The sequence below is a fragment of the Methanosarcina sp. MTP4 genome, from assembly GCF_000970045.1.
Taxonomy (GTDB): domain Archaea; phylum Halobacteriota; class Methanosarcinia; order Methanosarcinales; family Methanosarcinaceae; genus MTP4.
In genome coordinates this window covers 3,747,482-3,805,152 of record NZ_CP009505.1, presented here as the reverse complement: position 1 = coordinate 3,805,152, position 57,671 = coordinate 3,747,482, and the positions used below count along the sequence as shown (strand labels likewise).

Below are 57,671 nucleotides of genomic sequence, written 5' to 3'. Positions count from 1 at the left end.
CACTTCTTCCCTGGGCATCCTGGTGCGGGCTATCCATTCTTCCGGGATGTCAAAATTGTTAACGGGATCTATCATGGATGATATTCAGGGGTTTTTTGTATAAATATATTGATGTGGAAATTTGGAAATATCCTTGATTTCTCCTGCCTTATTTGAAAATATCCTTGATTTCTCCTGCCTGAACCTATTAGGAAATTATCCTGACTGAAAACATCCTGAACAAAAAAAGACATCCGAAAACAGTTTTAAGAAAAGGTGTGAAGAAAAGGTGTGGCACCATTCCAGGGTGTTGGGGGTATTTCATTCGTTTTTTCTGGAAATGGGGGGTATCCAGGTTTTGGGAATGGGGGGGTTTCCATTCTCTTATGGGGGGGTTGGTGTGTGAAAAATAGCCCGGAATGGTGCCTATTCAGATGTCAGTTCTATGCCTGACACCCGCCCCCAACTCATCAGTTATATTATATATACTTTTAGCAAATACTTCTTGTTTTTTCAAGAATGACAATTGTTGACATGGGTAGTAATTGTTAATCTATATACCTAATCTATGTCCTCATGGTAGTGTTTTTCAATTCTGCTAAAATAAGCTTTTGCCTGAAGAGTTTAATTATTTGTTTTATGTTGGGGGGTGAACCCTGAGGATTCACTGGATTCTGGCAAACATCCGGTCAAGTTCCCCTCTCGTGAAGGTGAGGACTGTGGGCCTGCCGTGGGGACAGGAGTAGGGATTTTCCGCCTGTTTCAGCTGCTCCACCAGTTCTTCCATCTGCCGCAAACTACAGGCTGCCCCCCCTTTGATTGCCGCCCTGCAGGCCATGGTCTTGCAGACCTGTTCGGAAACTCCCGTGTCCTTTTTGATCTTTCCGCCCGCAAGAAGCTCCGAGATGAGGTCGTGGATAATCCCCGGGTCTTCCAGGCGCCCGAATACGTCCGGCACGAAAGTCACCACATAGGTGTTGTCCCCGAATTCCGAGATTCCAAAGCCGTGTTCTTCAAGGTAGGGGATGTATTCTTCCATGAGCACCTTTTCTTTCGGGGTCAGGTCTATCGTAATCGGGGTGATCAGTTCCTGGACCCTGTTCTTCTTCATCTTCAGGATCTGCTCGTAGAGGACACGCTCGTGGGCGGCGTGCTGGTCGATGATCACAAGGTCCTCCCCTTTTTCGGCAAGGATATAGATCTTTGAGACCTGACCAATGATCCGGAGGTCTTCAAGGGGGTCAGTGTTGGCTTTTTTATTTGGCTTTTGCTCCGGATATGCCCTTTCTACCCTTTTTTCAGTCCCTTTTCCATTCCCTTCCCCAGTCCCTTTTTCTATCCCCTTTTGTGTCCCTTTTTCTTTCCTTTCTTCTTCTGTCTTCTCTTCTGTCCCTTTTTCTTTCCTTTCTTCTCTTGTCGCTTTTTCCTCTTCCTTTTCTTTTCCGGCTTCTTTCATCTCATTCTCGCTGGTAATACCCAGAAGCCGCTCCGACCTTTTCAGCCTTCTTTCGGTATCCTTTACCGGATAACTGTAGGTTTCGGGTTTTTCCCTGAAGAGTTTGCTTCCGCCTGCCGGAACTTCCGCGGCTCTTCCGATGTCTTTTCCGGGACCATTCTCGGGCTTTTCCGAAACATCCGTTTTTTCATGGATCAGCACCCTGCTCTCCGGCTCCCGGACTTCCAGGGTTTTCTGGTGGGTTTTGCCTTCCTTTTCCCTTATCTCGGGAGCAAGCCCGTGTTCTGAAAGGGTCTTTTCCACGGCTGCAGTCACTGCATTGCTGATTTCCTTTTCCCGGCTGAAGCGGACCTCTGCTTTTCGCGGGTGCACGTTTACGTCCACCTCCTGCGGGTCGAGGGTGAGGGAGAGCACAGCTACAGGGTAGCGTCCTTTTGGAATTTTCGTATAGTAACCCTGGCGTATGGCTGCGTTTACGGCTTTTGAGCTCACGGGGCGGGTGTTTACAAAGAGGAATAGCTGGTCTCCTGTCCCCCGCGTAAGTTCGGGCTTTGAGACACAGCCCCGGATAACAACGTCCCCTGTCAGGGATTCCACGGGGAGCATGGACCTGGCAGTTTCGGGGCCTAGCAGGTTTACGACACTGTTCAAAAGCTCGCTTGAGGCGGGGTTTCTGAGGACGGGCTTTCCGTCGCTGAGGAGTGTGAATGAAATCTCAGGGTTTGCCAGGGCGAGTTTCATTACAACTTCCGTGATATGGGCAAGTTCGGTCTTGTCGCTTTTCAGGTACTTTTGCCTTGCCGGGGTGTTGTAAAAGAGGTCTTTTACGTGTACAGCTGTTCCCGGAGCCGTGCCGATATTCGAGCTTTCCTGCACCTGCCCTCCGTGGATAAGCACCTTCGTGCCTGCGAGTTCTTCGGGGGGCCGGGTCAGGATTTCCACTTTCGCGATAGCAGTAATAGAGGAGAGGGCTTCTCCCCGGAAACCCATGGTGGCTACGGTGTCCAAGTCTTCGATTTTCGTAAGCTTGCTTGTTGCGTGTTTTTCATATGCTAGCAGGGCATCTGCCCGGCTCATCCCGCAGCCGTTGTCCCTTACCAGAATCGATTTCTTGCCCCCTTTCTCGACCTCGATCCGGACCTCGGTGGCTCCGGCATCGATTGCGTTGTCTACAAGTTCCTTTATGGCGGATGCGGGACGTTCGATCACCTCCCCGGCTGCGATCTTATTTATTGTATCCTTATCAAGGATCCTGATTTTATTTCCCTGCCCTTCCATGCCTCGTTCTCCTTTTTTCATTTCGTGAGATGTAATTTGATGTAATTTGATGTAATTTGATGTAATTTGCTAGCTCTTTCAGTTCGTGATGCTTAACCTGGCAGCTTTTTCAATTATAGTCCCGAACATAAATATTTACACTTTCTTTATAACCACGGAAGACACCGAAAGCACGGAAGGATTGTGCCCCTATTTCTTTTATTCCGTGTTTTCCGTGCTTTCTGTGGTTAAACTTTCACTTGAGATTGGTGAAGGAATTTGGGTCATTGACTATAGTGAAACTTAACAAGGCAGCTTTTCCGTTAGTGAAACTTAACCCAGCAACTTTTTCAGTTCGTGAAGCTTGTTCATGGCTTCGAGGGGTGTCATATCGTCCACATTCAGCCTTTTCAGGGCGACTTCCACGGGGCTTTGCCTGTTTGCCTGCGCCTGGGTCCCGCCTCCGCTGCCGGGGTCGAAAAGCAGCATCTGGGTGTAGCGCGTGGCTGCCTTGCCTTTTTTCCTTTTCCCGTTTTCCCCTTCTTCAGCTTCTTCAAGCAGGTTTTCCCGTTCCAGTTCCTTCAGGATCTCGTTTGCCCTGTCTATCACCTTTTCCGGGACTCCTGCAAGCCTTGCAACCTGGATCCCGTAACTCCGGTCCGTTGCTCCTGGCACGATTTTTCTCAGGAAGACCAGTTCATGACCTTCTTCTTTTACTGCGATGTGGTAGTTTTTGACCCGCTTTAATTTTTCTTCAAGGGCTGTCAACTGGTGGTAGTGCGTGGCAAAAAGGGCTCTTACCCCGACCTTTCCCCGGTTGTGCAGGTACTCAACCACGGCTTTTGCGATGCTGTACCCGTCGTAGGTGCTTGTCCCTCTCCCTATCTCGTCCAGGAGGACCAGGCTTTTGGGGCTTGCGTTGTTCAGGATGTTCGCAAGCTCAACCATCTCTACCATGAAAGTACTCTGCCCGCTTGCCAGGTCGTCAAAGGCCCCTATTCTCGTAAAGACCTGGTCCACGGTCCCGATGGAAGCATGGGACGCCGGGACAAAGGAGCCTGCCTGGGCCATGATTGCGATCAGGGCGCTCTGGCGCATGTAGGTGGACTTTCCTGCCATGTTCGGGCCCGTTACAAGTAAAAACTGTTTTTCCTTGCAGTCCATTTCGGTATCATTAGGAACAAACCCCCCGGGGACGGTATTTTCCACAACAGGGTGTCTTCCGTCTCTGATCAGGATCTTGCAGTCCTCGGTCAGCTGGGGGCGGACGTAGTTGTTATTTTCGGAAGCCTCTGCAAGGTTTGCGAGCACGTCCAGGGTCCCGGTGCTTTCCGCTGTCTGCTGCAGTTCCCTTGAGTAGCCTGCAGCGGTTTTAGTGATTTTTGCGAAGATCTCGTATTCCAGGGCCACGGCTTTTTCGTTGGCAGAGAGGATCAGGCTTTCTTTTTCCTTCAGTTCCGGCGTGAAGAAGCGCTCGGCATTGGTCATGGTCTGCTTTCTGATGTAGTCTTCGGGCACCTGGGCGCGGTTAGCGTTGGTAACTTCGATGTAGTAGCCAAAGACCTTATTGTACCCGACTTTCAGGGACTTTATCCCGGATTTTTCCCTCTCCTTTTGCTGGAAAGCGGCAATCCATTGCTTGCTGTTGCTTGCAATGTCCCTCAGTTCGTCCAGCTCTTCATTGTAGCCCTTTTTGATCATCCCGCCTTCCCGGACCGTTAGAGGCGCTTCGTCCGCGATTCCCTTTTCAATCAGTTCTGCCAGGTTTTCGAGTTCTGAGAATGCTGCGAGTTCCTTTCCTATCTCTTCCAGGAGTTTCGAGTCGGTCTTTTCGAGGAGGCAGTCCCTTACGGGCACAACGGCTGTCAGGGACTTTTTCAGGGCTACAAGGTCCCTTGCGTTGGAGTTTCCGTACACGATGCGGCCAACCAGGCGCTCGATGTCCCGGACCTCGGAGAGCCAGTTCCGGATGTCATAGCGGAGCAGGGCGTCTCCTGCCAGTTCTTCCACGGCGTCCAGCCGCCGGTTAATAAGTTCAACGGAAAGGAGCGGTTTCAGGAGCCATTTTTTCAGGGTCCGGCTCCCCATGGGGGTCTTTGTGCTGTCCAGCACCTTGAAAAGCGAGTTTTCATTCCCGCCGTCCCGCACATTTTTCACGATTTCCAGGTTGCGCAGGGTTATTGCGTCGAGCACCATGAACTCGGAGTTCGAGTAGGTCCGCAGAGTGTTTATGTGGGCAAGGTCCCGCATCTGGGTGGTCTTTGCGTATTCAAGGGCTGCCCAGGCCGAATATACCGCAAACTCCAGGTTTTCACAGCCCATTCCTTCAAGGGTCGCAACCTCGAAGTGTTTTTTAAGCATCTCTCCCGCTTCCCCGGGCTCGGAAAGTTTGGGGGCGAATTCGTGGACAATGGTCTGGTCCCTTAGCCGGCCTGCAAGTTCGGGGTTTCCGTAAAGGGAAGGGGGCAGGATGCACTCTGCCGGGTGCATGCGGGCAAGTTCACTCATAAGTTTTTCAAAGTTTTCCGAGTCCCTGAACTGGGTGGTCAAAAACTCCCCTGTTGAGATGTCCAGGAAGGAGACTCCCAGTTCCATTTCCCCGGGGTTTTTGTCGCTTTTGCCGCTTTTGCCGCTTTTCCCTCTTTCCCGGCCTGCTACTGCCATCAGGTAGTTATTCGAGGCGTCGGAAAACATGGAGGAATCTATGGCTGTCCCCGGGGTCACTACCCGGACAACACCCCTTTTTACGACTCCCTTTGCCTGTTTCGGGTTTTCAAGCTGCTCGCAGATTGCCACGTTGTACCCTTTGTTGATTAGCCTCGGGAGATAGGTGTCAATGGCATGGTAAGGAATTCCTGCAAGCGGCATCCTTTCCCCGGATTTATCCTTTCCCCGGGCGGTAAGGGTAATTTCCAGTTCCCTTGCGATTGTCTTTGCGTCTTCCCCGAAAGACTCGTAGAAATCGCCCATCCGGAAGAAGATGAGGGCATCAGGATATTCTTGCTTTGCTTCATAGTACTGGCGCATTGCAGGGGTCATCTGGTTATTCATTTTTTATTCCACTGTAAGCTGTTAAGTCGATTTGGTATAAAATAGAAAGTCGAGCGCTGTTGGTAGGATCAAATCATCCCGGTCGAATTATCCCCGGTAAATTAGCCTAAATATGATGCCGCAGCTCAGCCGGCGCTCACTATTGCCGGATTGCTTCAGCTTTAATTTTATGCTTTTTGAATGCTATTCCTTTATGTGAATCCTGCTTCTTATATATAATTTAACAATTCGGCGTTGTAAGCCGATCAAAGGGGGGAACTTCTCTGAAAAAGGAAAAATTGATCGAGGTCTGCCCTGTCTGCGGAAACTCGGATCTCTACTACGAGGTCGGGGGGTATGCCGGCAAGGTCTACCACTGCAAGGAATGCGGGTATATGGGAGCCTTCGTTGTCGAAGGTAATGAGGAAATGGTTGAGAAAATCCGGGAAAAGTATACGCGTGAAAAGGAGAAGGGGAAGGAGTAATAGATTTACGTGAGTTTTCCAGGTCTTGCATGCTTTTAATTTCCGTTTGATGTCACGGGGCTTAACATTTACAAAAGCTGTTCCACTGGGTTTGATAGGTTTATTTCATGTAACTATTCAGCCTACCAAAATCAGGCTATTGACATTGATTTTGACGAATTAGATAAGTCTTATTACTTACTGAGATAAAATGAAAAAACACAATCAACCGCCAACAATTAAAGAAAAGGCATATGCTGAAATTTGCCCATTGAATCTTACTAAAGATGGCTATTGATGTTGTTTTGCTTAGGCTGAATAGTTACTATTTCATAATGATTAGAGGGGCACAATCGGAAAGAAGTAAGTTTATACATTTTTGACTTATATCCATATTTATGAACCTGTTTAAAAAAATTATCTCATTGCTTTTCAAAGAAAATGGGCATGAAAGTGCCCTCAATGAGCCTTTGAACAAAGAAAATGAACATGAAAGGGCACTCAATGAGCATTTGAAATCACTGGGAGTTAAACCCGGAACTTACGAGGCGTGGATCAATATAGGTCTTGTTCTTCTCTCACTTGAAAGATATGAAGAATCACTCAAAGCCTATGATCAGGCATTAAAATTGAATGAAAATTCTGGGGAAGCATGGATGAATAAGGGTTTCATCCTCTCTAAGCTTAAAAAATATGACGATTCCCTAAAGGCTTATGATAAAGCATTAGAAATAAATCCAAATCTTGCTGAAACTTGGTTTAATAAAGGTCGTGTACTTCAAAAACTGGGTCTGAATAATGATGCATTGGCTTGTTATGATAAAGCTCTGGAAATCACTCCTAAATACACAGAGGCTTGGTATCAAAGAGATAATCTTCTTGAATCATTCAAATAGCTGAGTTTTCCGTAGATATTTTTCAAAAATCTAATTTGAGGGACCCATTCAGAACTAATTTGCTTATAGAACAATTATTAACTGTTCCTGTCTTTTAGGACATCATGAGCACTATTAATAGTTCCAGCACTTTAGTTACAAGCTCCTCTACTCAAGTCATACCGGGGGAATTGTTTATTGCAATTTTTCTCATTTTGATATTCTGCATTTTCTACTTATTTTACAGGAAAAAGAGAAAGTGACATTTGCGAAACACATCTGTAATCTTTTTTGAATTCTTCTCCCAAAGCTACAAGGTTTTTGGATTTGCCTGTGGATAAACGGGGTTCTCACCGCCCGCCTCAGCGGGCGGCTTTTTCCGAGAAATTGCATGGAAAATGAAGAAATGCCATTCCTGAGCGTACACTGTACGAATATGAACTCCTGAAATATGGAACCATGAAAAACAAGTCTAGCAAACATGCTGGCAAGATACAATCTACCTTATTTGGAATGTCACAGCTCATGTATTTTTATCCATTTTTTCTTTTTTAACTTTTCTGGAAAGGCCGCCTGCTTCGAAGTCGGTGAGTGCCCCGGGATCTGAAATCGAATGTCAAAATCCTGGGAATGGCCTTTAAATATCAACTCAAAAAAGTGGGAGTTCACATGTTTAAGTAGCAGGTCTTATTTGGGATTTTTTATTTGCAGTCCCATCTTCTGATAATATTTTATCCCAATCTCTAAAAAATTTAATAGTGGTGTAATAAAAGCCAACTTTTTTAACTGAGGGCTCTCTTACTTGCAATTATTGGCAAGTTATTCCCCCCTCTGTACAGTAATTTCTGAAAAACCCCTTAAAATGTGATATATATGAAACTTCGTGTTGTAAGTTCAAAAGAAGAAATCGATACATTAAATGAAAGTGAAGAACTCATTCACTTTGCATTCAGGCCTTCCAACAAAGATATATTCAAACTTATTATAAGGTGTCCGAATGTAAAAGCGATCCATGTCCCTTCTTCATACAAGAAAACCATTTCCAGCTCTGCCCAGATGTACCTCTCAATGCAGGGCATTGCCTTACTTGAGGGTGATGTATGGGGCCACAGGAAAGACATCAATGAATATTCGGAAGTTCCCCCAAATGTTTTTGACCGCATAACGGAACTAAAGTCCGAAGGGCTTTCCGAGCAGGATATTGTTGAAAAGATTAAGGGAGAAACAAAACTCAGCCCTGACTTTATAACCTTTATTATGTCTATCTGATGTTTTTAAAAAACCGCATGTTGGCCGATGAAATCCTGGTCGGCTTTCATTTTCTTTTTTTGATAGTGCTGTTTCTGGCATTCCTGATAAATATTCAATAAAATCCTATTTTTAAAAATCGAAATCCTGTTTTAAAAACTGAAATCCTATTCTTAAAAACTGAAATCCTATTCTTTAAACGAAATACGAAAGCCAGAACTCTCTGTGAGAAAAACAATTAGAAAATAAGAGTTTGATGGGGCCGCTGAGATTTGAACTCAAGTCGCAAGACCCCCAGCCTTGCAGGATGGACCAGGCTACCCTACGGCCCCGCAGAGTAGAATTTGCTTCTTAGATGACAATTCTTGGTTTGCTTGCCATCGTAAACTATTGTAATCAAATATGTGGTATAAATGTATGTCGGTACGAATATGGAATTTGGGTTCTTTGTTAGTATTTTTGTTTGGTTGTCGTTGTGAGGAAAAGCTATCCTTTTTTTTCTATTTGCTCTTTCTTTCTCGCTCCGGATTCTCAAAAACCGGGGTCTGAAGGGCCATTCAGGAGAGTTTTTGCCCGGAGGACCCTCTGGATTATGGTTATGTGGGAAAACACGGCTATAAGCATAATTGCCCCGCTCAGCAGTCCTGTCAGGGCTCCGAAAGCGAGGATAAGCATCCTTTCCGTGCGTTCGGCTACCCCCACACTGAGCTTCCGGCAGCCTGCGGATTCTGCCCTGGCGCGGGTGTAGCTTACCAGGAAAGAGCCTATCAGGGCAAAGCCTGCCCAGAGCCAGCTATCAATCTCCAGAATGGGCGGAAGCGCGAGTTTTCCATTTACAGCCCCTGCTATGATCCCGAGGAACATCAACCCGTCGGAGTAGCGGTCGCAGACCGAATCAAGCACTCCCCCGAAAGGGGTAATAATGCCTTTAGCCCTTGCAACTCCCCCGTCCAGGGCATCGAAAACTCCACTGAAAAGAATCAAAAGCCCCCCTTCGAAGGGCTTTCCCAGGGCAAATACCGCACCTGCGGCCACGCTCACCACAAACCCCATCAGTGTTAGTGTGTTCGGGGAAAAGGGAATTAAACGGGCGAATGGTGTTATTTTTTCCCTTACGCTGTTTTTCAGATCGTTGAATATTTCAATCCCCTCCTTCCTGGCTGAAATGATTTTCTGCCATGGTACTCTGAATCCATGGTACTCTGAATCCATGGTATTCTGATTCGTCGAAATGATATGGTACCTTCTATTGAATATGGTAAGTCTTGCTATTGAATATGTCTTTTATTGAATATCCTGCTATTTGTCTTATCTTTTTTGGGAAGATGGAGGAAACAGCCGGTCTTTTAAATAGTGCCGGCGGGATTCCGATAAAGTTTTTATCTGGATGTTTAATTTTTCTTCTGAATACGCGGTGATATAAAAATGGATCTTGTAGACAATCACAGGGAAAAGTGCACACAGTGCGGGCAGTGCCTGGACGTATGCCCGATGTATGATGACATTGATTTGCTCGAGCGCCTTTACGGATACCTTGAAAGTAATTCTGAAATTGACCCTGATTCCTTTCTCAGTTGCCTGACCTGCGGGCTCTGCGGAGAGGCTTGCCCCGAGGGTCTGGGGATCAAAATGCTGATCTCCCCGGCCCGGCAGAAGTGGGTGGGCGAACATGGCCTCACGGACCGGCAGACCTTGATGGATCCTGATGCTGAAAATAACCTGGTAAAAAAAGTCGCTGAAATGAGCGAGGTTCCCGAATTCCGGGTTGGAAAAGGTTCCGTGGTGTATTTCCCCGGCTGTGCCAGCGGTTACATTAACACCAATATGGCAAAGGCTGCTGTTGCCCTGCTTGAGAAAGCTGGAGTTGATTACACGGTCATTAGCGGGGTGGAATACTGCTGCGGGGCGGTTTCTGCAGGTGCGGGGAATCCGGGCCCTATCCGCCGGAATGGGCAGAAGAATATCGAGGAAGTCCGGAAGAGGGGAGGGAAAATCCTGGTCACAACCTGTCCCGGCTGCTTCAAAGCCTTCAAAGAAATGTATCCCAGGATGTTCGGAGACCCGGGTTTTGAAGTCCTGCAGATTTCCCAGTACCTGGAACGCCTGGTCCGGGAAGGCAAACTCAAGCCAGAAAAGGTTCTCGAAAACAGGGTATTTTATCACGATCCCTGCCACCTTACCCGGGGAATGGGCGTGTACCGGGAAGCCAGGGAACTGCTGGAAGGCATCCCTGGGACGGTTCTCGCAAACAAAACTCCTGAAAATTCGGCATGTTGCGGGTTTGGCGGCGGTGTAAGGCTTAACTATCCTTCCGAATCCCTGGCTGTGGCCTCGGACCGCTACAGGGTTGCGGGGGAATTGGGCTGTGGTCTAATCATAACCAACTGCGCTGGCTGCATGCAAAACCTCGTGGAAGCCGGGCTGGATGGGGAGTCTGGGAAAATAGAAGTTTTTGACCTGGCCGAATACCTGGCTCTTAGTTTCGGAATTGAAATCGAACGTGATGATGGGAAAATGCTGGAAGTTGTTAACACGGCTTACAGGCTCTGTGTTTCAGGTTACGGGAAAAATGATTCCCCATAAATGATTTGCCTTGTAAAATTACTCACAAGCAATCATCCATAAATTATATATTCGATCTCAAGTCAAAAACTATATTATATATTGTTATATGTTTTTGTACAGGAGTCTAAGGTGATTCTTCCCCTGTCCTTTTTTTATAAGACTCCTCCTTTCTCCTCTGCAATAACTATTTTTTTATATTTTTTTGCCCGGTTCCGTTTTCATTTATTTAATATTCTCATCGCCAGGAACTATTTTTTTATGGGCCGGGTGGTGTTTTTTTTTGAAGGACTGGTTTCTTGGGGTTTTTTTCTAGTATATAATCTTTTTGTTTTTGAGCTTAGTATGGTGGGGCACATTATTTTTTTACACAGTAGGTTGAAAGGTCGATCGAAAATAAACTTTTTTTTCCGTTTTCTTCCTGAAAATATACTAATATTTGTAAAAACAGTATCTAGAAAGGTCATATCATTATGGTGATTTTAAGATGGATGGATTTTCCAGCCCTGAACCTGACTTACTATTTTAAATCCTTATTTCTTTATATCATTTCTTCTATACCGTTTGTCTCGCGGGAAACGTCCGCGTTTAAATTCTTATATTTATAATTTGTGTTTTATATCCGGTTATTTCGACTGGGTAATTTCCGGAAAAACCCTTCAACCAAAAACTATATATGTAACTGCTATTTCTGGGTTTCGGTTCTGAAAAAATATTTATACTAGTAAAAAGAACATCTGCTTTGGAGACATCTGTAAAACTGAGTTCTAAGCCGGGACGAAAAATGGCAATTGAAAAAAATTCCCTTAGCTAAAAACTTGTGAACCCCAAAAATGTGATGGTCATGACTTTTTTGTCATGATTTCCCACGTGTGGTAATCACGGACTCCCACCTGTGATGGCCATAAGATTTTCTCGTGCGGACCTTTCCCACCATATGAAGCACGAGTTAAGCGCCTAAATCATCATGATTAATCGTGATTTTTTTGGTTTTTTGGGTCGTCTCTGAAAATACTTCTTAAAAATAAAAATGGAGGATGCAATTATTAGCAACGAAGAATTGCTTCAGGAACTATCTGATGCGATTGTCTCTTGTAAGAAGGATGCAGTGCTCGCTGCCGTAGAAAAGGCAAAAGGAGTCATTGAACCTTCGGAAATCATCGAAAAGGGACTTGCAGCAGGTATGAACGAGGTCGGTACTCTTTTTGAGAGAGGTAAACTTTTCCTGCCCCACGTGATGATGGCTGCAGACGCAATGACATCCGGTGTTGAATCCCTTAAGGACCTGATGCCTGAAGGCGCAGAATCCAAGATGGGCGTCATTGTGAACGGGACTGTGGAAGGAGATGTCCACGACATCGGTAAATCCATCGTGTCCACTATGCTTCAGTCTGCCGGTTTTGAAGTGCACGACATCGGAAGAGACGTGCCCGTCAAGAACTTCATCGACAAGGCAAAGGAAGTTTCTGCAAACATGGTTGGCCTGTCCGCTCTTATGACCACCACCCTGCAGGGCCAGAAGGATGTCATTGAACTCCTGAAGGAAGAAGGCATGAGGGATGGTGTCAAAGTCATGATTGGCGGTGCACCTGCAACCCAGGCATGGGCTGACAAGATTGGCGCAGACTGCTATGCTGAAAACGCAAGCGAAGCTGTTGCCAAGGCAAAAGAACTGTTACTGTAAATAAGAATTTTTCTGTATTTTCCTATTCTTATTGGAGGTTAAAAAATGGCACAGAACAATGCAGTTGCTGGCATGAACGCCCTTAACGGCGTAGAACTTAATCTTTTCACCAACGACGAACTCAAGGCAATCCACTACGCCACCGTGGAAGTCATGCAGAACCCTGGTATCCAGGTTTCTGACCCTGAAGCAAGGCAGGTCTTCAAGGAAAACGGTTGTGAAGTCGACGAAGAGTCCCAGATCGTAAAGATCCCTGAATATGTTGTAAGAAAGGCTCTCCAGCTTGCACCCTCAAGATTCACCCTCTGGGGCCGCGAAAAGAAGTACAATACTCTCATTGAATGCGGCGGAAAGGTACACTGGACCTGCTTCGGTACCGGTGTCAAGATGTGCAAGTACGAAGCTCCTGGCAAGTACTCCACCATCGACTCCGTTGACAACGACATCGCAGAAATCGCAAAGCTCTGTGACTGGGCAGAAAACATTGACTACTTCTCCCTCCCTGTTTCCGCAAGGGACTGGGCAGGCAAGGGCGCACAGGACGTCCACGAAACCTTCACCTCTCTGACCAACACCCAGAAGCACTTCCACCACATCGACCCTGTCGGTGAAAACGTTGAGTACTACTGGGACATTGCAGTCGCATACTACGGTGGCGACGCAGCAATGGCAAAGAAGAGGCCTATTTTCTCCATGCTCGTCTGCCCAACCAGCCCTCTCGAGCTCAGTGTCAACGCCTGTCAGGTCATCATGAAGGGTGCCCGCCTCGGTGTACCTCTCAACGTCCTGAGTATGGCAATGTCCGGCGGATCCTCCCCGGTCTACCTCGCAGGAACCCTTGTGACCCACAACGCCGAAGTTCTCTCCGGTATCGTGCTCGCTCAGCTCGCTTGCCCAGGCGCTTCCTGTATGTACGGCAGTTCCACCACCACCTTCGACCTGAAGAAGGGTACGGCACCTGTCGGATCTCCTGAACTCGGCCTCATCAGCGCCGGTGTTGCAAAACTCGCACAGTTCTACGGTCTACCTTCCTTCGTTGCAGGAACTTAGTCTGACGCCAAGGTTCCGGACGACCAGGCTGGACACGAAAAGACAATGACCTGTCTTCTTCCTGCCCTCTCTGGTGCAAACACTCTCTACGGTGCCGGAATGCTTGAGCTTGGTATGACCTTCTCCATGGAACAGCTGGTAATTGACAACGACATCATCAAGATGACCAAGAAGGCAATGCAGGGAATCCCGGTCGACACCGAAACCCTGGCAGTTGAGTCCATCCAGAAAGTTGGAATCGGAAACAACTTCCTTGCCCTCAAGCAGACCAGGAAACTTGTGAACTACCCCTCCGACCCGATGCTCATTGACAGGCAGATGTTCGGAGACTGGGAAGCCGCAGGTTCCAAGGATCTTGCATCCGTCGCACACGAAATCGTTGTAGACGTCCTCAAGAACCACGTCGTTCCACCAATCGAAGCCGACGTCCTCGCAGCAATGCAGGCAGTCGTGGACAGGGCTGACAAAGCCTTCAGAGAAGGCCAGTAATCATAATACCAGGATATTCAGGAGATCTAAAAATGGCAAACGAAGCGATTATTGCTAAAGCAAAAGAATCAATCACCGAATTCGATGAAGAAATGGCTGAAGAAGCAGCAAAGGAATCTCTTGCAGCCAACATGGACCCTGTAGAGCTTATCGAGAAGGGCTTTACCGCAGGGATGGAAGAAGTAGGTGCACAGTTCGAACAGGGTACCCTTTTCCTCCCCCACGTGCTTGCAGCCGCAGAAGCAATGAGCGTAGGCATGGAAGTTATCAAGCCCGAAATGGAGAAGCGCAAATCTGAGACCAAGAGCCTCGGAACTGTTGTCATCGGAACCATCGAAGGTGACATCCACTCCATCGGCAAGGACATCGTTGCCTCCATGCTCAACATTGCAGGTTTCAAAGTTGTGGACCTCGGCAGAGACGTTGCAGTTTCCGCTTTCATCGAAAAAGCAAAGGAAGTCAAACCTACCGTTGTTGCATCCTCCGCCCTTATGACCACCACCATGGTCACCCAGATCCAGATCGAAGAACAGCTCAAGGAAGCTGGCATCCGCGACCAGATCAAAACCATGGTCGGCGGCGCTCCGGTCACCCAGGACTGGGCAGACCAGATCGGTGCAGACATCTACGGCGAAAACGCCACAGATGTGGTCAACAAGATCAAGGCACTTGTAGCCTGAAAAACGGTCTCGAAGCACAGATGATGCATCTCCATGGTGCATCTTTTCTGTGCAATTTTTTATTTTGTGCAGTCTTTGCGGAGCCTATAGCCGTGGTTATAAAAAAACGCTCTTGCAGGTCATACCAAAAGCTCTACGGGAATTTCCGGAATTGCAATTGAAAAACGGTAAACTGAAAGTTGCAATTGAAAAACGGTAAACTGAAAGTTGCAATTGAAAAACGGTAAACTGAAAGTTGCAATTGAAAAATGGCAAACTAAAAATTGCAATTGAAAAATGGCAAACTAAAAATTGCAATTGAAAAACGGTAAACTAAAAATTGCAATTGAAAAATGGCAAACTAAAAATTGCAATTGAAAAATGGCAAACTAAAAATTGCAATTGAAAAACGGTAAACTGAAAGTTGCAACTTGATGAATAATGAATTATTCCCGGATAATGAGTAATTCCTGGATATACAATGCCCATCGGAAAGGTCCGCAGGCTGCATTAATAGGCTGTGGGAATTTGGCAGGTTCGGAATCCTGCCGTGAGGGAATTTCTGCAGTCACTCTGAAAACTGGAGGGAGTTTTCGTGGATTTGAAAGCTTTAAAAAAACAGGAAAGTAAAAGAAAAATCAGTAAAGGGTACATGTGGGCCCTTTTCTGTGCTGTGTTCTGGGGTATCTGGTATCTTCCCGGAACTGTTGTGTGGGTACTGAACCCGTTCGATTCAATGTACGGGGCTATTGCCGAAACAAGCGGGGACGGAACTTCCCTTATTATAACTGCGGTGTTAATTACCGCCTTTAATGCGCTTACTGTTATGCTGGCGCTTATGCTCTGGAACGGTGTACTCGGAAAATACGGGGAACTGGTCCGGACCATGAAGGAATTCCATCCGTGTTCCAAGTGGTTCTTCCTTGCCTCGATTTTCGGTGGACCAATGGCGATTCTCGGTTCATTTATTGCCATGGGTTTCATCGGCGGCGCATTCGCAGCTGTTGCGGCTCTTCTCTACCCTGTGGTGGGCTCGATTCTTGCTTACTACTGGTACGGGGAAAAGATCTCCAAAAGGGCTGCACTGGGCATAGGAATCATCATCCTTGGAGGCATCACGATCTTCGGTGGCGGGCTTTTGACTGAACTTTCGTCAGGCAACGTCCAGTGGATCGGGTATCTTGGAGGTTTGATGGCTGCTGCCGGCTGGGGTATTGAAGGCGCAATCGCAGGTAAAGGTCTCGACATTTCCGAGCCTGACGTGGGGCTGACCCTGAGATTCGTTGGAGAAAACATTATCTGGTGGATCATTATCGTCCCGCTGCTTGCATTTGTCGGCTTTCCGATGTATTCCTTTGCATTCCAGGCATTTGAACCCCTGACCCTGCTGGTCCTTATCTTTGCAGGAATTACCTTTGGTTTCTGTTATGTATGCTGGTATAAGTCCTTCCCGCTGATTGGCGTCGGAAGAGGCCAGGGTATCGGAAACCTCTATGGACTGTTTGCTATTATCTTCATCTTCCTCTTCTTCGGAGATGTCCCGGAGTGGACTATCCTTGTCGGAGGTACTCTCTGTGTTATTGGTAGTTTCGCTATGATTACGGAAGACACAAGTGAACTTGAAACTCTGAGAGGTGAGTGAAATGGGAAACCGTCCAATTAAATTCAGGATCCTGGAGCTTTTCCTGGATGATAAGGAACACTGGAACTATGAGATTGTCTCAAAGATCCAGGAAGAATATAATATGCAGGGAAATTTCCAGAGGGATAGCATCAACTTCGACATTCTTGAACTGGCGTCCGGCGGAATGCTCAAGGACGTGGAGCAGAAGGTGGATGATAAAGGTATCTACAAAAAAGACTTCCTTTTGCACAAATACGCAATAACGGACTTCGGGAAAGTGAGAGGGTCCGACGCCTGTCTGAGATATGTGTAATGGAGGTTCAAAAATGGTACAAACCGCAGCTGCTATGGAAGCGTACAACGCATACTGGGCAAATTCCTTCATACCTGCCGGGGACATCATGTGGATGGTCCTGATTTTGGTTCTTGCAGTGTTTGCTCTCTGGCAGGCCAGGACTTTCGTGTCCCGGTTCTGAGTTCTCAGCACACAACACAGCTTTCCATATCCAACAATACTTAATATTAGGTGATAATAATGGCTACTGAATACGCTTTGAGGATGGGAGACGGTAAGAAGCTCTTCCTGACAAAAGAAACGATCATAGAGGAAATTGAGGCAGGTACGGCTGACGCCGCAGACCTTGGTGAAATTCCTACTCTTTCCGGTGACGAAATCGACAAGCTCGCAGAAATCCTGATGATGCCGGGTAAGACCGTCAGTGTAGAACAGGGCATGGAAGTCCCGGTTACCCACGACATCGGAACCCTCAGACTTGACGGGGACCAGGGTAACAGCGGTGTAGGTATCCCTTCCAGCCGCCTTGTCGGCTGCATGATGCACGAGAGGGCATTTGGCGCTGACACCATGGAACTCGGTCACATCGACTACAGTTACAAGCCTGTCAAGCCTGTCATCTCTCAGGAATGCCAGACCATGGAAACCTGCCAGCAGAACATGGTCGTGCCGCTCTTCTACGGGGCAATGCCGAACATGGGCCTGTATTATACTCCTGATGGTCCCTTCGAAAACCCCGGAGACCTGATGAAGGCTTTCAAGATTCAGGAAGCCTGGGAATCCATGGAACATGCCGCAGAACACCTCACCAGGGACACTGTGTGGGTCATGCAGAGGCTTTTCGCCTCTGGAGCAGACGGTATTAACTTCGACACCACCGGAGCAGCCGGGGATGCAGACATGTACGGGACCCTCCACGCAATCGAAGCGCTCAGGAAGGAATTCCCGAACATGTACATCGAAGCCGGTATGGCCGGGGAATGTGTGCTCGGGATGCACGGTGAACTCAAGTACGACGGCACAACCCTTGCAGGTCTCTGGCCGCACCAGCAGGCCCCATTGATTGAAAAGGCAGGCGCAAACGTCTTCGGGCCGGTCTGCAACACCAACACCAGCAAGACTTCCGCCTGGAACCTTGCAAGATCTGTCACCTTCATGAAGGCAGCAGTCGAAGCCTCCAACCTCCCCTGCCACGTTGACATGGGAATGGGTGTAGGCGGAATCCCCATGCTTGAGACTCCCCCAATCGACGCTGTGACCCGGGCAAGCAAGGCAATGGTCGAGATTGCCGGCGTAGACGGCATATAGATCGGAGTCGGCGACCCGATGGGTATGCCGATTTCCCACATCATGGCCTCCGGTATGACCGGAATCAGAGCAGCCGGGGACCTTGTCGCAAGGATGGAGTTCTCAAAGAACATGAGAATCGGAGAAGCCAAGGAATACGTCGCAAAGAAGCTCGGCGTTGACACCATGGACCTCAGCGATGAATACGTCATGAGGGAACTCCGTGAAGAACTCGACATAGGTGTTATCACCTCTGTGCCTGGCGCAGCCAAGGGCCTTGCAGCTAAGATGAACATCGAGAAGCTGCTCGACGTCAAGATCAACTCCTGCGACCTCTTCAGAAAACAGATCGCATAAGTGAAGTATCCGGGTTCAGGCTCCGGCCTGAATCCTCCTCCGATGGAAATACGGCAGGGAAGCAAAAAAAGCGAACAGACCACCAAAATGTTTCAAAATCCCCGGGAAACTGCTCCTGAAAGCTCTTTCCGGACCCGGGTTCCGGGGATCAAACCTGCCGTCCTTTCCATTTTATTTTTTCTGGAATTTTTCTTACAATTCCCTTATGTTTTTGATTTGGTTTTTTTAGTTGATTTCCTTTCTAATTCTATTTCCTTTTCTATTCAATATATTTTTTAATTCAATTTGTTTTTAGTTGATCTCCATTTTATTTGTTTTAAGTCATTCTTTTTTATCCGTCTTGTTTTCCTGTTAGCTCTATCTCTTCAGTTTCCGGTTTTATCAGAAACGTTTATATATTTGTAGGTGCTTGTAATTATTGGGAAAACAAATTTACTTGATTTGCCATTTCAAGTGCCATTTAAATCTCCCTATGTGTGCGGATTCCTGGGGCAATTTTGCCTCAAAACCTCCATTTTTTATTTTTGTATTCACCTTTTTTGGAGTCAACTTTTCTTTCCAGCTCTGCCTCTCCTCCCAGGTTGCTATTTTTTCGGTATCAAAGCTTCTTTCCCGGTGTTTCCTGTTCTTGTGAACCGGCTGCAGGGCTTACAATTCCAGGCGTATAGCCCAAAGTTTATAATGGGATATGCGCAATAAGATTCACGAAAAGTGGCTTCCGGAGTTTAACCCGGAATATGGTGAAACGAATTCCGGTGACCTTCATGCCGATAAAAGCAAATCCGAACCCGGATGTTTAAAGTTTGAATTCCTTATGGAATACTGAATAACGGAATACTGGAATACTCTTCCCCTTTATGGTAATCCTGATGCTGGAAACCTGAGGGACGGAATGGTTTTTTTCATTCTCATTCGGGTTTCCTGCTTCATTATCATCATATCACTGTATCTAAAATCACATCTAAAATCACTGTATCTAACAATCGTATCGGAAATTTTGGTGAAAAAATGGCTGACATCATTCACTGGGCAGACGTCATAGCTGAAGACACGTTACAAAAGAGCAGCAAGCACCTTGTTGCCACAGGGATCACTCCCTCGGGACACATCCATATCGGGAACATGAGGGAAGTGGTGACGGCAGATGCCGCTTACAGGTCTCTCCTGGATAAGGGTGCAGAAGCCGAACTGATCTACATTGCCGACACTTACGACCCTCTGAGGAAAGTCTATCCTTTCCTTCCTGAGAGCTACGCTGAGCATGTGGGTAAACCCCTTTCTGAGGTCCCCTGCCCCTGCGGGGACTGTGCAAACTATGCCGAGCATTTCTTGAAACCCTTCCTCGCAGCCCTGCAGCGCCTGGGCATCACCCCGAAGGTCTACAAGGCTGACGAGATGTACAAGGAAGGGCTGTACATAGAAGCCATCAAGACCGCGCTTTTGAAGCGGGACGAGATTGCAAAGATCCTCGAGGAAGTTTCGGGGAAGACCGTGGCCGAAGACTGGAGCCCCTTTAACCCGATCTGCAATGAGTGCGGCAAGCTTACCATGACAAAGGTTACCGGGTTTGATGTGACCGCGGAGACCGTGGACTATACCTGTTCCTGCGGCCACACCGGGACCGTTTCCATGAAAGGAGGAGGCAAGCTTACCTGGCGTGTGGACTGGCCGGCCCGCTGGGGAATTCTCGGTGTTTCCATCGAACCTTTCGGGAAAGACCATGCTTCCAGTGGAGGTTCCTATGCTACCGGGACGCGGATCGTAGAGGAGATTTACGAACACCAGCCGCCAAGTCCCATTGTCTATGAGTGGATCATGCTCGGGAAAAAGGGTGCCATGTCCTCTTCCACCGGGGTTGTGGTCTCTATCTCCGACATGCTTGAGGTTGTGCCCCCGGAAGTCCTGCGCTACCTGATCATCCGTACAAAGCCTGAAAAGCACATACAGTTCGACCCGGGGCAGCCTCTCCTTACCCTGGTGGACGAGTACGAGCGCCTCAGGACAAAGTTCCAGGATGAGGACCCCTCTCTCGGGGACTTTGATAAGAGAATCTACGAACTTTCCAGGGCAACCGGCATTTGCCAGTCCGAGATCCCCTTCAAGCAGATGGTGACCATCTTCCAGGTGGCAAGGGGCGATTTCGAGCAGATCCTGAAAATCGTGAAACGTTCGGGCTTTGACACGGAAAACGAAAAGTGTATCAGGGAACTTGCCGAGAACGTCTCGAAATGGCTTGAACTCTATGCCCCTCCCTTTGCAAAGTTCAGCGTAAAAGAGAATGTGCCCTTGCAGGTGGCCACCCTCTCGGAGCTCCAGAAAAACTTCCTCGGAGCCCTCGCAGACATCATCGAAGCCAGTGGGGAACTTACAGGGGAAGACTACCATTTGCTGGTCTACTCGGCAAAAGACGCAGGGTCCGAGCTCAACGGCAGGATCGCAGCCAGCCTGGGCACAGAGCCCGAAACTCTCGAAGTAAACCCGAAAGACCTTTTCAAAGCCATCTACACCGCCATTCTGGGGCAGGGCTCGGGCCCGAAGGCGGGTTGGTTCCTATCCTCCTTTGAAAAGGACTTCCTTGTGGAAAGGCTCAGGGAATCTGCCGTCTACCAGCCTTAATTCCTTGAGAGTATGCCGGAATCAAAAAACCCTGCAAAAGAGCATTTTCTTGCCTGGGATAAGGAGTATGCCCACCTGAAATGGGGAGGGCCCGCTCCTATCAGGGATGTGCTGGCTTGCATCCCGGTAGGGGCCCGGGTCCTTGATGCCGGGTCGGGTGGTGGCAGGTATCTTGGTGAACTTGCCGGACACTATGCAGCCGTAGGTGTCGACGTCTCCCTCATAGCTCTCGGTAAGTCCCGGGAGCAGCTTGCCAGATGCGGAAAAAGTGCCGGTCACCTCGGGGCAAGTGTCCACCTCCTGCCTTTCAAAAAAGCTTCTTTTGAAGGTATCCTCTGTTACGGCGTACTCCAGCACCTTTTCCAGGAAGAAAGGGAAACTGCCGTCCTGGAGTTCCGGCGGGTGCTTGTGGACGGTGGGACCGTCTTTTTCGAAGCCTTCGGAACTGAAGACATGCGCTGTGGGGGAGAGCCTGCAAAATATGGGGAGGGGAATTCTGAAGGAAGCCCTGAGGAAAATACCTTCTTCCGCCAGAACGGGATCATCTACCATTACTTTACGAAGGAAGAGTTAGTTCCGCTTTTCGAAGGATTTGAAATCCTCGAACTTAAAGATGTGATAAAAGAGAAAGTTTTCAGGGGAGAAGTCTACCGGCGGCACATGGTCCGGGGTATTTTCAGGAAAACTTGACCCCCGATCTGGTTCTTGCGGTTTAAGCCGTTTCCTGGTTTTTATTTTGCTGCTTAAGCGCTTTTTTGACTTAATTCTGTTGCTTAAGCTCTTCCTGACTTCTGTTCAAATGCAAAAATTTTCATAAAAAGGCTATGTCCAGATAATTAAGCAGGATTACGAGAAACGCCCCAAAAACGCCTCCGATTGCGCAGATCAGGATTACTATCCAGGTAATTGCGATTTCAAGTCCAAGGACAGCCTTTGCTATAATCAGGATAAGAATACCAAGGACGGCGTTTATTGCCAGCTTGGTGGAGGTCTTAAGGATTTTATAAAGCACGTAGGCGGCTATAATTGCAATAATCAGAGTTGATATTTCGGCAATTCCTACTACCATATGCTATAGTTAGGGTATTCAATTATTTATAATTATCAATGAGTTCGGGTTTTTTTGAAATGTATTTTTCCGGAGTCTCTTAAAGGTTGCCCTACCCATTTTTTTTCGCTGGATACGGGGAAACTCCAGTTCAAAAAGAGCTTAGAAATTCCATAAGAATTTTCCTCAGTTCTCCCTCATCCGAATATACCCTTACCCTGATTCCAGGTTCCGGGTTTCCGAGCAGCATCGCAGAGACTGCTGCATCAGGCCGGTGCAGGCAGAGCACCGGAATTCCAAGGACAAGCGCCCGGCAGACCTCGTAGCCTACTCCCAGGGAAGGGACCGTGACTTCAGCAAGCATTGCATCACTTTTTGCAAGCAGCCCGAGGTCCCGCGCATAAATCTCCTCTTCGGTCATTGCCGACTCTACTTTTTCAAGCTCAGGGTCAACGACGTGCCAGCTTACGACCTCAGCTCCCGCTCCCTCAAGGGTCTCGTAGATCAGGCGGTACACCGGTAGGAGCTGCCTTCCTCCCCGGATCGAACCCGAGAGGAATATTTTCGGGGTTCCCTTCTCTTGACTTTCCTGCTCTGTCTTTGCTCCCCTTTCTAAGGTTTCCTGTTTTTCTTTTTCCCGAACCGACATGTCCGTCACCAATTTGTTCTCACTTAATTTCCCTGCCACTCACTTAACTCCCCTTATTTATTTAACTCCCCTGAAATAGTGTCCCGTGGTAAACCCTTTCCCCAGCTTATCACAGGTCCCTGTCCCGGCCTTTCCTTTCTTCAGGTAATTGTCAATTGCTGCCCTGTACATCCGGGTAAGCTTCCTGATTCCCTGCTCTTCTTTTTCCTCCCCACTCATTCCCAGGGTCTCGATCCTGATGCTTGCGACCCTCGTTTCAAGGAGTTTCGGGACATGTTCGAGCATGCAGAGGGCTTTTGAATTCAGGAGGTGCATCCGACAGGCCGGATCCATGACCAGGGGGAACTCGTAGTTCTTCTCGTCAACAAGGGAATAGTTTCCGTTTCTGCAGGGGGCTGTGCACCTCTCCTTCTTTCCTCCGAGCAGCCCGCCCACCACACAGTGTTCCGATTCCATCAGTTCCAGGCGGCCGTGGACTATTGCCTCGGAAGGCCCTGCAGCTGCCAGCGGTTTGATTTCTTCCAGGGTGAGTTCCGGGGAAAGGGTAACCTTTTCCGCTCCCCTTTTGCAGAAGAAGTCCAGGGTATAGCTGTTGAACACGTTCAGGGGGCTGTCCAGGATAACGGGGACCCCTCTCGCTTTTGCGAGCCTGAATACCCCGAGGTTTGACACGAGCACGCCGTCGGCAGCAAGGGCTTTTGCAGCCTCCAGAATTTCACTTACTGCCGGCATCTCGGGATCTTTCACGATCCTCGGGGTTTTGAAATAGACCTTCCTGCCCGCAGCCCGGACCATCCTGACAGCTCTTTCATAATCGGCTTCAAAATGGATGGCTTTGTCCCTGTCCCTGCCTTTTCCTGAACAAAAGAGCCCTTCCCCGTAGTACAGCAGGTCTGCCCCACCGTCAATTGCTTCTTCAAGTTCTCCGGGGGAATAGACGGATACGGCAAGCAGTGGCTGTTCCGGATGTTCCCATTCCGGCCGGGGACAGGCTACAAGTTCTGGGAGCGTTATTCCAGGTTCGGGGCAGGGTTTTCGTTTTCCCCTGACAATCCTGAGTTTTTCGAGTTCGGTGACTGCATGGTTCCGGAGCTGGTTAATCTCTTTTACGGGGACAAAGACCTCTCCATGTACATCGACATCAATGGTTTCCGGTTCGAACCCGGTGTTCCCGAGTTTGGAAAACTGCCGGGCAAGCTGTTCTTTTTTCCCGGGCTGCCGGAGGGCTTTTTCCACCACGTACTCCGATTTCACGGTCACGCTGTTCGAGTCATAATCCCAAAGCGTGAGTTCGAGGGGCTTTCCCTCCCAAACTCCGGCTTTCATGAGCACAGGGATCTTTCGGAGGGAGGTTTCCGAAGTATAGCTTTTTTCAAGGGTGTCCATCAGCCCTTTGTCAAGGGTTCGGTACACGGGGCTTCCTGGCCGGACTTCCACATTGAAGGGAATTTCAACGGTATCTCCCGAGTTTGCTTGCTTTACAGGTTTATTCCCTCTGTACATCTGGCGGATGACCCAGCCTTCCTCCTTTTCTTCCCTTCCTTCTCTATCGGTTCCTGCAAAGAGGATCCCGTCTCCGGCAGAAAGGGAAGCTTTAAGCTCTACTGTTACCCGCCTCGATTTCCTGTCGTAGCTTTTTACCGTGCCCGCAAAAACTCCCCGGTTATAGGGCCTGAGCCTGCTCATCAGTTCTCCACGTGGGTTTTTGACGAAATATCCTTCCGTAAAACCCCTGTTGAAAAGCTGTTCCAGGCTTTCTGCTTCCTCCCGGCTTACGGAGCACTTTTTTCTGTCCTCAAGACAGCGGTCAAGCAGGCGGCTGTAAGTCCCGACAACGCCCGCCACGTACTCGGGCCTTTTCATCCTGCCTTCGATTTTTAAGGAAGAAATCCCTGTTTTAAGAAGGGCGGGGATACAGGGAGAACTGTTAAGGTCTTTCGGGCTTAGAAGATACGTGCCTTCGGTTTTCACTGTTTTTCCGTCTTTTTTAAGCCTGTACCCTTTCCGGCAGGGCTGGGCACAGTAGCCCCGGTTTCCACTCCTGCCCCCTATAATGCTGCTCAGGAGACACTGGCCGGAGTAGGAGATGCAAAGAGCCCCGTGTATGAAGGCTTCGGTTTCGAGTCCGCTGGTTTCGCCGATCCGTTTGATTTCTTCAAGGGAACATTCCCTGGATAACACAATCCTTTCGATTCCAAGCTCCTTTGTAAAAAGGGCCCCTTCGCTATTATGAAGGGTCATTTGAGTGCTCGCATGCAGAGGAAGGTCGGGCACGTACTGCCTTCCAAGGGAGAGCAGGCCGATGTCCTGTACAAGGATGGCATCAGAACCCATTTCTTTCAGGCGGCAGAGCAGGTTCAGGGCGGCTTCCATTTCCCCGTCCCTTAGCAGGGTGTTTACCGTAACATAGACCTTCACTCCCCTGAGGTGGGCGTAGTCTATTGCCTCCTCAAGCTCTTTATCCGAAAAATTAGCTGCATACCCTCTTGCACTGAAGGCGTGGGCTCCAAGGTAAACCGCATCTGCTCCGTTCTCCACGGCTGCCCTGAGAGCTTCCATGCTGCCGGCCGGAGCCAGCAGTTCCGGTCTTGCAGGCTTCATTAGCTGGATAACGGGACCTGCTCTTTATTAAGCTTTGGGGCAAAAACCCGGGATGTTCTTGGGTTGGATAGGGATAGCTCAGGAAGGTTGGATAGGGGTAGCTCAGGAAGGTTGGATAGGGGTAGCTCAGGAAGGGATGATAGGGTCCTTCTTTGCCCGAATATGATCTGTAGCTCAGGAAGGTTGGATGGAGAAAAAGTAGGACTGTTGGATGAGAGTAACTCAGGAAGAGTTGGATGGAGATAAATCAGGAATGGTAAAAATCCGGGTAGGGACCTGCTCCTGCAAGGAGAAGTCCCATGATTCTAAAAAATAATTAACGAAGGTTGTTAAACTCAACCCCTTCCGATCAAGGGCCCAGCTATCATTCTGCCTGGATAACTTAAATTCTATCGCTTATTCTTTCGGCCCGATAATCCAGGTGACGGTTCTATCACTTTTCTTGTCTTTCATTGTTTCGCAGAGCATCTTGCCTTCATGCATCTGGCATTCGCAGGAGTAGCTGACCTTATCCATCTTCCCGAGGTATTTGAAGTGGAGTTTGCATTGCCCCTCGGAGCATCCTATTTTATATTGGAGCCAGCCTTCTATATCCGCTCCTCCAGTACAGCTTCCGTCGCAAGCGACCAGCTCACAGCTCTTTTCCTCGTAAGACCCGATCTGTTCCGGGGATTTGTGTCCTTTTTTATATTTACCTTTCTCAATTTTTTGAGCTTGAAGGACCATCTCTTCATCAGTATTGTTCAGGATTTTAAGGCGCAAGCCTTCAAAATATTCCGTAGTCTCTGATTGCGACATCTTCAATATCCCCTGAGTATGAATCACTCCTAATTAAGAATCCCATATAGTAATTTGAATCTAAGAAATAAAAAAGTATCTGAAAATATAAGGTGGCGTATATAAAAAAAGAATTAAAATTCTCTCAAAAAAAGTTTCGGCTTAAAAAAGTTTCTGCTTATAACTACAAAGTTTTAACTCAGTCGGGGCAGATGCAGGGCTTTTGCCCGCAGGTGGGACAGACGCCCGGGTATTTTGCCTTAAACGCTTCTTCCAGGTCCACCCCGTAGAGGTTGGCAAGTGCCCCTATCCAGGCAAAACAGTCGGCTAGCTCTTCTTTTATGTTCTCCGGCTCTTCACGGTGGATTGCTTCGGCAAGTTCCCCCACTTCTTCTACAAGCCAGAGCATAGTGGCCGCGTTTCCCCGCTTTCTGTCGTTATGGGCATAGAGTTCGTACATCAGTTTTTGAAACTCGGCAATTTCCATTCTTTTTCCCTCTTTTCCTGACTATCTTGTCCTCGAAACCCTGAAAAAGGGAAGTGAAACCCTGAAACTAGAGCGAAGCTCTGAGGGTTATATTTTCTCTCAGGCTCATATCTTTACGGTGCTGCCCGGAAGGCCCGGAGCTTGAGATGTCTAAATGCCCGGCTTCAGGAGCCCGAAAGGTCAAGGTGCTAATTCTCAGGGGGGAGCTAATTCTTAGAGCCTGACCGGGACGTTTCTTTCTTTAAGGTACTCTTTCACTTCCCCAATCGAGTGTTCCCTGAAGTGGAAGATACTGGCTGCGAGTGCGGCGTCGGCTTTACCTTCCGCAAAACCGTCGTAGATGTGCTGGGGGTTGCCTACTCCGCCGGAGGCGATGATTGGGATGTCAAGTTCTTCGGAAAGTTTGCGGGTAATGGGGATGTCGTACCCTGCGTAGGTCCCGTCCCGGTCCATGCTGGTAAGCAGGATCTCTCCTGAGCCGAGTTTTTCTGCCTGCTTTGCCCACTGGACCGCATCGATTTTGGTGCCTTCCCTGCCGCCGTAAATGACAACCTCGTACCAGGCAGGAGTCCCGTCTTCCAGTTCCAGGACGGTTTTTCCAGGGTTGTTTTTCACATCGGTGTTTCGCCTGCAGTCAATGGCCGTGACAATACACTGGGCCCCGAATATCTCGGAACCTTCTTTGATAAATTCCGGGTTCTTGACCGCGGAAGTGTTGACCGAAACCTTGTCAGCCCCTGCCCGGAGGATCTGCCGGATGGCGTCGATGGACCCAATCCCTCCTCCAACGGTGAGGGGGATGAAGACTTCGTCTGCGGTCCGTTCTATCACATCGAGCATGGTTCCTCTGCCGTGGGCAGAAGCTGTGATGTCCAGAAATACAAGTTCGTCAGCGCCCTCTTCGTTATAGCGCTTTGCAAGTTCCACGGGGTCACCTGCCTCTTTCAGGTCTACGAATTCAACGCCCTTGACAACCGAGCCGCCGGCTTTGTCAAGGGTCACATCAAGGCATGGTATGATTCTTTTGGTGAGCATCTAAAGGGATAATGAATTCAACTGTTATTAAAAGCTTATTGAAATCGACGGAACCTTACTTCCGCCTGTAAAAAGGACTAAAAAAGTTTTCCGGCAGAAACCCTGTATGATGAATTCTGGTCCGGTCCCCAAAAAGCGGTCTCTCTCCTATTCCAAAAAACGGTCCTTCCCCGATTTTCGGAATATAAAATTCCGGGACAGGAAATTTCCTGAAAAAAAATCTCCGAATAAAAATATTCAGGCAAGTTCAGACGAATATGTTCATTACGCGAGCCCCTTCGAGCCTTGACATTTCAATCTCGGAATTCTCCAGCACTTTTCTCCTTATCCTTATAGGGGCTCCTACCCGGAGCGCCAGGGCGATGCAGTCGCTTGGCCTTGCATCAAATTGCATAAGGTTGTGCCCTTCTCTCACCAGGAGGCGGGCATAGTAGACCTTATCGACCTTATCGTCAATCATTACTCCTTCTATCTTAATTCCAAGACGGTCGAAAACATTCACCATTAGGTCATGGGCCATGGGCCGAGGCGGAGAAACGCTTTTAAGGACGTTACCGATGGAAAGCGCCTCAAGGTGCCCGATGTATATAGGGAGCATGTTCCCCTTTTCGTTTTCAAGGAGCACGACCGGTGTAGGGTCTGAATATGCGTCGATAACATAGACATCTTTTACGCGAATTTCTTCAAAATCCTCGTACATGTCCATATTAGTCAAATAGATTCGATCATATTAATAGCTTATTAAAATCTTTTAGAAATTTATTAAATATGATGTAATTTTTACAATAGTATTTCGAACTTTTTATGTTATTCGATTTTACCAGGCTAATTTTTGAGATTGTTTTTCCGGATATATGCCTTTTACAGATTACTTTTTACCGATGCCTGAATCCGTATTTTCCTATAAGGGGCACAAAAACGACTCCCCCTTTCGTTTTTTTCGTTACTCTCCCTCTATTGTCTTTTTTTACCAGAATAAGTTCCTGGAAGTAATCCCCTACGGGAATTACCATTATCCCTCCGGGTTTTAACTGTTCGATAAGGGGTTTTGGGACTTCCGGGGCTGCGCAGGTTACGGAGATCCTGTCGTAAGGGGCGTATTTGAGGCAGCCCGTGGACCCGTCTTCATGGAGGACCGTAACGTTTTCGTAACCTGTATCCATGAGGTTCTCCCTTGCATAATTAACGAGCGCCTCCAGGCGCTCCAGGGTGTACACATGGCCGTTTTTCCCCACCAGTTCAGCCATAACTGCTGCGTTGTACCCGGACCCAGCACCCACTTCCAGGACTTTCTGCCCTTCTGAAAGTTCCAGGAGTTCGCACATGACCGCCACCATATGGGGGGCGGAGATTGTCTGGTCCAGGCCGATGTCAAGAGGCGTGTCAATATAGGCTACTTTTATCATGTCCTTCCGGACAAACCTGTGCCTGGGAACGCGAAGCATGGCTTCAAGGACATCTTTTCCCACTCCCAGGGTTTCAAGCCCATCCAGGAGAGTCCGACGTCTGGCTTCAAGTTTTTCTTCCTCTTTTTCGTCGGTTTTCTCTTCCCCTTTCTTTTCTTCTTCAGTTTTTTCTTTACCAAGGTCCTCTTCCGCTATCACGTTTCCATGCCCTGTTTCCTCTCTTTCTTGCAAAAATGCGCTTTACGTATTTTGCGGCCATGACATCTCCTTTTCTGGACCTGAAAGCCCCGTCCCTTATCTTGATCTTGGTGATGGTGACCCAGGTATCTCCTACCTTTTCTTCTTCCCCTACAGTGAATTCTTTATCTCCCTGAACGACTTTTTCCAGGGCTTCGGTCTTTTCGACTCCTGACTGCACGGAAAACTTAATTGTTATTTCATCGATGGCTCTTCCCCAGATCGTATTGATCTCTTCTGCCAGGGCTGAGTCCACGCGCTTTTCCCCTACCTCTATGGAGGTTATAAGGATCGGGCATACCATGCCTGTTTCCTCGTCATCGACAACTATTTCGTCATCCACGTAGAGGACGGTTTCGGAGTCCAACTCTGTTCTGCAGGTGACGGATTCGTCTTTCCTGCTGACGATGGCCTTTATGTTTGCTGTTTTTCGTTTTTCAAGCTTTGCTGAATGTACCTGCCCGCATTCCAGACAGCGTACAACCGGGCTCTGGCCCTCTTTCAAAACCTCATGCGAGACCTCTTCTTTAGGGGAGCATGAGGGACATTCAACTACTATTTCTCTTGTCATGTTCAAATCAGTACTTGCATTCAAAACGCTAAATATTTAACTCCTCTGGTGGCGTTTTTTTGGGAGGTTTTCGGCAACAGGAATTTGGGTGACAGGGATTCCAAAAAAAAGGACCAGGGAATAGAGATTTCGGGGAAAATAATTTGTATAATGGTTTTTTCCGGGGTTTCTATTTTCTGTGAGACATACACCAACCCGCATTTCCGGCAGAGGACTAGGTTTTTTTTCCTAATTTCAGGATCTCGTGCGGAACCTTTTCTTCGGGGGAGCACGAAGGGCATTCAATTATGGTTTCCTGTGTCATGTCAAATTAATACTTCTAACGAATATACAACTATTTAAAAACACCGTAAAACTTTTTATATGCTACTCGGAAACAATTATCCTTTTACCTTCTATTGGTGGGTATTATCAAAAGTTTTATTATAGGGGAGTGCGTAGTTCCACATCTCATTATTGAGACGCATCTCAAAATTAAGGTAAAAAGGGTGCCGATAGTGCCGGACATCGAATACCTGAAGAAGCTTGCCCTCATGGGGGCAACGAATAAAACTATAAAGATCTCTTCAAGTGAGTTCCAAAGATATGTGGGGACCAGCTCCAAGACAGCGGCAAGGAAATTAAAACAACTGGAAGAAGAGCGGCTGATCGAAAGAACGATTGTTCCCGGTGGTCAGTTGATAAAAATGACAGAAAAAGGGCTTGAAATCCTTAAAAATGAATACTCTGAATACAGGCAGATCTTTTCCCCTGAAAATAACGCTTTCGAACTTGAGGGTAACGTGCTCACGGGCCTGGGTGAAGGACAATATTATATCAATATCCCCGGATACAGGAAACAGTTCGAGGAACAGTTGCATTTTGTGCCTTTCCCTGGAACCCTGAATGTGCAGCTTTCCGAGGACAGTTCGGGGGACAGGGACCGGCTTGGCGAGTTGCCTGCTCTTCACATCCACGGTTTCAGTGATGGGGAGCGGACTTACGGAGGAGGAAAATGTTATCCTGTGAAGATCGACGGGGAAGAGGCTGTAGTGGTCGTCCCGGAGAGGACTCACTATCCGAATGATTTAATTGAAGTCATTGCTCCGGTAAAACTCAGGGACGCCCTGGCCTTGAAAGACGGAGACCACGTTAAGATCAAAATTGAAAAACAGGGTATGGAGGGCCGAAAATGACTGAAACTGCAATCTACGACTGCCTGCAATATGAGAATGATAATATTAACAGGGCTCTGGAAGCTATCAGAGCCGGAAAAATGTTTTTGATCTATGACTCGGATTCCCGGGAAGGGGAGACAGATTTCGTAATTCCCGCAGGGGCAGTTAGCTACAGGGACGTCCAGTGGATGCGTAAAGATGCCGGGGGCCTGATATGTGTGGCTGTGGATCCTGTGGCTTCAAGGCAGTTGAGGCTTCCCTTCATGGCAGACCTTGTCCGGGACGCAGGAAAATTCAACGGGGAACTCGGAGAAGTCGTGGAAAAGGAAGGAGACCTCCAGTACGATTCCCACTCATCTTTTTCCATCTGGGTTAATCACAGGGAAACCAGGACAGGAATTCCTGATAATGAACGGGCTCACACCATTCGGATGATCGGGGAAGTTGCTGAAAGTGCCCTTTCGGGAAATGAAGTGCGTTTCGGAAACGAATTCCGAACTCCCGGACATGTTGCGCTCCTCAGGGCTGCCGAAGGGCTGCTGGAAGAAAGAAGGGGCCAGACCGAACTTTCCGTTGCCCTTGCCCGGATTGCAGGGATTAACCCCGTCATGGTCGTTTGCGAAATGCTGGATGATTTTAACGGAAAGGCCCTTTCAAAAGAGGACGCAAAAGAGTACGGGCAAAAACACGGGCTTGTTTTTCTGGAAGGACAGGAAATAGTAGATGCCTACATGCTGTGGGCAGGTAAGGAGTGTTAAACTTTTAAACTCCTTTCCTCAAATCTCTTTTCAAATCTTTTTGTTCTACTTTTTCTTTTTATAATTGCAGGTATTATTGTTTAGTAAAGGATTGCCGTGAAATTTATCGGCTCTTTTCCAGCTCTTTTTCCGGGCTCAAGGTAGTTTCGTACTCAGGGGATTTTCAGTTATGACGCTCAGGTTTAAAAAAATCCGAAAGGTCCTTCTTTACGTCCTCTTCCTGAACCTTGCAGTAGCTTTTGCTAAAATCGCCTACGGGACTTTTTCCAGCACTCTGAGCATGACTGCGGACGGCTACCATTCGCTTTTTGATGGGATCTCCAATATTGTGGGATTGGCTGGAATCTATATCGCGTCCCGTCCTCCGGATAAGGACCATCCTTACGGGCATCAGAAGTACGAGACCCTTGCTTCGGTTTTTATCGCCCTTCTCCTGATTTTTGTGGCGTTTGAGATTTTTCAGGACGCGCTGGGCCGGTTTTTTACCCGGGATCTGCCTGAAGTCACTGCAGTCAGTTTCCTTGTGATGCTGGGGACCATGGGCATAAATTTCCTGGTCACGCGCTACGAGCACAGGGAGGGGGTTTCCCTGCAAAGCCAGGTCCTTATCGCAGACTCCATGCATACGAAAAGTGATATCTACGTCTCTCTTTCGGTGATTGTGGGCCTTGTCGCCGTAAAGTTCGGCTACCCTCTTCTCGACCCGTTTATAGCCCTCGTAATATCTTTCCTCATCCTCCGCGCAGGGTTTAGAATTATCAAACAGAGTTCGGCGACTCTCCTTGATATGTCCCAGCTCGATGAGGACGAGATCTGTGATGTTGTAATGGGGGTTGAAGGGGTGCTCGATTGCCATAAGATTCGTACTCGCGGGGGCATGGGGGACATCCGGATTGACATGCACCTGCTTGTCCGGCCCGACATGCCTATCGAGGAAGCTCACCTGATCTCCCACAGCGTAAGCAAGCTTTTGAAGGCTGAATACGAAGGGGTTTCCGATGTGGTTGTGCATATAGAGCCTGCTATCCCCTTACCCCAAGAATCAAATAGCAAAAAAACCAGTTAAGATGCATGGCAGGAAACGTTTTCGGGCAGATGTTTCGAATTACTACCTGGGGTGAGTCCCACGGCCGGGCAGTGGGCGTTGTGGTGGACGGGGTGCCTGCAGGGCTTTCCTTCTCTGAGGCTGATATCCAGAAGGAACTGGACCGGAGGCGCCCGGGACAGAGCGCACTTTCTACCCCGCGCAAAGAACAGGATAAAGTGGAGGTCCTTTCCGGGATTTTCGAAGGTATGAGTACCGGTACTCCTATTTCCATGCTGGTCTGGAATGCGGACGCCCGCTCTTCGGCTTACGATGCTATCAAAAATACCCCCCGCCCCGGCCATGCCGATTTTTCTTACATGGCTCGCTACGGAATCCGGGACTACCGTGGTGGAGGCAGGTCTTCTGCCCGGGAGACCATCGGCAGGGTTGCAGGCGGAGCCATTGCCAAACTCCTCCTTGCCCGTTTCGGAATCCGGGTTGCCGGGCATGTGCTGGAACTCGGGGGAGTCCGGGCAAAAGCTCTTTCCTTTGAAGAAATCGTCGAAAACGTAGAAAAGACGCCTGTACGCTGTGCCGACCTTGAAGCCGCAGAAAGTATGCTTGAAACCGCCAAAAGCGCAAAGGAGGAAAACGACAGCATCGGGGGAATTGTCGAGCTTGTCGTAAGGGGCGTGCCTGCAGGTCTGGGAGAACCGGTCTTTGACAGGCTTGATGCCGACCTTGCAAAAGCGCTTATGAGTATCCCCGCAGTCAAGGGCTTTGAACTCGGAGCCGGGTTTGAAGCTGCGCGTTTGCGGGGTAGTGAGATGAATGACTCCTTCTGCATGCAGGAAGGAAAAGTTACCTGCAGGAGCAATAACGCAGGCGGGACACTTGGGGGAATTTCCACGGGCCTGGACATAGTCTGCCGGGCTGCCGTAAAGCCAACCCCCTCCATCGGGAAGTCCCAGCAGACAGTGGACCTCGAAACCGGAGAAGATACGGAAATCGTAATCAAAGGACGGCACGATCCCACCATCCCCCCGCGCATGGTGCCTGTGGGAGAAGCCATGGTTGCCCTGGTGCTTGCCGACCACATGCTCCGGAGCGGCTTTATCAATGCAAGGACGTTGCTTGAGTAATTTTTTCCCTTGTCTGGTTCGTGTTTTTACCCGGGTTCTTTCCCGGGTCCTCTGGATTTTTTATTTTCCTGCGGATTTTTTATATTTTTGTATCCCTTTTTCTTCCCTTTCTTCTTCCCCCTCTTTTGCCCATTTGTCTTTCTTCTGTTTTCCCGGGAATTCCCGGTTCATAAATTATATGAAATGAAAGAATATTAATAGGACCTGTTTCTGTATTATCTAAAGGTAAATATTCTAATGATTTTTTGCTGGTTTTCACCTGAAATGGCAGGATATTAATATGACCTCTCAGGTATACCTCTCAATTATCCTAAATTAGATTCAGATCCAAAGTTCCAGTTTCTAAAACTTATGATTACCATGATGAAAGCACCAAGGCTTATTGCATGGGAACTTACGGCGGGTTGCAACCTGAGCTGTGTGCACTGCCGGGGCTCTTCAACCTCCGAGGTTCCCGCGGGCGAACTCACAACCGAGGAAGCAAAGCACTTCATTGATGAGGTGGCGGAATTCGGAAAACCCATCCTGATCCTGAGCGGGGGCGAACCTCTTACGAGGCCGGACGTTTTTGAAATTGCCCGCTACGGGACGGATTCGGGTTTCCGGGTGGTGCTTGCCACGAACGGCACGCTCCTTACCCCGGAAATAGTTGAAAAATTAAAAGCAGCCGGAGTCCAGAGGGTCAGCATCAGCCTTGACGGGGCGAATGCAAAGACCCATGACGAGTTCCGGGGAGTGCCCGGAGCGTTTGAAAGGGCTCTTGCAGGCATTGCCGTCCTCAGGGCGGGCGGGCTTCCTTTTCAGGTCAACACGACGATTTCAAAGCGCAACCTCGAAGAGGTCCCGGATACCTACGAGCTTGCAAAAGAGCTTGGGGCTGCGGCATACCACGTCTTTTTCCTTGTGCCTACAGGCCGGGGCAGCGATTCCGACGAGGTTTCCCCTGCGGAATACGAACGTGTCCTGAACTGGTTCTATGACATGCAAAAAGAGGCTGAAATCCAGCTGAAAGCAACCTGCGCCCCCCACTATTTCAGGATCATGCGCCAGCGGGCGAAAAAAGAAGGCATCGAGATTTCGGTGAAGACCCACGGCTACGAGGCCATGACAAAGGGCTGTCTCGGAGGCACAGGCTTTTGTTTTGTGTCAAGTGTAGGAGAAGTTTATCCCTGTGGCTACCTGCCCGTCCTTGCCGGGAATATTAAAGAACAGCCTTTCAGGGAAATCTGGGAAGACGCCGAAGTATTTAAAAAACTCAGGGACCCCGACGAGCTCAAGGGCAAGTGCGGGGACTGTGAATACAAAAAAGTCTGCGGAGGCTGCAGGGCAAGGGCATATGCCGCAACCGGCGATTACCTTGAAGAGGAGCCCTACTGCATCTACAGGCCCCGGAAAAATGATACGTGATCAGGATGATTGACATTGAAAATTATAAAGACCGGCTCCGGAAAGAGGCTGCCACTTTTTCCTGTGAAATGGATCCTTATGACGGGGAAGTTCCGGTAATAGAACTTGATGAGACAGACAAAAGAATCCTCAACCTTATCCAGCAGGAAGTCCCCCTCGAAGTCGAACCTTTTGCAAGGTTAGGCGAGATTCTCGGGATTCCGGAAATTGAGGTAATTGAAAGGTTGCGTGAACTCAACAGGAAAGGGGCAGTAAGAAGGGTAGGCCCTGTCCTCAGCATGAGAAATATGGGAGGAGTAAGTACTCTTGTAGCCCTGAAAGTGCCCGAGTCCCGCATAGAGGAAATTGCTATTATTATTAACGAGTATCCCGAAGTTTCCCATAATTACCTCAGAAGTGCTGCACAATATAATCTCTGGTTTACGCTTTCTGCTCCAAATAAAAACAGGCTTGAGAAGATTCTCAGTGAAATTCGGGAGAAAACAGGTTGTCCTCTTCTTGATCTTCCTACAAAGCACCTGTTTAAGATTCAGGTAAAGTTTGATATCAGGTGAAATTATGGATAAAACGGATGTAAAACTGCTAAAACTCGTGCAGGACGGAATTCCAATCACGCATTCTCCTTTCAAAGGGTTTGCTTCCGAACTTGGAATCAGTGAACAGGAGGTTGTTGACAGGCTTAAAAACCTCCAGAAAGCCGGGAAGATCCGTCGCTTTGCGGCTTCAATCGGGCACAGAGCCATAGGCATAAAAGCCAATGCAATGTGTGTCTGGAATGTTCCTGATGAGCAGATCGAAACGGTAGGGAATATCATGGCTGAATTTCCCGAAGTTACGCACTGTTATGAACGCCCCCGCTATCCTGACTGGCAGTATAACCTGTTTACAATGGTTCATTCCTATAACCCCAATGACTGTGTAAAAGTGGCTGAGAAAATTTCGGAAGCTACCGGAATTAAGGACTATACCCTTTTCTTCAGCGACCGGGAATTCAAGAAAACCGGAGTCCGGCTTTAAAGGGCCTTTTTACGGGTCAGGTTTTAATAATTTTTTCGTGATTATCTCAGTGATTATTTTTTCTACATTGCGAGGTGCTCCGAAAGATGACCGGGACAAATAATTACCTGCCTTTGATGCTTGACCTTTCGAACCGGAAGGTTGTGATTTTTGGTGGAGGCTCCGTAGGCGAGCGAAAAGCCGAACTCTTCTGCAGTTGTGCAAAGACCACTGTTGTGAGCCTTGGCTTTTCCCAAAGGCTGCAAGAACTTGAAGCTTGCGGAAAGCTCCGGCTGGTCCGGCTGGACCTTTCGGGGGTAACGGACTCCGAACTCCGGGAGTTTATCAATGGGGCTTTTCTCGTTATCCCCGCAACCAGCGATTCCTCGCTTAACAGGAAAATCACGTCCATTGCCGGGGAAAGCGATATTTTGATTAATCAGGTGGATGTTTTAGGTAGTGTTGTTATCCCGTCAGTCATAAAAAGAGGGGACCTTGTAATTGGGATTTCCACTCTGGGCCGAAGCCCGGCGGTTTCAAAATATTCCCGCAGGAAAATCGAAAGCCTGATCACTCCACAGTATTCCGATATGATCCGGCTCCAGGACGAGCTCCGGTGCTACCTGAAAGAACATGTAGGCGAGCAGAAAAAGAGGAAAGAACTCCTCTGGAAGGTCCTTGAAAGCGAAAGTGTCTGGGAAAGTTTCTCCGATTCTTATGAAAAAGCGGCAGAACTTGCATATTCCCTGGTTTCGGCTCACATCGATGAAAGCGATAAGAAGTAATATACGACAAATTATCTACACACTTATCTCTACACACTAATACTCTATAATTTCATGTACCATCTTATGGGCAATTCAATGCACCAACCCTTTAGTGCAATTCAATGTACAATCCCTATAATCTCTCCGGAGGCTCTCTGTGACAGAAATTTCAAGTATGGTTATATCCCACAAAAAAGCAAAGATCGATGAAATGGAGTCCGCCTGGCACGGGGACCTTGACGGTTTGCTCCATAACCTTTACAACCATGAATACGTGTATGAATGCGTTGTTTTAAAAACCTGCAACAGGGTTGAAATCTATGTCGTTTCCCCAAAAAGCAGCAGTGTTCTTTTCTCTTTTGCAAAGGAAATGGGGGCTTCCACACATATTATTGAATTTTTCGGGCATGACGAGTCCCTGGAACACCTGCTCCGTCTCTCCGGCGGCCTGGAGTCCATGATTGTGGGAGAAGACCAGATCCTGGGGCAGATCAAGGAGCTTTATGCCTATTCCAAAAAGTCCGGGACCACGGGAAAAATCCTGGATACGGCTTTTGACAAGGCAATCCAGGTCGGTAAGAGAATCCGGAATGAAACCCGTATCAATAAGGGCTCGGTTTCAATCGGTTCGGCTGCTGTGGACCTTGCCGAAGATATTTTCGGGGGCCTGGAAGGCAAGAACGTGCTTGTGATAGGGGCAGGGGAAATAGGGGTCCTGGTCGCAAAAGCTCTGGCAGAAAAGGATATCGAAGGTATCTACATCGCAAACCGGACCTATCAGCGGGCTGAGGAACTTGCCTACGAGCTCGGTGGGCATGCAGTAAAACTTGACGATGTTATGAATTACCTCCAGGATGCCGATGTGGTTATCAGCGGGACCGGGGCTCCCCACTATATACTTACCCGGGAGATGGTTGAGGATGCCGTCAGGGACCGGGGCAGCAAACTCCTTATGGTCGATATCGCAAACCCCCGGGATATTGAGGAGTCCGTAGCGGAACTTGAGAACGTTGAACTCTGCAACATTGACAACCTCCGGGTCATCAGTGAAAAGACCCTGAAGATGCGAAAGGAAGAGGCCAGGAAAGCCGAAGAGATGATCCAGGAAGAACTCCGGCTCCTGAATATCCAGTACAAGCGCCAGAAAGCCGACCGCCTGATCACCGAACTTTATAAGCAGGTTTATGATGTCCGGATGCAGGAGCGGGAAAAAGCTGTAAACCGCCTCAAGGCCTATCATACGATCGGGGAAATCGAAACCCAGGTCCTTGACGATCTTACCCATTCCATTGTCAACAAGATTCTGGGTGAACCTACGAAAGTCCTCAGGCAGGCTGCAGAACTCGGAAACGAGGAGTTCCTTGATGTGGTTTCCAGGGTTTTCTGTCTGGATAAAGATAAGGTGAGGGTCGAAAGAGCAAAACCCGGCTGTGGGAAGGACTAATACCCACAATACTTGTTGCTGGCAATACTTGTTGCTGGCAATACCTACTGCTGGTAATACCTAATGTCAGCAATACCCCGGCTTACAGGATTAATTAATTTGTACGGCCAATCTTCAATTCGGATTATTTACATTCAACTCATGCGAATATAATTCGCATAGTTAATATTTTCTATTTGCAGGCTCAATTTTTAAGTTACAGTTTAAGTTACAGGAGTGATCCCATGTTTCCAGATATCAGGTTGAGAAGATTGAGAAAAGGAAAGATAAAGAATCTTGTGAGGGAGACCGTCCTCACGGTTGACGACCTGGTCCAACCAATCTTTGTGAATGAGACTATTGACTCCCCTGTCGAATTTTCTTCCATGCCAGGGGTTTTCGGCTTTCCCCTCTCAGAGGTTGCAAAAGAGGCAAAAGAGATCGCCGAACTAGGGATTCCGGCAGTGATCCTTTTCGGCGTACCGGGGCATAAGGATGCCGAGGGCAGTTCTTCCTACGGGGAAAAGGACGTTATCCAGGAAGCTGTCCGGAGGATCAAGGCCGAAGTCGGGGACGATCTGGTGGTGATCACGGACATCTGCATGTGTGAGTACACCGATCACGGGCACTGCGGGATCGTGGACTTCAAGAAAGAGGAGGTCCTGAACGACCCTACCCTTGAAATCCTCGGGAAAATTGCGGTCAGCCACGCAAAAGCCGGGGCCGACATGGTTGCTCCTTCCGGGATGATGGACGGGATGGTGGTAGCTATCCGGAGGGCACTTGATGAGCATGGTTTCGAAAATATCCCTATCATGTCCTATGCCGCAAAGTTCCACTCTGCCTTTTACGGGCCCTTCAGGGAGGCTGCCGAATCCGGCTACTCTTTCGGGGACCGCTCAAGCTACCAGATGGACCCTGCCAACAGCGACGAGGCCCTACGGGAAGTCACCCTCGACGTTGCCGAAGGTGCGGATATCCTCATGGTAAAGCCTGCTCTCCCCTACCTGGACATCGTGTACCGGGTAAAGACCGAGTTCGGGATGCCCACCGCCGCCTATAACGTGAGTGGGGAGTACTCCATGCTCAAGGCAGCGGCAGCAAACGGCTGGCTTGATGAGAAAAAGGTAGTATACGAAGCCCTCCTTTCTATCAAGAGGGCAGGTGCGGACATCATTATTACTTATTCCGCAAAGGACATCGCCCGTATGCTGAAGTCAGCGCCCTGATCTTCAGGCGCTTCCTTTTTTTTATTTTAAATGTTTTTATTTTAAGCTCTCTAATCTTTCAGGCTCTATTTTCGGACTTGAACTTCCGTTTTTAACTTTTTCATTTTGTTATGTCTCTTCTCTTTTTTCGGTTATCCTTAATGTCTATTCCAAAAATCAGCAATAACTGCTTAATAGGGGGAGAGGCTGTAATACAGATAAGAAACAGAATTTAACAAAAGTTTAAGGAATATCTGCAAATCAATTACAACCTGGTTATAATATCGATTGCAAGTCATTACAATATCGATTACAAGCCATTATAATATCGATTACAAGTCATTATAATATCGATTACAAGTCATTATAATATCGATTACAACCTGGGTTATAATTCGATTCGTTTTCAGTCTAATCGGTGAAATTCCCATGACGCTTGAAAAGTCCAGAGAAATGTTCGAAAAGGCAAAGACCCTGCTCCCGGGCGGGGTAAGCAGCCCGGTGCGTGCAATCAAACCATACCCCTTCTACACGGCATCAGCCGACGGCTCGAAGATCAGGGACCTTGATGGAAACGAGTATATCGACTACTGCCTGGCCTATGGCCCGGAAATTCTGGGGCACAACCACCCTGTAATCAAGGAAGCGATCAGGGCTCAGCTCGACAAGGGCTGGCTTTACGGTACCCCCTCGGAACTCGAGGTAACCCTGGCAGAGAAAATTGCGGGGTATTACCCGAGCATTGATATGCTCCGTTTCGTGTCGACCGGGACCGAAGCTACAATGAGCGCAATCCGCCTGGCCCGCGGGTTTACGGGCAGGAAGAAATTCGTCAAGATCGAAGGTGGTTTCCACGGGGCTCATGACGCGGTGCTGGTTAAGGCCGGTTCCGGGGCAAGCACCCACGGGGAACCCGATTCTCTTGGTATCCCTGCCGATTTCACGAAGTATACCCTGCAGGCCCAGTTTAACGATATCGAGGGTATGACCGAGCTTGTGGAGAAAAACAAAGACGACCTTGCGGCTGTCATCCTCGAACCCGTGCAGGGAAATGTAGGCCCGATCCTTCCGAAACCGGGCTACCTGAAAGAAGTCCGCAAGCTCACAGAGGAAAACGACGTCCTCCTGATTTTCGACGAAGTCATCACCGGATTCAGGCTCGCCATGGGCGGGGCCCAGGAGTATTACGGGGTCGTGCCCGACATGACCACCCTCGGAAAAATCGTGGGTGGGGGGCTTCCGGTCGGGGTATTCGGTGGACGAAAAGAGATCATGGAGAAGGTTTCTCCCTCCGGGCCGGTCTACCAGGCTGGAACCTTTAGCGGAAGCCCCTGTTCCATGGCAGCGGGCATTGCAGTGCTTGACTACTTCAAGCAGGAGAACCTGCACGCAAAACTGAATGCAAAGGGAGACGCCTTCAGGACCGCACTTTCCGAAATCGTAGCTGACGAAGGGCTTGACTACAGCGTCTGCGGAATTGCCTCCATGTTCAAGATCTTCTTCGGGGCAGAACCTTCAAACTACCAGGACGTCCTGAAATGTGACAAGGAAGGTTACTTTGCCTTCTTCCACAGGATGCTTTCCGGCGGGATTTTCCTGCCTCCCTCTCAGTTCGAGACAAACTTCCTCTCGGAAGCCCATACCGAAGAGGATATCGAAAAGACCCTCGAGGCCTATAAGAACAATCTCTAAAAGGCCAGTTCTAAAACAAATCTCAAAAAGCCCTGAAAAAAGTTGATAACGTTTGAGGATTTCATCATGATCATAGGGACCCGGGGCAGCAACCTTGCGCTTGCCCAGACTATACTCGTTTCCCGTCTCCTGAAAGAGAACGGGGTCGAAACAAACCAGAAAATCATAAAAACCAGTGGAGACCGGTTTACGGACCGCCCCCTGCATGCCGTTGCCGGGGTTGGGGCTTTTGTCCGGGAACTGGACGATGTGATGCTTGCAGGGGAAGTTGACATTGCAGTTCATTCCATGAAAGACATGCCCACTATCCGCCCGGAAGAACTTCCAACCGTGGCTGTCCTGGAAAGGGACACCCCCTTCGATATCCTGCTCACCTATGACGGGACCCCCCTGGACGAACTGCCAGAGCAGGCAATTATAGGGACCAGTTCCCTCCGAAGAGCTGCCCAGGTTCGCCGTTACAGGCCTGACCTGGTGGTCCAGGAACTCAGGGGCAACATTGACACGAGGCTGAGGAAACTCAGGGAAGGTCAATATGACGGCATCCTGCTCGCTAAGGCCGGGCTTGAACGCATGGGCTGGGAACTTGAAGGGGAAATCCTGAATCCTGACTTTTTCTGTCCCTCCCCGAACCAGGGGACCATTGCGGTGGTCACCCGGGCAGGCACGGAAGCTGAAAAAGCGGTTTCCAAACTTGATCACCCGCAGAGCCGGATTCTCACAGAAATCGAACGCATCCTGATCACCGAACTCGGAGGCGGCTGTACGACTCCTGTTGGTTCCTATGCCGAGTTTACTTCCAACGGGCAGGAGATCCATGTGCGGGCTGAGGTCCTTTCCCTTGACGGGAAGGAAGTAGTCCGGATAGATGAGTTCTTGCCCCTGGTAGGTTGCATAGAAAAGGCTCAGGAACTCGGGCACAAGTTCGTGGATATGGGCGGGAAAAGGCTGGCTGAACAGGCGCTTTCCCAGTTGTCCGGGGATTCGTGTAACTGTTAAAAATTAAGTTGTTCAAAAATTACATGGAGTTTTCCTGAAATGTATACCCTCACAGGCCTTGAAATGAAAAATCCCACAATCCTTGCAGCTGGCGTGCTGGGGACCACCGGGGCATCGCTCTGCAGGGTTGCCCGGGAAGGTGGGGCAGGAGCAGTTGTGACCAAGTCAATCGGCCCGGAGCCCAAATACGGGCATTCGAATCCGAGCATGGTCAAGCTGGACTGCGGTTTTTTAAACGCCATGGGGCTTCCAAATCCCTCTTACGCCGAATTCGTGCAGGAACTCGAGATCGCAAAGAAGGATTCCGGGGTTCCGGTAATCGCAAGTATCTTTGGTGGGAACCCCGAAGAGTTTGCGGAAGTTGCACAAGGGCTTCTCCCGGGCCAGCCCGATGCTTTCGAGCTCAACGTGAGCTGTCCCCATGCCGAAGGGTACGGGGCTGCTATCGGCTCAAACCCCTGCCTGGTAGAAGCGGTCACTGCAGCCGTAAAAGAAGTGACTGACTTGCCTGTCTGGGTCAAGCTTACCCCCAATGTCGCTGATATCACAGCCATCGGAAAAGCTGCTGAAGCCGGGGGTGCGGATGCTGTCGTTGCTATCAATACCGTGAAAGGGATGGCTATCGATATCGAGTCCGGGTACCCCGTGCTCGGGAACAGGTCTGGCGGCCTTTCCGGGGCTGCGGTCAAACCCGTTGCAGTAAAATGTGTATATGACCTCTATGCTGCCCTTGAGATCCCGGTGGTGGGGGTCGGAGGGGTTGCTTCCTGGGAAGACGCCGTGGAAATGATGATGGCAGGCGCGGCAGCTGTTCAGGTCGGGTCTGCAGTGTACGACCGTACGGATGTCTTTTCCGAAATCAGTTCGGGGATTGAGGTGTTCCTTCAGCGGAAAGGGTATTCGGATGCAAGGGACTTTGTAGGTCTTGCCCACGAGGCAGTATGATGAACTGCAATATGTTGGCGAACGACACGCTATCGGGCGATATGTTGACGGGTGATGTGCTGATTATGCCGGAAGGTCAATGTGCTGATGATTGGCAATGTTATGCTAAGGTGGTCTGATGATTCCTCTTAATGCTACTATAGAAAAAATAATGGAAGAGTCCCCTTTTATCAGGACTTTTGTTTTCGATCACCGGTTTGAGGAAATGGAACCCGGCCAGTTCGTGATGGTCTGGGTCCGGGGCGTGGACGAAGTACCGATGGGGCTTTCCCGGAAAAATTCTATTACTGTCCAGAATGTCGGGGAAGCGACAGCGAAGCTCTTTGAGTTGAAGGAAGGAGATTCTTTTGGGCTCCGTGGGCCTCTCGGAAAAGGTTTTTCCTCTCCCGCAGCAGGGGAAAAGATTCTGGTCATTGCCGGAGGAGTCGGGGCTGCCCCCCTGGCTCCCTATGCTGAAGCAGCCAGTACCGCCGGGGCAAAAGTGCATACGATTCTCGGAGCCCGGAGCGGTGGAGACCTGCTTTTTGAAGAACGTTTTGCGGCAGCCGGGGTTCTTGACATCACTACTGATGACGGCTCAAAGGGGACGAAAGGGTTTGTAACCGATGTCCTCAAAAAGATCGACGTTTCCTCCTATGACAATATCGCTGTCTGCGGCCCGGAGGTCATGATGGGTTTTATCTTTAAAATCCTGCAGGAAAAAGAGGTGCTTGATAAATCGGAGTTCAGCCTTCACCGCTATTTCAAGTGTGGGATCGGGGTCTGCGGTGCTTGTTGCATTGATCGGTCCGGGCTCAGGGTCTGCAAGGACGGGCCTGTTTTTTCCGGCGTGCAGCTCGTGGATTCGGAACTCGGGAAATATGCACGGGATGCCAGTGGGCGAAGAGTTAAAATTTAAGTTTCGATATATGTTTTTAAAAAAATGGAACTGAAAGCAGGAAGAAGTAGGGGTCGGAAGAGAAGGGCTGAAGGGCAAAGAACTGAATGTTAATGAACTGAATGTTAATGAACTGAAGGGCAAAGAACTGAATGTTAATGAACTGAACTCTGAAAAAAGGACTGAAAGGCAAAGTATTGAGATCGGAGAAAAGGATGGCAAGAGATATGATAGGCAGGTTCAGGGCAGGAGATGAGGTCTTCTACGGGGAAATCGATGACAATCGCGTGTATCCGAAGGGAAGTTCCGGTATATATGAGCTCTCGGAACTTCGTATCCTTCCTCCTGCATGCCCTTCCAAGATTATCTGTGTCGGCCTGAATTACCGGGACCATGCCGAAGAACTGTCCATGGAAGTCCCGGAAGCCCCTATCCTTTTTTTAAAACCTCCTTCTGCCGTTGTCGGGCATGAAGACAAGATCCTCTATCCTGCCTGCAGTTCAAGAGTCGACTATGAAGCCGAACTTGCTGTTGTGATCGGGAAGCGCTTCAAGAACATCAAGGCTGACCGGGCTGAGGACGTGATTGCCGGTTATACCTGTTTCAACGACGTAACCGCCCGGGATCTCCAGCAAAAAGATGGGCAGTGGACCCGGGCAAAGAGTTTTGACACCTTTGCGGCTTTCGGGCCTTTTATCGCCTGCAGCGACGAACTCGATGTTTCGGATTTAAAAATTTCCTGCAGGGTAAACGGGGAAACCCGGCAGGAGTCAAGTACCTCTAATCTTATCTTTGACATCCCGTACCTTATTGAGTTCATCTCCGAGATCATGACCCTCGAAGTGGGGGATGTGATTGCCACGGGAACACCCCCGGGGGTAGGGGAAATGCAAAGGGGAGATTGTGTGGAAGTGGAAATCCAGGGGATAGGAACCCTGAGAAACGAGGTTATCTGATGCTTCTTGACCATATTGAAACGGAACTCGAACTTGCCGAGCGCCACCTGATCGTGCTGAAGAAAGTTATTGAAGAAGGCCCAATCGGGATCTTGAAACTCGCAGAAGTTACCGGGATGCAGAACCACAAGGTCCGCTACTCCCTCCGGGTTCTCGAACAGGCGAGCCTTATCAAGCCCTCAGCCCAGGGGGCCGTGCCCGGGGACGCGGTCCCGAAATTCCTAGAAGAATTTGAAGGGGAGCTTGGCAGGATCAATGAAAAACTAAGCAGAATCCGGGATATCGAGACTTCCATCCCGAAATAAGCTTCATCCCGGCGATATTGCTGTCATTCTTGCTGATCTCACTGTTGCCATTCTTGTTGACATCACTGCCAACCTTATTGATATCGCTTACACTATTGCTGATGTTGCTTGCACTATTGCTGATATCTCACATACTCTTGCTGATGCTTGGGCTGATATTTCTGACTTACTGGCTGTTTTCTCTTTTCTCCGGTTTTTACCCTGTGCGCATTTTCCCGGGTTCGGTGACTTTTTATAATCCTATTTCCATGTTTTACCGAACTTAGCGGGCCCGTTAAAGTCCGGTGAGTATTTCTCTCTGCTGGAACTTTCATCCTCATCAATCCATGTTTATTTTTGGAGAATCCTTTATGACCTTAAGTCCTGAAGATCTGAATACTATAGAAAAATACGCCCTTCAGAATGCCGTGAAATACGGAAAAGCCCCCCAACCCAAAGCCGTAATGGGGAAGGTGATGGGGGAATGCCCTCACCTCCGGAATGACTCTAAAGCCATTTCTTCCGCTCTTGCGGAAATTGTGGGGGAAATTGCAAAAGGGGATGCCGAAGCCTGGGAAACCCGGTTGTCGGAAATCGCTCCCGAGCTTATCGAAGCCCTGAGTGTGAAAAAGGAACCCGTAAAAGGCCTGAAGCCCCTGGAAGGTGCTGTGGAAGGCAAGGTGGTCATGCGCTTTGCCCCTAACCCGAACGGGCCTGCAACCCTTGGAAGTTCCCGGGGCATGGTCGTTAATTCCGAGTACGTGAAGATGTATAAGGGAAAATTCATCCTGCGCTTTGACGACACCGACCCTGACAAGAAACGTCCCATGCTTGAGGCCTACGACTGGTACCTTGACGACTTCAAGTGGCTCGGGGTAGTACCTGACCGGGTGGTCTACGCTTCGGACCGTTTCCCTGTCTATTACGATTATGCAAAGAAGCTCATCGAGATGGGCAAGGCTTATGTCTGCTTCTGTGAAGGAGGAGATTTCAAGAAGTTCAAGGACTCAAAGCAGCCCTGCCCGCACCGTGACCAGTCCCCCGAAGTGAACCTGGCGTACTGGGAAAAGATGCTTGCCGGGGGATATGAGGACCAGCAGGCCGTGCTCCGTATCAAGACCGATATCGAGCACAAGGACCCGGCGTTACGGGACTGGGGAGCTTTCAGGATCCGGAAGATGTCTCATCCCCGTGCTGAAATCGGGGAAAAATACATTGTTTGGCCCCTTCTGGACTTTGCAGGCGCAATCGAGGACCACGAACTTGGCATGACCCACATCATCCGGGGCAAGGACCTCATGGACAGCGAGAAACGCCAGGGCTACATCTATGGGTACCTGGGCTGGGAGTACCCGAAAACCCTGCACTGGGGCCGCGTCAAAATCCATGAGTTCGGGAAGTTCAGTACCAGCACCCTTCGAAAGGACATCGAAGCCGGGATATACTCCGGCTGGGACGACCCCCGCCTGCCCACCATCCGCGCCATCCGCCGCCGCGGGATCAGGGCTGAAGCCCTCAGAAAGTTCATGGTCGAGATGGGGATCGGGACAACCGATGTCAGCATCAGCATGGAGTCCCTATACGCCGAAAACCGCAAAATAGTGGACCCTGAAGCCAACCGCTACTTCTTCGTCCGGGACCCCGTGGAACTGGAGATCGAAGGTGCCGAAGCAACAGTTGCAAAGCCCCCACTTCACCCCACCGATTCCGAAAGGGGTGCAAGGGATATAAATGTCGAAAACAAGGTCCTGCTTGCCGGGGACGACGTTGAGAAAATGGAAGTTGGTTCAATGCTCCGCTTAAAAGACCTCTACAACGTCGAGGTCACGTCCCTTGAGCCGCTGCAGGGTAAGTTCGCCGGAGAATCCCTCGAAGCCCTCAAAAAAGTAAAGGGCAGGATCATCCACTGGGCACCTGTGGACGGTATCCCCGTAAAAGTCCGCGGTCCCGACGGTGACTTCAAAGGAATAGGAGAACGCGGGATTGCAAAAGAGCTGGATAAAATTGTCCAGTTCGAGCGTTTCGGCTTCTGCAGGATTGATGCCGTAAGTGAAGAGGCGATTGTGGCATACTTCTCCCATAAGTGAGTTAAATTCGGGGCAAAATGCCCCAAATCTTTTTTTCCTCTTCCCCTCTTTTTTTCCTCTTCCCCTCTTTTGTTTTTTCTCTTCTTCTCTTCTTTTCTTTTATTTTCCCATTTTCTGGCAACTTTTCATAATTTTCCGGATTTCCGCTTTACCTTCTCCTTTTCAGCAGGTAAGCCGTTCCCGTAGCCAGACCCGCTACTCCGAAACCAAATCCCGGAGCTCCATTTTCTTCCTCTTCTCCGGCAGCTTCCTCATCTTCTGCTTTGGGTTCTGCCCCTTCAACTCCCTCTTCAACATCTACTTCTTCCTCGACCATTCCCTCTTCAGCCATTCCTTCTTCGCTTATTTCTGCCCCTGGTTCTGTTTCGGGTACTGCTTCTCCCTTTTCGGCAAGGCCTTCTTCGTAAGCTTCGGTGTCCATCCTGTCTTCGAGGACCGGAATTGCTTCAGGGACTTTCGGATAAAGTGGGGACCCATCGGTTCCTCCCCCGTTTACGGAATATGGGGAGTCGCAAATCCCATTGCTGTTTTCATCGGTACATGTCTCGCTGTAACCCGCACCCTCCAGGTCTGCCCAGAAGTTCCCGGCAATGTAAGGGCCCCGGACAATGTTCTTTTTGCTTGTGAGGGCTATGTCCCAGAAGTTGTCCTGGTTTACTGAGTTTTCTTCGACGTTTTCACTGTTCTTGAAATAATTGTCGTAGATCTGGTTTTCGCTGCTCTCTTCCAGGGAGATTCCGTGCCTGTAGTTGTAGGCGATGACATTGGTCTGTATGGTATTTTTGCCGGAGGCCTCAAGCCTTATTCCCAGTTCGTTTAAGGATAGGACGTTGTTGCTCACGACGTTCCTGTCCGAGTCTTTCAGGAAAATGCCCTGCCCTGTGTTTGAGATTTCATTGTTGTTGATCAGGCAGTTTCCTGCTCCTTCAAAATATACCCCTGAATTTTCAGAGCCGCTAATACCGAACCCGCTGAATGTCACTCTGTCCGTATTTATTTCAACGACATTTTTAGCCGGGTCTGCAGCCTGGATTATGGTGTCTCCCGGGTTCCTTGAGTCGGACCAGATTTTCAGTTCCTTGTCTACCTTCAGGTTTTCTTCGTATGTTCCGCTCTTTACCAGTATCGTATCCCCCGGGTTTGCAGCATCTATGGCTGCCTGAACTTCAGTGTAGTCTCCTCCACCTGAGGGATCTACCATTAACGTTTCAGCAGCACCCGGAAAGCTTGCGCCGATTGTAAGTGTTAACAATAGTATTATCCAAAACGTTGGCCTATTCTTTATTGTGCCCATTTCCATATTCCCCCTATTAACTTCCCTTTTAAGTTATTCTCCAACTTTAAGAATAAGTTGTATTTTCTTATTGTTCTGGGAAATTATATGCATTTGGAATCAAAATTCCTTAACAGATTTTCTCAAAATTTCGATTATTTTGCAAAAAATATCCAGTATGTTTTGGACATAGGGCAGAGATATAGGGTAGAAACTGGTTGGGGGAGTAAGAATTAATTTTTAATATCTTCTGCATATTAGTTCGTAATTGGTTTGCAGGCTTTATGGAGGATGCGTCTCTTCGCTGAAAAAGATGAAATTTCAGTTCAAGAAATGAATTGCTTGCTAAGTTTAATTGCTTGTCACGTTTAATTGCTTGCCACGTTTAATTGCCTGTTACGTTTGATTGCTTGCTACGTTTGATTGCTTGCTACGTTTAGTTACCTGTTACGTTTGTCTCATAAGGAGGCTTAATATGGATGAAAAAAATGCGCCCCATCTTGAAGAACTAACCCGGGCGCTTGGAGAAGTTAATAAGAATCGAATCCGGGCAGAGTTTGAAAAACTGCTGGCTTTTCGTGTACCGCCTGAAGTTGCAAAAGAGAGCATCCTCCGCAAGTTCGGGGGAATGCAAAGAGCATTGAAGGTAAAGGACCTCTCTGCTAATCTTAAGAGTTTTGAAATTACGGGCAGGATCCTCGAGCTTAATGAAAAGATTCTCCGCCCGCAGGAAAGAGGGGGTGAAGAGGTTCGGGGGGTAGTCCAGGAGGAGTCCCGGGGCGAGAAAGGGAGCAGTTCCGGGGAAGGGGCCGGAGTGCCCCCGGAAAAGGGCCGGAAAGGTTCTTCAAAGCTCTATACAGGGGTCTTTGCGGACGAGACCGGGTCAATTCTCTTTTCTTCCTGGAAGGAACTCCCTCCTGCAGGGGATGTAATCCGGGTCCGAAATGCCTATACCCGGCTCTGGCAGAACAGGATCAGGCTAAATATCGGGGACCATTCCTCAGTATCAAAACTGCCGGATTCCATTCTCCCCTCCCTTTCCGAACTTGCTCGGACCCCTGAGAAAAAACTGGGTGAGATCGGGGCTGTGGACTTTTCGGTAAGCACCGTTGCCTGCGTCCTCCAGCTTTCCCATAGGGAGGTGATGGTCAGGGGCAGGCAGTGCCGTGTGATTTCCGGGGTTCTGGCAGACGAGACCGCAAGGCTCCCGTTCACGGCCTGGGTGGAACTTCCGGGGATTGATATCGGGGGCATCATCCGCCTGGAAGAAGCTCAGGTCCGAATGTTCAAAGGGGTGCCTTCGGTCAATATCCTGAAGGGGACCGGAGTTTCAAAACCAGGGCCTGAAGGTGCTGAAAAACTGGCTTTTACTTTTGAGTCCGTGAAGACGGCTCCTATCCCCCTGAAAATGGAAGAGGTCGCTTCAAGGGACGGCATGTTTGATGTGGCCATAGTGGGAAATGTGATCTCTGTCAAGCCGGGTTCAGGGATAATTTCCCGTTGTCCCGAATGCGGGAGAGTGGTTCAGAAAGGGAGCTGCCGGGTACACGGTAAGGTGGATGGAGTCCGGGATATGCGAATCAAAGCAGTGTTGGACGACGGGACGGAGGCAGTATCAGTTATGTTTTCCAGGGAACTTGCGGAAATGATTTACGGAAAAACCCTTGAAGAGGCAGAGGCACTCATGTTCTCTGACATCTCAAAAGACGCTGTTTACGAAGACCTGCGAAGGATCCTTACGGGCCGTTACCTCGCAGTCCGTGGAAATGCCTCGAAAAACGAGTACGGCGTCTCTTTTGTTGCCGAGAGTGTCTGGGTGCCGGAAGCCGACCTTGCGGTCCGGGTCGTGGAACTGCTTCACAGGCTCGACTTACTTGGGACCGAAAAAGCTCAAGGTTTGGAAGCCCAAATCCCGGAGGACCGCGGACAGTATCCTGGTAATGAGGGACCTGGTCCAGAGGACTGCGGGCAGGACCATGGGCAGGACCCTGATTCTAAAACCGCGGATTCCACAGGAGGCCGGAGCTTTGCTTAAGCGGGAAGTTGCAAAAAGGGTTTTTGCAAGGGAGTTTGAGGCGTGCAGGGCTCTCGAAATGCCTGTCCGTGCAGGGGGGGGAAAAGCTTCCTCAGGGGATTTGAAAACCCCCAATTTACTCCTCAGCCCCTCGGGCCTTGTCCTCAACCGGGTCTTTGTGGTTGGCGTGATAACCGAGCTTGACTGTGTCGGGGCACAAAACGAGATGTGGAAGGCGCGGATTGTCGATCCTACAGGGGCTTTTACCGTATACGCCGGGCAGTATCAGCCCGAGGCTTCCATTTTCTTTTCGACGGTAGAAATCCCGGCATTCATTGCTCTGACGGGAAAAGCCCGCATCTATGAGCCCGAACCGGGCTCTGTATTTGTCTCGGTCCGGGCTGAGGAAGTGAACGTTGTAGACGAGGAAATCCGCAACAGGTGGGTTGTGGATACCGCAGAACAGACCGTTGAGAGGCTTGAAGCTTTTTCGGACGCCGTGGTAAGCGGATACCGGGATGAAGAACTCCGGGGATACCTGCTGGAAAAAGGAGTGTCCGGGGAACTTGCAGAAGGAATTTCCCTAGCCCTTGAAAGGGCGCATGCCCCTGAAGAATTTGCGAAACTGCTCGGGGTATTCGTAAAAGAAGCCCTTCAGGCTCTTGAATTTGATTCGGAGAACTCTTCAGGGGCCGACGGGGACCGGAAGGAATTTGTGCTTGAACTCCTGCGGGAAATGGACGAGGGTAAGGGCGTTGATTACGCCGCTTTTCTGGAAGTTGCGGTGTCCCGGGGGGTTCCTGAAGAGCTCGTTGAAGATGTGATTCGTTCTCTCTTTGCAGGCGGGCAGTGTTACGAACCCAGGATTGGGATTATCAGGCTGGTGGGTTAACCTTATATGCGCGAAAACCCGCATAAGGGACAAAAATCTGTCTGAGGATTAAAGCTGCATAAGCTTGATAATGCTTAAGTGTGATTAGGTTGATGATATTCATTGTCAAAATTTGACTATTCATTCTTACTGTATTTTACTGTATTCATCTGGAGAAAATTATTATGAAAGTATTGGTCAGTGACTCATTATCTTCCGAAGGTCTGGATATTCTGAAGGAGCATTTCACGGTTGACGTATCCACCGGGCTTTCCGAGGACGAACTGGTGGAAAAGATCAAAGATTTCGATGCCCTTGTCATACGCAGTGGTACTCAGGTCACCCAGCGTGTGATCGAGGCTGCTGACAACCTGAAGATTGTCGGAAGGGCCGGGGTCGGAGTCGACAACGTCGATGTGGATGCGGCTACCAAAAAAGGGATCATTGTGGCAAACGCCCCTGAAGGAAACATGATCTCTGCCGCAGAACACACCATCGCCATGATGATGTCAATGTCCCGGAACATCCCTCAGGCCAACGCTTCCCTGAAAGCCAGGGAATGGAACAGGAAGAAGTTCATGGGCGTTGAGGTCAAAGGCAAGATCCTGGGCGTTATCGGGCTTGGCAGGATAGGGTCCGAGGTCGCGAAAAGGGCTTCTGGTATGGAAATGACCCTGCTCGGGTATGATCCCTTCATTTCCGAGAAGCGTGCCGAAGAACTCGGCGTCAGGCTGTGCACCGTAAATGAGATCGCAGAAGAAGCTGACTATATCACCGTACACACTCCCCTCATCAAGGAAACCCGGAACATCCTTGACGATGAGCAGTTTGCCCTGATGAAGGAAGGAGTCCGGATCATCAACTGTGCCAGGGGCGGAATCATCAGCGAAGAGGCTCTTGCAAGAGCCCTGGGATGCGGAAAGGTCGCAGGGGCAGCTTTTGACGTTTTTATCAACGAACCGCCTTTTGACAGCCCTCTCATGAACTTTGAAAACGTGATCTTAACCCCGCACCTTGGAGCCTCCACCGAGGAAGCTCAGGTCAATGTAGCAGTGGATATTGCTCACGAAGTTATTTCGGTCCTGCAGGGCGGGCCCGCCAGAAACGCTATCAATATTCCTTCCGTCAAGCCCGAGGCTATGGCGGTCCTTGCTCCCTACATCCGGCTTGCTGAGATCATGGGAAAGATCGCAGGGCAGCTTATGGACGGCAGCTACGAAAAGGTGGAAATCGGGTATAATGGGGAAATCTCCGGGAAAGATACCAGGCCCCTTACCGTCTCTGCCCTGAAAGGTCTGCTTGAAATGGCACTTGGCGCAGGGGTCAACTACGTTAACGCTCCCGCTCTTGCCAAGTCCAGGAAGATTGCGGTGGTCGAAAGCAAGTCCGAATCCGCAGAAGAATACTCTTCCACCATCAGCATCCGTGTGATCAGGGGAGAAGACGTCAAGCTGGTCGCAGGAACCGTTGTCGGGGACGAGCCGAAGATCGTTGCTGTGGACGGGGATAGGGTCGACATCTTCCCGGCAGGGCGCATGATATTTGCCAAGCACATCAACAGGCCTAACGTGATCGGTCCCTGCTGCATCGTGCTCGGCAAGAATAATATCAACATTTCTGGCATGCAGGTCGGAAGGGTAGAAGTCGGAGGCACCACCCTGATGGCTCTCAATGTTGACGGCGACGTGCCTGACGACATTCTGGATGAGCTCAGGCAGGTCTCCGGAATCATCGACGCTAAACTTGTCGTGCTCTGAGTCTTTCAGTCCTGAGTAAATTATGTGTCCCAAAAAACGATTTGTTCCGGCACGGGCTCAATACTGTGGGGGGCCTGTGCCAGGGGCACCTTTACTTTATCCGGGTGCTCCTTTCAGGCGGAGCCTTCCGGAACACTTCCAGTCAGAACATTTCCATTCGGAACATTTCCATTCGGAACATTTCCCCTCGAAAAAATTTCCCTCTGAACACTTCCCTTATGATAATTTCTCGACCGGAACATCCTTTCCCGTAATATTCCCCTATCAAAAAATTTCCTGTCCGAATCAGGGGGGTCAGTGAATGGAAGACCTCAAACGTGCGGTTTCGGCTCCTTTTAAGAAAAACCTGGCACCTTTTCTTCCGGTGAAGGATTTTGAGTTTTCCCTTGCTTTTGACCTGAAGTGGTTTTCCCCGAAGACAGCTTCCAAGGTAAAAGAGTTGGCTCTTGATATGGGACTTCTTTCCCTGAAAGACGGCAAGCTTTCCCCCGGGTTTGATGTGGACACTGTCAGGCTCCCTCACTCGTTCAAACCTGCGGAGGATTTCTTGCAGAGGCTTGAGTGCCTGGCAAGTTCCTGCAACTCCGAAAAGCTCTCTTCCGAATGTTCTTCTAATACATCGGAAGGTCTCGACTTCGAACATATCCTCGAATTTGTCTCCGCCAACACTTGCTTGAATAAACAGACTCTGGCTTCGGAAGTCAATTCCATGCAGGATCGGCTTTCCTATATGGTGGACATCCGGGTCGTAGCCCTGATTGTTGCCCGGAAGTTTGGGTGCGACATCGAATCGATTTTCGAAAAGGTTGCGGTGGAAGTTCTCGGCCTTCCTGATTGCGTATGAGGATTACGCATAATCTTTATGTACTAGGAATGTTATTCACACCATACCAATTCCAATTAATCGTTTGATCTTTAATCTACTGGTCCGGGGCTTTTGCTTTTTGGGCTGTAGTTATTGATGTGTTCGAACGCGTAGAGGGTTTTTCCCGCGTAAGTAAGATTTGGTATTAATCTTGCGGAGGAACATACATTGGGTAAAAATTCACTGGTAAAAGTTACAAGAAAAACAAATCCAAGAATCGTTTCCCTGATTCTTACTCTGAAGGAGATTGCCAACATAGAGGGCGCTCCTATCTGGAAAGATATTGCGAAACGCCTTGAAACGCCGTCCAGGAACTATGCGGCTGTGAACGTGAGCAAGATCAACAGGCATTCGGCTGCGGATGACGTCCTGCTTATCCCCGGGAAAGTCCTGGCTGCAGGGCTTCTGGACCATCCGGTAACTGTTGCTGCACTGAACTTCAGTGTTGCGGCCGAAGATAAAATTACCGAAGCCGGCGGCAGGTGCCTTAGTATCGAAGAGATCGTAGAAGCAAATCCGAGAGGGTCCGGGATCCGGATTTTCCGCTGAGGTGTTGAAGATGACGATTATCGATGCAAAAGGGCTTATTCTGGGGCGTCTTGCAAGTACGGTTGCAAAACAACTGCTTTCTGGAGACGAGAACGTATATATTGTGAATGCCGAAAAAGCCGTGGTCTCGGGTTCAAAGGCAACAACTCTTAAGGAATACCGGGAATCCCGGGATAGAGGTACCCGTGAATTCGGGCCTTACTTCCCGAAGCGCCCAGACCGCATTATGAAGCGGACGATCCGCGGCATGCTGCCCTACAAGAGGGCAAGAGGCAGGGACGCAATGTCCAGGCTCAAGGTCTATGTGGGTGTCCCCGCAGAACTTGCGGGTGCTGAAACGATAACCCTCGAGAATGCTAATATGAACCGTCTGAGTTCTAACAAGTATGTAGAACTTGGTGACGTGAGCCTGAAGCTGGGTGCAAAATTCTAAAGGGTGAGTCTTCATGGTTAAAGTAGTTAATTCATCTGGAAAGCACAAAACTGCAACAGCACGTGCAACAGTCAAGAAAGGTACAGGTAAGATCAGGATCAATAAGGTCCCCGTCGAGCTTTATACCCCTGAGCTTTCAAAAGTGAAAGTCTCGGAGCCTCTGATGATTGCAGGGGAAGATGTAATCTCCGGGATTGACATCAATGTGTATGTCCAGGGCGGTGGAATCATTGGCCAGGCAAACGCGGTCAGGACCGCAGTTGCAAGGGGCATCGTCGAATGGACCAATGATACTACTATCAGAGACAACTTCGCAGCCTATGATCGCAATTTGCTTGTAAGCGATTCCAGGCAGAAGGAATCCAAGAACTACGGTGGGCCTGGAGCAAGGTCTAAATATCAGAAGTCTTACAGGTAAGGACTATTATGATCCCAGTCCGATGTTTCTCATGTGGTAAAGTAATCTCAAACTATTGGGACGAGTACAAGAGGCGCGTCGACGGCGGAGAGGACAAGGCCGCAGTACTGGATGATCTTGGGATCACCCGCTACTGCTGCCGTAGAATGTTCCTCAGTCACGTTGAACTTGTTGACGTACTTTCACCATACCAGTAAGGGACCGTAGGGTAGCCTGGTCCATCCTTCGGCGTTCGGGACGCCGGTACCTGAGTTCAAATCTCAGCGGTCCCATTTCCCTATTTTTTAGGGTGCTGGTTTACAAGCTTGTGCTGAAATCTTCAAACTCATCATGATTCTAAATTATTGAAATTCATCGGAGCGTTTTTAAGTCTTAAGGTGATCAGTTGGGCAAGGAAAAGTATACCCGGTTCGAAAGTGCACGCATAATAGGTGCCAGATCATTGCAAATTGCTATGGGGGCCCCTGTCCTGATTGAGGACGACGGGCGTATGGATGCTTTGAACGTCGCTTTGGCAGAGTTGGATGCCGGAATTATCCCTATCACTGTTAAACGAAAAGTCAGTTGAAAACGTCATGGGATTTATTTTCAGATTCTGAATGTTTTAACGCTGATATGTTGAATGTTTTAATGTTGATCTATATTATGAGGTGACTTAATGGAGGAAATTGAGCAGACAGGGCAGGAGGATGCCGAATCACAGCCTGTACCCGAATCACAGCCTGCGCCTGAAGTGGAAGCCGCAGAAGAAGTCGAATCTGTGCCTGAAGAAGCACCTGCAGAAGCACCTGCAGAAGAGGTTGCAAAGGAAGCTGCAGCACCTGTCAAGGAAGAATCCACGTCCCTTGTGTCCATTGATGAATATCTGGCCGCAGGGATCCACATCGGTACCCAGCAAAAGACTCAGGACATGATGCGTTTCGTGTACAGGGTCAGGACCGATGGGTTATACGTACTTGACATCCAGTCTACAGATGAGAGAATCAAGGTCGCATCAAAGATGCTTTCCCGTTACGATCCTTCAAGGATACTTGTCGTATCTTCAAGGCAGTACGGACAGCACCCTGCACGGATGTTTTCCAGGGCTCTTGGCACAAAGTCCGTGCTCGGAAGGTTTGTTCCGGGTTCCCTTACAAACCCCAAGATGGAAGGGTTCTTCGAACCCGACGTCGTGATCGTAACCGACCCTGCCGGAGACGCACAGGTTCTTAAGGAAGCTTCCAGCATCGGAGTTCCCGTGGTAGCACTCTGTGACACCAACAACCTGATTTCCAATGTGGACCTTGTGATACCCACTAACAATAAAGGTCGAAAAGCCCTTTCCATGGTCTACTGGCTGCTTGCAAGGGAAGTAGCAAACTTCAACAACATTCCTTTCGCTCACGAACTGGGCTCTTTCGAAACCCCTCTTTGATCCTGGAACACCAGTCCTGCATACTGCAAGGCTTTAATTAAGAGGCCCATATTCCTTATATGGGGTGATTATTAATGAGACAACCAGCAGTTGCAGGGCAGTTCTATCCTTCAAGTCCTGAATATCTGGAAAAAGAACTGAAACGGTGTTTCGAAGGTCTGGAGGTTCGGGAGCGCAATGTTCTCGGAGCCGTATGCCCCCACGCGGGGTACGTTTATTCCGGGAAGGTGGCAGCGCATGTTTATGCGGCCCTCCCGAAAGCCGATACTTATGTCCTGCTCGGACCCAACCATACAGGGTACGGCTCCCCTGTGGCGGTCTCCCGGGATACCTGGGAAACTCCCCTTGGGGCTATTGGGGCTGATTCCGAGCTTGCCGAAGGTTTTCTCGGAAGCATTGTAGACGCGGACGAGACGGGACACATATATGAACATTCCCTGGAAGTTCAGCTTCCTTTCCTTCAGTATCGTTTCGGCGGGGATTTCAAGATTCTTCCTATTTGCATGGGCATGCAGGACGAAGAAACAGCTGTTGAGGTGGGAAACCTTGTTGCCGACCTCGTTTCAAAAAGCGGGAAGAAAGTTGTTATCATTGCTTCCAGCGATTTTA

54 protein-coding genes, 2 tRNA genes and 2 pseudogenes (2 of these 58 running past the window's edge) are annotated in these 57,671 nt (G+C 49.1%); 42 read left to right on the top strand and 16 right to left on the bottom strand.

The window, feature by feature from the left end; translation table 11 throughout:
- The 3 genes from MSMTP_RS16000 to mutS all read right to left on the bottom strand — a co-directional run.
- On the bottom strand, positions 1-75 hold the start of the coding sequence (locus MSMTP_RS16000; RefSeq protein WP_048181500.1) for a cobalt-precorrin-5B (C(1))-methyltransferase. The gene continues 945 nt to the left of window position 1, outside the view; 75 of the gene's 1,020 nt are visible here — the first part of the coding sequence; it begins with the start codon at positions 73-75; the stop codon falls past the left edge of the window.
- A gap of 568 nt (positions 76-643) precedes the next feature.
- Complete coding sequence (mutL, locus tag MSMTP_RS15995) at positions 644-2,713, bottom strand: DNA mismatch repair endonuclease MutL (RefSeq protein WP_048181498.1); 2,070 nt, start codon at positions 2,711-2,713, stop codon at positions 644-646.
- Positions 2,714-3,025: 312 nt separating this feature from the next.
- Positions 3,026-5,743, bottom strand: a complete 2,718-nt coding sequence (gene mutS / locus MSMTP_RS15985) for a DNA mismatch repair protein MutS (RefSeq protein ID WP_048181492.1) — start codon at positions 5,741-5,743, stop codon at positions 3,026-3,028.
- Positions 5,744-6,021: 278 nt separating this feature from the next.
- Here mutS and MSMTP_RS15980 point away from each other — a divergent pair, with 278 nt between their 5' ends.
- The 3 genes from MSMTP_RS15980 (at position 6,022) to MSMTP_RS15970 (ending at position 8,330) form a co-directional block, all read left to right on the top strand.
- Positions 6,022-6,207 (top strand): hypothetical protein, encoded by a 186-nt coding sequence (locus MSMTP_RS15980; protein WP_231582825.1) that lies wholly within the window; start codon positions 6,022-6,024, stop codon positions 6,205-6,207.
- Positions 6,208-6,611: 404 nt separating this feature from the next.
- Positions 6,612-7,082 (top strand): tetratricopeptide repeat protein, encoded by a 471-nt coding sequence (locus tag MSMTP_RS15975; RefSeq protein ID WP_197076104.1) that lies wholly within the window; start codon positions 6,612-6,614, stop codon positions 7,080-7,082.
- A gap of 852 nt (positions 7,083-7,934) precedes the next feature.
- A complete protein-coding gene (locus tag MSMTP_RS15970) occupies positions 7,935-8,330 on the top strand; it encodes a DUF1699 family protein (protein ID WP_048181488.1) in 396 nt (131 codons plus the stop codon).
- 236 nt (positions 8,331-8,566) lie between these two features.
- Here the strand turns inward: MSMTP_RS15970 and MSMTP_RS15965 are convergent.
- Positions 8,567-8,641, bottom strand: a tRNA-Pro gene (locus MSMTP_RS15965).
- Between the two features lie 199 nt (positions 8,642-8,840).
- Positions 8,841-9,521 (bottom strand): CDP-alcohol phosphatidyltransferase family protein, encoded by a 681-nt coding sequence (locus MSMTP_RS15960; protein WP_082090665.1) that lies wholly within the window; start codon positions 9,519-9,521, stop codon positions 8,841-8,843.
- A gap of 213 nt (positions 9,522-9,734) precedes the next feature.
- On the opposite strand from MSMTP_RS15960, the gene MSMTP_RS15955 reads away from it, so the two are divergent.
- The 10 genes and pseudogenes from MSMTP_RS15955 (at position 9,735) to MSMTP_RS15900 (ending at position 21,622) form a co-directional block, all read left to right on the top strand.
- Positions 9,735-10,892, top strand: coding sequence for a (Fe-S)-binding protein (locus MSMTP_RS15955; RefSeq protein ID WP_048181485.1), 1,158 nt, complete (start codon positions 9,735-9,737; stop codon positions 10,890-10,892).
- A 1,009-nt stretch (positions 10,893-11,901) separates the two neighbouring features.
- A complete protein-coding gene (mtbC, locus tag MSMTP_RS15945) occupies positions 11,902-12,555 on the top strand; it encodes a dimethylamine corrinoid protein MtbC (protein WP_048181479.1) in 654 nt (217 codons plus the stop codon).
- Positions 12,556-12,600: 45 nt separating this feature from the next.
- Positions 12,601-14,094 (top strand): annotated as a pseudogene (mttB, locus tag MSMTP_RS15940) ([trimethylamine--corrinoid protein] Co-methyltransferase).
- 32 nt (positions 14,095-14,126) lie between these two features.
- Complete coding sequence (locus MSMTP_RS15930; RefSeq protein WP_048181470.1) at positions 14,127-14,774, top strand: methyltransferase cognate corrinoid protein; 648 nt, start codon at positions 14,127-14,129, stop codon at positions 14,772-14,774.
- Between the two features lie 574 nt (positions 14,775-15,348).
- Positions 15,349-16,395, top strand: coding sequence for a DMT family transporter (locus tag MSMTP_RS15925; protein ID WP_048181468.1), 1,047 nt, complete (start codon positions 15,349-15,351; stop codon positions 16,393-16,395).
- A 1-nt stretch (position 16,396) separates the two neighbouring features.
- On the top strand, positions 16,397-16,690 hold the full coding sequence (locus MSMTP_RS15920; RefSeq protein ID WP_048181466.1) for a hypothetical protein: 294 nt from the start codon (positions 16,397-16,399) through the stop codon (positions 16,688-16,690).
- Between the two features lie 13 nt (positions 16,691-16,703).
- On the top strand, positions 16,704-16,853 hold the full coding sequence (locus tag MSMTP_RS19770; protein WP_197076103.1) for a hypothetical protein: 150 nt from the start codon (positions 16,704-16,706) through the stop codon (positions 16,851-16,853).
- A 59-nt stretch (positions 16,854-16,912) separates the two neighbouring features.
- Positions 16,913-18,316 (top strand): annotated as a pseudogene (mtbB, locus tag MSMTP_RS15915) ([dimethylamine--corrinoid protein] Co-methyltransferase).
- Positions 18,317-19,324: 1,008 nt separating this feature from the next.
- Entirely contained in the window at positions 19,325-20,932 is a 1,608-nt protein-coding gene (lysS, locus tag MSMTP_RS15905; protein WP_048181461.1) for a lysine--tRNA ligase, read from the top strand.
- Positions 20,933-20,944: 12 nt separating this feature from the next.
- Positions 20,945-21,622, top strand: coding sequence for a class I SAM-dependent methyltransferase (locus MSMTP_RS15900; RefSeq protein WP_048181458.1), 678 nt, complete (start codon positions 20,945-20,947; stop codon positions 21,620-21,622).
- Between the two features lie 121 nt (positions 21,623-21,743).
- Here the strand turns inward: MSMTP_RS15900 and MSMTP_RS15895 are convergent, their stop codons facing one another.
- The 9 genes from MSMTP_RS15895 to MSMTP_RS15855 form a co-directional block, all read right to left on the bottom strand.
- Positions 21,744-22,001, bottom strand: a complete 258-nt coding sequence (locus MSMTP_RS15895) for a pro-sigmaK processing inhibitor BofA family protein (RefSeq protein ID WP_048181455.1) — start codon at positions 21,999-22,001, stop codon at positions 21,744-21,746.
- Between the two features lie 130 nt (positions 22,002-22,131).
- A complete protein-coding gene (locus MSMTP_RS15890; RefSeq protein ID WP_369799604.1) occupies positions 22,132-22,668 on the bottom strand; it encodes a nucleoside 2-deoxyribosyltransferase in 537 nt (178 codons plus the stop codon).
- An 18-nt stretch (positions 22,669-22,686) separates the two neighbouring features.
- Positions 22,687-25,230, bottom strand: coding sequence for a DUF3656 domain-containing protein (locus tag MSMTP_RS15885; protein ID WP_048181451.1), 2,544 nt, complete (start codon positions 25,228-25,230; stop codon positions 22,687-22,689).
- Between the two features lie 396 nt (positions 25,231-25,626).
- Complete coding sequence (locus tag MSMTP_RS15880; RefSeq protein WP_048181449.1) at positions 25,627-26,028, bottom strand: hypothetical protein; 402 nt, start codon at positions 26,026-26,028, stop codon at positions 25,627-25,629.
- A 178-nt stretch (positions 26,029-26,206) separates the two neighbouring features.
- On the bottom strand, positions 26,207-26,494 hold the full coding sequence (locus MSMTP_RS15875; RefSeq protein ID WP_048181446.1) for a MazG nucleotide pyrophosphohydrolase domain-containing protein: 288 nt from the start codon (positions 26,492-26,494) through the stop codon (positions 26,207-26,209).
- A gap of 213 nt (positions 26,495-26,707) precedes the next feature.
- Entirely contained in the window at positions 26,708-27,529 is an 822-nt protein-coding gene (gene hisF / locus MSMTP_RS15870) for an imidazole glycerol phosphate synthase subunit HisF (RefSeq protein ID WP_048181444.1), read from the bottom strand.
- A 247-nt stretch (positions 27,530-27,776) separates the two neighbouring features.
- Positions 27,777-28,235 (bottom strand): bifunctional nuclease family protein, encoded by a 459-nt coding sequence (locus MSMTP_RS15865; protein WP_048181439.1) that lies wholly within the window; start codon positions 28,233-28,235, stop codon positions 27,777-27,779.
- Positions 28,236-28,404: 169 nt separating this feature from the next.
- Entirely contained in the window at positions 28,405-29,166 is a 762-nt protein-coding gene (locus MSMTP_RS15860) for a protein-L-isoaspartate O-methyltransferase (protein ID WP_048181435.1), read from the bottom strand.
- Positions 29,108-29,743 carry an HVO_0476 family zinc finger protein gene (locus MSMTP_RS15855; RefSeq protein ID WP_048183828.1) on the bottom strand — a complete coding sequence of 212 codons (636 nt, stop codon included), beginning with the start codon at positions 29,741-29,743 and terminating at the stop codon, positions 29,108-29,110. Before MSMTP_RS15855 ends, MSMTP_RS15860 begins: the two co-directional genes overlap by 59 nt.
- Positions 29,744-30,240: 497 nt before the next feature.
- Between MSMTP_RS15855 and MSMTP_RS15850 the strand changes: the two genes are divergently transcribed.
- The 4 genes from MSMTP_RS15850 (at position 30,241) to aroC (ending at position 33,827) form a co-directional block, all read left to right on the top strand.
- Entirely contained in the window at positions 30,241-30,918 is a 678-nt protein-coding gene (locus MSMTP_RS15850; protein WP_048181432.1) for a winged helix-turn-helix domain-containing protein/riboflavin kinase, read from the top strand.
- Positions 30,915-31,658: a 3,4-dihydroxy-2-butanone-4-phosphate synthase gene (gene ribB, locus MSMTP_RS15845; protein WP_048181430.1), complete on the top strand. Its 744-nt coding sequence runs from the start codon at positions 30,915-30,917 to the stop codon at positions 31,656-31,658. Before MSMTP_RS15850 ends, ribB begins: the two co-directional genes overlap by 4 nt.
- Positions 31,659-31,827: 169 nt before the next feature.
- Positions 31,828-32,724 (top strand): cation diffusion facilitator family transporter, encoded by an 897-nt coding sequence (locus tag MSMTP_RS15840; RefSeq protein WP_048181427.1) that lies wholly within the window; start codon positions 31,828-31,830, stop codon positions 32,722-32,724.
- Between the two features lie 5 nt (positions 32,725-32,729).
- Positions 32,730-33,827, top strand: coding sequence for a chorismate synthase (gene aroC / locus MSMTP_RS15835; protein WP_048181424.1), 1,098 nt, complete (start codon positions 32,730-32,732; stop codon positions 33,825-33,827).
- 79 nt (positions 33,828-33,906) lie between these two features.
- Here the strand turns inward: aroC and MSMTP_RS19505 are convergent, their stop codons facing one another.
- On the bottom strand, positions 33,907-34,086 hold the full coding sequence (locus MSMTP_RS19505; protein ID WP_156153874.1) for a hypothetical protein: 180 nt from the start codon (positions 34,084-34,086) through the stop codon (positions 33,907-33,909).
- A gap of 92 nt (positions 34,087-34,178) precedes the next feature.
- On the opposite strand from MSMTP_RS19505, the gene ahbD reads away from it, so the two are divergent.
- The 13 genes from ahbD (at position 34,179) to MSMTP_RS15770 (ending at position 47,468) form a co-directional block, all read left to right on the top strand.
- Positions 34,179-35,234 carry a heme b synthase gene (ahbD, locus tag MSMTP_RS15830; RefSeq protein WP_048181420.1) on the top strand — a complete coding sequence of 352 codons (1,056 nt, stop codon included), beginning with the start codon at positions 34,179-34,181 and terminating at the stop codon, positions 35,232-35,234.
- 5 nt (positions 35,235-35,239) lie between these two features.
- Positions 35,240-35,788: a siroheme decarboxylase subunit alpha gene (ahbA, locus tag MSMTP_RS15825; RefSeq protein WP_048183826.1), complete on the top strand. Its 549-nt coding sequence runs from the start codon at positions 35,240-35,242 to the stop codon at positions 35,786-35,788.
- 4 nt (positions 35,789-35,792) lie between these two features.
- Entirely contained in the window at positions 35,793-36,251 is a 459-nt protein-coding gene (ahbB, locus tag MSMTP_RS15820) for a siroheme decarboxylase subunit beta (RefSeq protein ID WP_048181418.1), read from the top strand.
- An 86-nt stretch (positions 36,252-36,337) separates the two neighbouring features.
- A complete protein-coding gene (locus MSMTP_RS15815) occupies positions 36,338-37,015 on the top strand; it encodes a bifunctional precorrin-2 dehydrogenase/sirohydrochlorin ferrochelatase (RefSeq protein ID WP_048181416.1) in 678 nt (225 codons plus the stop codon).
- Between the two features lie 139 nt (positions 37,016-37,154).
- The gene (gene hemA / locus MSMTP_RS15810; RefSeq protein WP_048181412.1) at positions 37,155-38,441 is read left to right on the top strand and encodes a glutamyl-tRNA reductase; all 1,287 of its coding nucleotides are present in this window, start codon (positions 37,155-37,157) and stop codon (positions 38,439-38,441) included.
- A gap of 224 nt (positions 38,442-38,665) precedes the next feature.
- Positions 38,666-39,649 (top strand): porphobilinogen synthase, encoded by a 984-nt coding sequence (gene hemB, locus MSMTP_RS15805; protein ID WP_048181410.1) that lies wholly within the window; start codon positions 38,666-38,668, stop codon positions 39,647-39,649.
- Between the two features lie 408 nt (positions 39,650-40,057).
- A complete protein-coding gene (gene hemL, locus MSMTP_RS15800) occupies positions 40,058-41,320 on the top strand; it encodes a glutamate-1-semialdehyde 2,1-aminomutase (protein WP_048181406.1) in 1,263 nt (420 codons plus the stop codon).
- A gap of 66 nt (positions 41,321-41,386) precedes the next feature.
- Positions 41,387-42,319, top strand: a complete 933-nt coding sequence (gene hemC / locus MSMTP_RS15795; RefSeq protein ID WP_048181403.1) for a hydroxymethylbilane synthase — start codon at positions 41,387-41,389, stop codon at positions 42,317-42,319.
- Positions 42,320-42,358: 39 nt separating this feature from the next.
- On the top strand, positions 42,359-43,264 hold the full coding sequence (locus MSMTP_RS15790; protein ID WP_048181400.1) for a dihydroorotate dehydrogenase: 906 nt from the start codon (positions 42,359-42,361) through the stop codon (positions 43,262-43,264).
- 118 nt (positions 43,265-43,382) lie between these two features.
- The gene (locus MSMTP_RS15785) at positions 43,383-44,162 is read left to right on the top strand and encodes a dihydroorotate dehydrogenase electron transfer subunit (RefSeq protein ID WP_048181397.1); all 780 of its coding nucleotides are present in this window, start codon (positions 43,383-43,385) and stop codon (positions 44,160-44,162) included.
- A 206-nt stretch (positions 44,163-44,368) separates the two neighbouring features.
- The gene (locus MSMTP_RS15780) at positions 44,369-45,097 is read left to right on the top strand and encodes a fumarylacetoacetate hydrolase family protein (RefSeq protein WP_048183822.1); all 729 of its coding nucleotides are present in this window, start codon (positions 44,369-44,371) and stop codon (positions 45,095-45,097) included.
- A complete protein-coding gene (locus MSMTP_RS15775) occupies positions 45,097-45,402 on the top strand; it encodes a hypothetical protein (protein ID WP_048181394.1) in 306 nt (101 codons plus the stop codon). The genes MSMTP_RS15780 and MSMTP_RS15775 overlap by 1 nt, the downstream gene beginning before the upstream one ends.
- Positions 45,403-45,752: 350 nt before the next feature.
- Positions 45,753-47,468 carry a glutamate--tRNA ligase gene (locus tag MSMTP_RS15770; RefSeq protein ID WP_048183819.1) on the top strand — a complete coding sequence of 572 codons (1,716 nt, stop codon included), beginning with the start codon at positions 45,753-45,755 and terminating at the stop codon, positions 47,466-47,468.
- Positions 47,469-47,616: 148 nt separating this feature from the next.
- Here the strand turns inward: MSMTP_RS15770 and MSMTP_RS15765 are convergent, their stop codons facing one another.
- Positions 47,617-48,720 (bottom strand): nitrous oxide reductase family maturation protein NosD, encoded by a 1,104-nt coding sequence (locus MSMTP_RS15765; RefSeq protein WP_231582824.1) that lies wholly within the window; start codon positions 48,718-48,720, stop codon positions 47,617-47,619.
- Between the two features lie 496 nt (positions 48,721-49,216).
- Here MSMTP_RS15765 and MSMTP_RS15760 point away from each other — a divergent pair, with 496 nt between their 5' ends.
- From MSMTP_RS15760 to MSMTP_RS15705, 12 genes are all read left to right on the top strand, one after another.
- Positions 49,217-50,776 (top strand): Single-stranded DNA binding protein, encoded by a 1,560-nt coding sequence (locus MSMTP_RS15760; protein ID WP_082090664.1) that lies wholly within the window; start codon positions 49,217-49,219, stop codon positions 50,774-50,776.
- A complete protein-coding gene (locus MSMTP_RS15755; protein ID WP_048181389.1) occupies positions 50,769-51,647 on the top strand; it encodes an RPA family protein in 879 nt (292 codons plus the stop codon). The genes MSMTP_RS15760 and MSMTP_RS15755 overlap by 8 nt, the downstream gene beginning before the upstream one ends.
- A 164-nt stretch (positions 51,648-51,811) precedes the next feature.
- Positions 51,812-53,383: a phosphoglycerate dehydrogenase gene (serA, locus tag MSMTP_RS15750; RefSeq protein WP_048181386.1), complete on the top strand. Its 1,572-nt coding sequence runs from the start codon at positions 51,812-51,814 to the stop codon at positions 53,381-53,383.
- Between the two features lie 301 nt (positions 53,384-53,684).
- Positions 53,685-54,227: a DUF2240 family protein gene (locus MSMTP_RS15740; protein WP_048181378.1), complete on the top strand. Its 543-nt coding sequence runs from the start codon at positions 53,685-53,687 to the stop codon at positions 54,225-54,227.
- 165 nt (positions 54,228-54,392) lie between these two features.
- The gene (locus MSMTP_RS15735) at positions 54,393-54,797 is read left to right on the top strand and encodes a 50S ribosomal protein L18e (protein WP_082090663.1); all 405 of its coding nucleotides are present in this window, start codon (positions 54,393-54,395) and stop codon (positions 54,795-54,797) included.
- Between the two features lie 10 nt (positions 54,798-54,807).
- A complete protein-coding gene (locus MSMTP_RS15730) occupies positions 54,808-55,230 on the top strand; it encodes a 50S ribosomal protein L13 (protein ID WP_048181372.1) in 423 nt (140 codons plus the stop codon).
- 13 nt (positions 55,231-55,243) lie between these two features.
- On the top strand, positions 55,244-55,648 hold the full coding sequence (locus MSMTP_RS15725) for a 30S ribosomal protein S9 (RefSeq protein WP_048181369.1): 405 nt from the start codon (positions 55,244-55,246) through the stop codon (positions 55,646-55,648).
- A gap of 8 nt (positions 55,649-55,656) precedes the next feature.
- Entirely contained in the window at positions 55,657-55,845 is a 189-nt protein-coding gene (locus MSMTP_RS18710) for a DNA-directed RNA polymerase subunit N (protein ID WP_082090662.1), read from the top strand.
- Positions 55,846-55,920: transfer RNA gene (locus tag MSMTP_RS15720), tRNA-Pro, on the top strand.
- 113 nt (positions 55,921-56,033) lie between these two features.
- Positions 56,034-56,216 carry a DNA-directed RNA polymerase subunit K gene (locus MSMTP_RS15715; protein ID WP_048181365.1) on the top strand — a complete coding sequence of 61 codons (183 nt, stop codon included), beginning with the start codon at positions 56,034-56,036 and terminating at the stop codon, positions 56,214-56,216.
- Between the two features lie 90 nt (positions 56,217-56,306).
- A complete protein-coding gene (gene rpsB / locus MSMTP_RS15710) occupies positions 56,307-57,062 on the top strand; it encodes a 30S ribosomal protein S2 (RefSeq protein ID WP_048181362.1) in 756 nt (251 codons plus the stop codon).
- A 74-nt stretch (positions 57,063-57,136) separates the two neighbouring features.
- Positions 57,137-57,671: the 5' portion of an MEMO1 family protein gene (locus MSMTP_RS15705; RefSeq protein WP_048181359.1), read on the top strand. 263 nt of this gene lie beyond the right edge of the window; 535 of the gene's 798 nt are visible here — the first part of the coding sequence; it begins with the start codon at positions 57,137-57,139; the stop codon falls past the right edge of the window.

Coding starts and splice junctions, on each gene's coding strand:
- MSMTP_RS15775 (WP_048181394.1), top strand. CDS start 45,097: ATGCTTCTTGACCATATTGAAACGGAACTCGAACTTGCCGAGCGCCAC.
- MSMTP_RS15770 (WP_048183819.1), top strand. CDS start 45,753: ATGACCTTAAGTCCTGAAGATCTGAATACTATAGAAAAATACGCCCTT.
- MSMTP_RS15930 (WP_048181470.1), top strand. CDS start 14,127: ATGGCAAACGAAGCGATTATTGCTAAAGCAAAAGAATCAATCACCGAA.
- MSMTP_RS19770 (WP_197076103.1), top strand. CDS start 16,704: ATGGTACAAACCGCAGCTGCTATGGAAGCGTACAACGCATACTGGGCA.
- hemC (WP_048181403.1), top strand. CDS start 41,387: ATGATCATAGGGACCCGGGGCAGCAACCTTGCGCTTGCCCAGACTATA.
- MSMTP_RS15790 (WP_048181400.1), top strand. CDS start 42,359: ATGTATACCCTCACAGGCCTTGAAATGAAAAATCCCACAATCCTTGCA.
- MSMTP_RS15725 (WP_048181369.1), top strand. CDS start 55,244: ATGGTTAAAGTAGTTAATTCATCTGGAAAGCACAAAACTGCAACAGCA.
- mutS (WP_048181492.1), bottom strand. CDS start 5,743: ATGAATAACCAGATGACCCCTGCAATGCGCCAGTACTATGAAGCAAAG.
- MSMTP_RS15955 (WP_048181485.1), top strand. CDS start 9,735: ATGGATCTTGTAGACAATCACAGGGAAAAGTGCACACAGTGCGGGCAG.
- MSMTP_RS15970 (WP_048181488.1), top strand. CDS start 7,935: ATGAAACTTCGTGTTGTAAGTTCAAAAGAAGAAATCGATACATTAAAT.
- hemB (WP_048181410.1), top strand. CDS start 38,666: ATGTTTCCAGATATCAGGTTGAGAAGATTGAGAAAAGGAAAGATAAAG.
- MSMTP_RS15920 (WP_048181466.1), top strand. CDS start 16,397: ATGGGAAACCGTCCAATTAAATTCAGGATCCTGGAGCTTTTCCTGGAT.
- ahbB (WP_048181418.1), top strand. CDS start 35,793: ATGGATAAAACGGATGTAAAACTGCTAAAACTCGTGCAGGACGGAATT.
- MSMTP_RS15780 (WP_048183822.1), top strand. CDS start 44,369: ATGATAGGCAGGTTCAGGGCAGGAGATGAGGTCTTCTACGGGGAAATC.
- mutL (WP_048181498.1), bottom strand. CDS start 2,713: ATGGAAGGGCAGGGAAATAAAATCAGGATCCTTGATAAGGATACAATA.
- lysS (WP_048181461.1), top strand. CDS start 19,325: ATGGCTGACATCATTCACTGGGCAGACGTCATAGCTGAAGACACGTTA.
- MSMTP_RS15815 (WP_048181416.1), top strand. CDS start 36,338: ATGACCGGGACAAATAATTACCTGCCTTTGATGCTTGACCTTTCGAAC.
- MSMTP_RS15855 (WP_048183828.1), bottom strand. CDS start 29,743: ATGACAAGAGAAATAGTAGTTGAATGTCCCTCATGCTCCCCTAAAGAA.
- ribB (WP_048181430.1), top strand. CDS start 30,915: ATGACTGAAACTGCAATCTACGACTGCCTGCAATATGAGAATGATAAT.
- ahbA (WP_048183826.1), top strand. CDS start 35,240: ATGATTGACATTGAAAATTATAAAGACCGGCTCCGGAAAGAGGCTGCC.
- MSMTP_RS15865 (WP_048181439.1), bottom strand. CDS start 28,235: ATGGACATGTACGAGGATTTTGAAGAAATTCGCGTAAAAGATGTCTAT.
- MSMTP_RS15885 (WP_048181451.1), bottom strand. CDS start 25,230: ATGAAGCCTGCAAGACCGGAACTGCTGGCTCCGGCCGGCAGCATGGAA.
- hisF (WP_048181444.1), bottom strand. CDS start 27,529: ATGCTCACCAAAAGAATCATACCATGCCTTGATGTGACCCTTGACAAA.
- MSMTP_RS15900 (WP_048181458.1), top strand. CDS start 20,945: ATGCCGGAATCAAAAAACCCTGCAAAAGAGCATTTTCTTGCCTGGGAT.
- MSMTP_RS15895 (WP_048181455.1), bottom strand. CDS start 22,001: ATGGTAGTAGGAATTGCCGAAATATCAACTCTGATTATTGCAATTATA.
- MSMTP_RS15760 (WP_082090664.1), top strand. CDS start 49,217: ATGGATGAAAAAAATGCGCCCCATCTTGAAGAACTAACCCGGGCGCTT.
- MSMTP_RS15730 (WP_048181372.1), top strand. CDS start 54,808: ATGACGATTATCGATGCAAAAGGGCTTATTCTGGGGCGTCTTGCAAGT.
- hemL (WP_048181406.1), top strand. CDS start 40,058: ATGACGCTTGAAAAGTCCAGAGAAATGTTCGAAAAGGCAAAGACCCTG.
- MSMTP_RS18710 (WP_082090662.1), top strand. CDS start 55,657: ATGATCCCAGTCCGATGTTTCTCATGTGGTAAAGTAATCTCAAACTAT.
- MSMTP_RS15840 (WP_048181427.1), top strand. CDS start 31,828: ATGACGCTCAGGTTTAAAAAAATCCGAAAGGTCCTTCTTTACGTCCTC.
- MSMTP_RS15960 (WP_082090665.1), bottom strand. CDS start 9,521: ATGGATTCAGAGTACCATGGATTCAGAGTACCATGGCAGAAAATCATT.
- MSMTP_RS15875 (WP_048181446.1), bottom strand. CDS start 26,494: ATGGAAATTGCCGAGTTTCAAAAACTGATGTACGAACTCTATGCCCAT.
- serA (WP_048181386.1), top strand. CDS start 51,812: ATGAAAGTATTGGTCAGTGACTCATTATCTTCCGAAGGTCTGGATATT.
- MSMTP_RS15880 (WP_048181449.1), bottom strand. CDS start 26,028: ATGTCGCAATCAGAGACTACGGAATATTTTGAAGGCTTGCGCCTTAAA.
- ahbD (WP_048181420.1), top strand. CDS start 34,179: ATGATTACCATGATGAAAGCACCAAGGCTTATTGCATGGGAACTTACG.
- rpsB (WP_048181362.1), top strand. CDS start 56,307: ATGGAGGAAATTGAGCAGACAGGGCAGGAGGATGCCGAATCACAGCCT.
- aroC (WP_048181424.1), top strand. CDS start 32,730: ATGGCAGGAAACGTTTTCGGGCAGATGTTTCGAATTACTACCTGGGGT.
- MSMTP_RS15740 (WP_048181378.1), top strand. CDS start 53,685: ATGGAAGACCTCAAACGTGCGGTTTCGGCTCCTTTTAAGAAAAACCTG.
- mtbC (WP_048181479.1), top strand. CDS start 11,902: ATGGAGGATGCAATTATTAGCAACGAAGAATTGCTTCAGGAACTATCT.
- MSMTP_RS15785 (WP_048181397.1), top strand. CDS start 43,383: ATGATTCCTCTTAATGCTACTATAGAAAAAATAATGGAAGAGTCCCCT.